The organism is Helicobacter acinonychis (genome assembly GCF_900461455.1).
Lineage (GTDB): Bacteria > Campylobacterota > Campylobacteria > Campylobacterales > Helicobacteraceae > Helicobacter > Helicobacter acinonychis.
In genome coordinates this window covers 57,672-115,342 of the sequence record NZ_UGIA01000001.1, presented here as the reverse complement: position 1 = coordinate 115,342, position 57,671 = coordinate 57,672, and the positions used below count along the sequence as shown (strand labels likewise).

The 57,671-nt window shown below is 38.5% G+C and carries 52 protein-coding genes and 4 pseudogenes (2 of these 56 cut by a window edge); 31 read left to right on the top strand and 25 right to left on the bottom strand.

The window, feature by feature from the left end; all coding sequences use genetic code 11:
* The 21 genes and pseudogenes from DYI00_RS00525 to DYI00_RS00425 all read left to right on the top strand — a co-directional run.
* Positions 1-2,812, top strand: the 3' portion of a protein-coding gene (locus DYI00_RS00525; protein ID WP_011578243.1) for a DUF3971 domain-containing protein. The gene continues 125 nt to the left of window position 1, outside the view; the window shows 2,812 of its 2,937 coding nt (coding positions 126-2,937); its start codon lies off the left edge, out of view; its stop codon occupies positions 2,810-2,812.
* Complete coding sequence (locus DYI00_RS00520) at positions 2,809-3,039, top strand: FeoA family protein (protein ID WP_011578244.1); 231 nt, start codon at positions 2,809-2,811, stop codon at positions 3,037-3,039. The genes DYI00_RS00525 and DYI00_RS00520 overlap by 4 nt, the downstream gene beginning before the upstream one ends.
* Before the next feature lies 1 nt (position 3,040).
* Positions 3,041-3,691: an endonuclease III gene (gene nth, locus DYI00_RS00515; protein ID WP_011578245.1), complete on the top strand. Its 651-nt coding sequence runs from the start codon at positions 3,041-3,043 to the stop codon at positions 3,689-3,691.
* Positions 3,692-3,768: 77 nt separating this feature from the next.
* On the top strand, positions 3,769-4,140 hold the full coding sequence (gene fliN / locus DYI00_RS00510; RefSeq protein WP_011578246.1) for a flagellar motor switch protein FliN: 372 nt from the start codon (positions 3,769-3,771) through the stop codon (positions 4,138-4,140).
* Positions 4,137-5,027, top strand: a complete 891-nt coding sequence (locus DYI00_RS00505; protein WP_011578247.1) for a hypothetical protein — start codon at positions 4,137-4,139, stop codon at positions 5,025-5,027. The genes fliN and DYI00_RS00505 overlap by 4 nt, the downstream gene beginning before the upstream one ends.
* Entirely contained in the window at positions 5,011-5,922 is a 912-nt protein-coding gene (locus tag DYI00_RS00500; RefSeq protein ID WP_041600226.1) for an energy transducer TonB, read from the top strand. The genes DYI00_RS00505 and DYI00_RS00500 overlap by 17 nt, the downstream gene beginning before the upstream one ends.
* A 9-nt stretch (positions 5,923-5,931) precedes the next feature.
* Positions 5,932-6,951: a dihydroorotase gene (gene pyrC, locus DYI00_RS00495; RefSeq protein WP_011578249.1), complete on the top strand. Its 1,020-nt coding sequence runs from the start codon at positions 5,932-5,934 to the stop codon at positions 6,949-6,951.
* The gene (locus DYI00_RS00490; RefSeq protein ID WP_041600227.1) at positions 6,927-8,045 is read left to right on the top strand and encodes a 3-deoxy-d-manno-octulosonic acid hydrolase subunit 2; all 1,119 of its coding nucleotides are present in this window, start codon (positions 6,927-6,929) and stop codon (positions 8,043-8,045) included. Before pyrC ends, DYI00_RS00490 begins: the two co-directional genes overlap by 25 nt.
* A gap of 5 nt (positions 8,046-8,050) precedes the next feature.
* Entirely contained in the window at positions 8,051-8,602 is a 552-nt protein-coding gene (locus tag DYI00_RS00485) for a 3-deoxy-d-manno-octulosonic acid hydrolase subunit 1 (protein WP_011578251.1), read from the top strand.
* 5 nt (positions 8,603-8,607) lie between these two features.
* Positions 8,608-10,638: an LTA synthase family protein gene (locus DYI00_RS00480; RefSeq protein ID WP_011578252.1), complete on the top strand. Its 2,031-nt coding sequence runs from the start codon at positions 8,608-8,610 to the stop codon at positions 10,636-10,638.
* A 259-nt stretch (positions 10,639-10,897) separates the two neighbouring features.
* Positions 10,898-11,770, top strand: a complete 873-nt coding sequence (gene folD / locus DYI00_RS00475) for a bifunctional methylenetetrahydrofolate dehydrogenase/methenyltetrahydrofolate cyclohydrolase FolD (RefSeq protein ID WP_172460797.1) — start codon at positions 10,898-10,900, stop codon at positions 11,768-11,770.
* Positions 11,771-12,643 carry a signal peptidase I gene (lepB, locus tag DYI00_RS00470; RefSeq protein WP_104709200.1) on the top strand — a complete coding sequence of 291 codons (873 nt, stop codon included), beginning with the start codon at positions 11,771-11,773 and terminating at the stop codon, positions 12,641-12,643. It abuts the gene before it with no gap.
* 8 nt (positions 12,644-12,651) lie between these two features.
* On the top strand, positions 12,652-13,350 hold the full coding sequence (locus DYI00_RS00465; protein ID WP_011578255.1) for a site-2 protease family protein: 699 nt from the start codon (positions 12,652-12,654) through the stop codon (positions 13,348-13,350).
* A gap of 20 nt (positions 13,351-13,370) precedes the next feature.
* The gene (gene rpiB, locus DYI00_RS00460) at positions 13,371-13,832 is read left to right on the top strand and encodes a ribose 5-phosphate isomerase B (protein WP_011578256.1); all 462 of its coding nucleotides are present in this window, start codon (positions 13,371-13,373) and stop codon (positions 13,830-13,832) included.
* A 45-nt stretch (positions 13,833-13,877) separates the two neighbouring features.
* The gene (locus tag DYI00_RS00455) at positions 13,878-14,210 is read left to right on the top strand and encodes a membrane protein (RefSeq protein ID WP_011578257.1); all 333 of its coding nucleotides are present in this window, start codon (positions 13,878-13,880) and stop codon (positions 14,208-14,210) included.
* Positions 14,211-14,244: 34 nt separating this feature from the next.
* Positions 14,245-14,784 carry an adenine phosphoribosyltransferase gene (apt, locus tag DYI00_RS00450; protein ID WP_011578258.1) on the top strand — a complete coding sequence of 180 codons (540 nt, stop codon included), beginning with the start codon at positions 14,245-14,247 and terminating at the stop codon, positions 14,782-14,784.
* An 11-nt stretch (positions 14,785-14,795) separates the two neighbouring features.
* The gene (locus DYI00_RS00445; protein WP_011578259.1) at positions 14,796-15,374 is read left to right on the top strand and encodes a DedA family protein; all 579 of its coding nucleotides are present in this window, start codon (positions 14,796-14,798) and stop codon (positions 15,372-15,374) included.
* Between the two features lie 49 nt (positions 15,375-15,423).
* Complete coding sequence (locus tag DYI00_RS00440) at positions 15,424-16,914, top strand: leucyl aminopeptidase (RefSeq protein ID WP_104687669.1); 1,491 nt, start codon at positions 15,424-15,426, stop codon at positions 16,912-16,914.
* Between the two features lies 1 nt (position 16,915).
* Positions 16,916-18,016 (top strand): redox-regulated ATPase YchF, encoded by a 1,101-nt coding sequence (ychF, locus tag DYI00_RS00435; protein ID WP_011578261.1) that lies wholly within the window; start codon positions 16,916-16,918, stop codon positions 18,014-18,016.
* 142 nt (positions 18,017-18,158) lie between these two features.
* Positions 18,159-18,924: pseudogene (locus DYI00_RS00430) on the top strand (radical SAM/SPASM domain-containing protein).
* A 139-nt stretch (positions 18,925-19,063) separates the two neighbouring features.
* Positions 19,064-21,436: a TonB-dependent receptor family protein gene (locus tag DYI00_RS00425; RefSeq protein ID WP_011578265.1), complete on the top strand. Its 2,373-nt coding sequence runs from the start codon at positions 19,064-19,066 to the stop codon at positions 21,434-21,436.
* Between the two features lie 702 nt (positions 21,437-22,138).
* Here DYI00_RS00425 and DYI00_RS00420 read toward each other — a convergent pair.
* The 8 genes from DYI00_RS00420 to DYI00_RS07855 all read right to left on the bottom strand — a co-directional run bounded on the left by DYI00_RS00420 (position 22,139) and on the right by DYI00_RS07855 (position 28,362).
* On the bottom strand, positions 22,139-23,059 hold the full coding sequence (locus DYI00_RS00420; RefSeq protein ID WP_104709201.1) for a hypothetical protein: 921 nt from the start codon (positions 23,057-23,059) through the stop codon (positions 22,139-22,141).
* Between the two features lie 235 nt (positions 23,060-23,294).
* Positions 23,295-23,729 (bottom strand): DUF1104 domain-containing protein, encoded by a 435-nt coding sequence (locus DYI00_RS00415; RefSeq protein ID WP_011578267.1) that lies wholly within the window; start codon positions 23,727-23,729, stop codon positions 23,295-23,297.
* A 341-nt stretch (positions 23,730-24,070) separates the two neighbouring features.
* Entirely contained in the window at positions 24,071-24,931 is an 861-nt protein-coding gene (locus DYI00_RS00410) for an outer membrane protein (RefSeq protein ID WP_011578268.1), read from the bottom strand.
* Between the two features lie 182 nt (positions 24,932-25,113).
* A complete protein-coding gene (gene rplT, locus DYI00_RS00405) occupies positions 25,114-25,464 on the bottom strand; it encodes a 50S ribosomal protein L20 (protein ID WP_011578269.1) in 351 nt (116 codons plus the stop codon).
* A 91-nt stretch (positions 25,465-25,555) separates the two neighbouring features.
* Positions 25,556-25,750: a 50S ribosomal protein L35 gene (rpmI, locus tag DYI00_RS00400; RefSeq protein WP_041600228.1), complete on the bottom strand. Its 195-nt coding sequence runs from the start codon at positions 25,748-25,750 to the stop codon at positions 25,556-25,558.
* Positions 25,731-26,342, bottom strand: coding sequence for a translation initiation factor IF-3 (gene infC / locus DYI00_RS00395; RefSeq protein ID WP_011578270.1), 612 nt, complete (start codon positions 26,340-26,342; stop codon positions 25,731-25,733). Before infC ends, rpmI begins: the two co-directional genes overlap by 20 nt.
* Positions 26,339-28,177: a threonine--tRNA ligase gene (gene thrS, locus DYI00_RS00390; RefSeq protein ID WP_011578271.1), complete on the bottom strand. Its 1,839-nt coding sequence runs from the start codon at positions 28,175-28,177 to the stop codon at positions 26,339-26,341. The genes infC and thrS overlap by 4 nt, the downstream gene beginning before the upstream one ends.
* Before the next feature lie 44 nt (positions 28,178-28,221).
* Positions 28,222-28,362: a hypothetical protein gene (locus DYI00_RS07855; protein ID WP_011578272.1), complete on the bottom strand. Its 141-nt coding sequence runs from the start codon at positions 28,360-28,362 to the stop codon at positions 28,222-28,224.
* A gap of 176 nt (positions 28,363-28,538) precedes the next feature.
* Here DYI00_RS07855 and ppsA point away from each other — a divergent pair, with 176 nt between their 5' ends.
* Together ppsA and DYI00_RS00380 are read left to right on the top strand one after the other, a co-directional pair.
* Positions 28,539-30,959 (top strand): pyruvate, water dikinase, encoded by a 2,421-nt coding sequence (gene ppsA / locus DYI00_RS00385; protein WP_011578273.1) that lies wholly within the window; start codon positions 28,539-28,541, stop codon positions 30,957-30,959.
* A 155-nt stretch (positions 30,960-31,114) separates the two neighbouring features.
* The gene (locus DYI00_RS00380; RefSeq protein ID WP_104687672.1) at positions 31,115-31,861 is read left to right on the top strand and encodes an outer membrane beta-barrel protein; all 747 of its coding nucleotides are present in this window, start codon (positions 31,115-31,117) and stop codon (positions 31,859-31,861) included.
* Here the strand turns inward: DYI00_RS00380 and DYI00_RS00375 are convergent.
* From DYI00_RS00375 to DYI00_RS00355, 5 genes are all read right to left on the bottom strand, one after another.
* Positions 31,833-32,603, bottom strand: a complete 771-nt coding sequence (locus DYI00_RS00375) for a glycosyltransferase family 2 protein (RefSeq protein ID WP_011578275.1) — start codon at positions 32,601-32,603, stop codon at positions 31,833-31,835. The two genes, DYI00_RS00380 and DYI00_RS00375, sit on opposite strands and share 29 nt — an antisense overlap.
* A 30-nt stretch (positions 32,604-32,633) precedes the next feature.
* A complete protein-coding gene (locus DYI00_RS00370; RefSeq protein WP_104709202.1) occupies positions 32,634-34,331 on the bottom strand; it encodes a methyl-accepting chemotaxis protein in 1,698 nt (565 codons plus the stop codon).
* Positions 34,332-34,613: 282 nt separating this feature from the next.
* Positions 34,614-35,087, bottom strand: a complete 474-nt coding sequence (locus tag DYI00_RS00365) for an S-ribosylhomocysteine lyase (RefSeq protein WP_011578277.1) — start codon at positions 35,085-35,087, stop codon at positions 34,614-34,616.
* Between the two features lie 35 nt (positions 35,088-35,122).
* Positions 35,123-36,265: a cystathionine gamma-synthase gene (locus DYI00_RS00360; protein ID WP_104709203.1), complete on the bottom strand. Its 1,143-nt coding sequence runs from the start codon at positions 36,263-36,265 to the stop codon at positions 35,123-35,125.
* Between the two features lie 25 nt (positions 36,266-36,290).
* Complete coding sequence (locus DYI00_RS00355; protein WP_011578279.1) at positions 36,291-37,205, bottom strand: PLP-dependent cysteine synthase family protein; 915 nt, start codon at positions 37,203-37,205, stop codon at positions 36,291-36,293.
* A 77-nt stretch (positions 37,206-37,282) separates the two neighbouring features.
* Here DYI00_RS00355 and DYI00_RS07850 point away from each other — a divergent pair, with 77 nt between their 5' ends.
* Positions 37,283-37,447: a hypothetical protein gene (locus tag DYI00_RS07850; RefSeq protein WP_172460796.1), complete on the top strand. Its 165-nt coding sequence runs from the start codon at positions 37,283-37,285 to the stop codon at positions 37,445-37,447.
* 24 nt (positions 37,448-37,471) lie between these two features.
* Here DYI00_RS07850 and DYI00_RS00350 read toward each other — a convergent pair whose 3' ends face one another.
* The 4 genes and pseudogenes from DYI00_RS00350 to DYI00_RS00335 form a co-directional block, all read right to left on the bottom strand.
* Positions 37,472-37,756, bottom strand: a complete 285-nt coding sequence (locus tag DYI00_RS00350; RefSeq protein ID WP_011578281.1) for a hypothetical protein — start codon at positions 37,754-37,756, stop codon at positions 37,472-37,474.
* A 245-nt stretch (positions 37,757-38,001) separates the two neighbouring features.
* A complete protein-coding gene (dnaK, locus tag DYI00_RS00345; RefSeq protein WP_011578282.1) occupies positions 38,002-39,864 on the bottom strand; it encodes a molecular chaperone DnaK in 1,863 nt (620 codons plus the stop codon).
* Positions 39,865-39,891: 27 nt separating this feature from the next.
* Entirely contained in the window at positions 39,892-40,452 is a 561-nt protein-coding gene (gene grpE, locus DYI00_RS00340; RefSeq protein WP_011578283.1) for a nucleotide exchange factor GrpE, read from the bottom strand.
* Positions 40,449-41,280 (bottom strand): annotated as a pseudogene (locus DYI00_RS00335) (HrcA family transcriptional regulator). Before DYI00_RS00335 ends, grpE begins: the two are co-directional and overlap by 4 nt.
* A gap of 211 nt (positions 41,281-41,491) precedes the next feature.
* Here DYI00_RS00335 and DYI00_RS00330 point away from each other — a divergent pair.
* Both DYI00_RS00330 and DYI00_RS00325 read left to right on the top strand, forming a co-directional pair.
* Complete coding sequence (locus DYI00_RS00330; protein WP_011578285.1) at positions 41,492-42,130, top strand: class II aldolase and adducin N-terminal domain-containing protein; 639 nt, start codon at positions 41,492-41,494, stop codon at positions 42,128-42,130.
* 20 nt (positions 42,131-42,150) lie between these two features.
* A complete protein-coding gene (locus DYI00_RS00325) occupies positions 42,151-42,453 on the top strand; it encodes a hypothetical protein (RefSeq protein ID WP_011578286.1) in 303 nt (100 codons plus the stop codon).
* A gap of 9 nt (positions 42,454-42,462) precedes the next feature.
* Here the strand turns inward: DYI00_RS00325 and DYI00_RS00320 are convergent, their stop codons facing one another.
* Together DYI00_RS00320 and DYI00_RS00315 are read right to left on the bottom strand one after the other, a co-directional pair.
* Complete coding sequence (locus tag DYI00_RS00320) at positions 42,463-44,346, bottom strand: motility associated factor glycosyltransferase family protein (RefSeq protein ID WP_011578287.1); 1,884 nt, start codon at positions 44,344-44,346, stop codon at positions 42,463-42,465.
* A gap of 47 nt (positions 44,347-44,393) precedes the next feature.
* Complete coding sequence (locus DYI00_RS00315; RefSeq protein WP_011578288.1) at positions 44,394-45,938, bottom strand: flagellin B; 1,545 nt, start codon at positions 45,936-45,938, stop codon at positions 44,394-44,396.
* Positions 45,939-46,118: 180 nt separating this feature from the next.
* Here DYI00_RS00315 and topA point away from each other — a divergent pair, with 180 nt between their 5' ends.
* Both topA and DYI00_RS00305 read left to right on the top strand, forming a co-directional pair.
* Positions 46,119-48,329 carry a type I DNA topoisomerase gene (topA, locus tag DYI00_RS00310; RefSeq protein ID WP_104709205.1) on the top strand — a complete coding sequence of 737 codons (2,211 nt, stop codon included), beginning with the start codon at positions 46,119-46,121 and terminating at the stop codon, positions 48,327-48,329.
* Positions 48,322-49,248 carry a radical SAM protein gene (locus tag DYI00_RS00305; protein ID WP_041600231.1) on the top strand — a complete coding sequence of 309 codons (927 nt, stop codon included), beginning with the start codon at positions 48,322-48,324 and terminating at the stop codon, positions 49,246-49,248. Before topA ends, DYI00_RS00305 begins: the two co-directional genes overlap by 8 nt.
* A gap of 322 nt (positions 49,249-49,570) precedes the next feature.
* Here DYI00_RS00305 and DYI00_RS00300 read toward each other — a convergent pair whose 3' ends face one another.
* A complete protein-coding gene (locus DYI00_RS00300) occupies positions 49,571-50,677 on the bottom strand; it encodes an epoxyqueuosine reductase QueH (RefSeq protein WP_011578291.1) in 1,107 nt (368 codons plus the stop codon).
* Entirely contained in the window at positions 50,677-52,704 is a 2,028-nt protein-coding gene (locus DYI00_RS00295; RefSeq protein WP_104709207.1) for a methyl-accepting chemotaxis protein, read from the bottom strand. Before DYI00_RS00295 ends, DYI00_RS00300 begins: the two co-directional genes overlap by 1 nt.
* Before the next feature lie 195 nt (positions 52,705-52,899).
* On the opposite strand from DYI00_RS00295, the gene thrC reads away from it, so the two are divergent.
* Complete coding sequence (thrC, locus tag DYI00_RS00290; RefSeq protein WP_041600291.1) at positions 52,900-54,354, top strand: threonine synthase; 1,455 nt, start codon at positions 52,900-52,902, stop codon at positions 54,352-54,354.
* Positions 54,355-54,459: 105 nt separating this feature from the next.
* Positions 54,460-55,170, top strand: coding sequence for a hypothetical protein (locus DYI00_RS00285; protein WP_011578294.1), 711 nt, complete (start codon positions 54,460-54,462; stop codon positions 55,168-55,170).
* A 251-nt stretch (positions 55,171-55,421) separates the two neighbouring features.
* Here DYI00_RS00285 and DYI00_RS00280 read toward each other — a convergent pair whose 3' ends face one another.
* Positions 55,422-56,366, bottom strand: a complete 945-nt coding sequence (locus DYI00_RS00280) for a D-2-hydroxyacid dehydrogenase (RefSeq protein ID WP_011578295.1) — start codon at positions 56,364-56,366, stop codon at positions 55,422-55,424.
* A 71-nt stretch (positions 56,367-56,437) separates the two neighbouring features.
* Here DYI00_RS00280 and DYI00_RS00275 point away from each other — a divergent pair, with 71 nt between their 5' ends.
* Positions 56,438-56,950 (top strand): hypothetical protein, encoded by a 513-nt coding sequence (locus tag DYI00_RS00275; protein WP_011578296.1) that lies wholly within the window; start codon positions 56,438-56,440, stop codon positions 56,948-56,950.
* 174 nt (positions 56,951-57,124) lie between these two features.
* Here the strand turns inward: DYI00_RS00275 and DYI00_RS08200 are convergent.
* The 3 genes and pseudogenes from DYI00_RS08200 to tnpA form a co-directional block, all read right to left on the bottom strand.
* Positions 57,125-57,244 (bottom strand): annotated as a pseudogene (locus DYI00_RS08200) (hypothetical protein); the annotation flags it as partial.
* A 40-nt stretch (positions 57,245-57,284) separates the two neighbouring features.
* A pseudogene (locus DYI00_RS08655) lies at positions 57,285-57,591 on the bottom strand (RNA-guided endonuclease TnpB family protein); the annotation flags it as partial.
* On the bottom strand, positions 57,557-57,671 hold the 3' portion of the coding sequence (gene tnpA, locus DYI00_RS00260) for an IS200/IS605 family transposase (RefSeq protein WP_225236265.1). The gene runs 293 nt beyond the window's last position; only the last 115 of its 408 coding nucleotides appear in the window; the start codon falls outside the window, past its right edge; it ends in the stop codon at positions 57,557-57,559. The gene tnpA and the pseudogene DYI00_RS08655, both read right to left, overlap by 35 nt.

The following is a 57,671-nucleotide window of genomic DNA, read 5'->3' as shown; positions in this document are numbered from 1 at the left end:
AATCGGAAAGTTTAGTGTTTCTGGATTATACTTAAAACTTAATAACAAACTTTCTTTAGAAATTGAACGAGTCGATCTCTCTTCTTTATTCCATAAAGATCCCAATAAAAAGCATTTGGAAGTTTCTGATTTGGTTAAAGATATCCGTTATGGCATTTGGGCGGTATCTTATTTTGAAAAATTTAAAGTTAAAGAAATCATTTTAGACGATAACAACAAAGCCAATATCTTGTTTGATGGGAGTAAATACGAGTTAGAATTTCCAGAAATCAAGGGGGATTTTTCCCTAGAAAATGACAAAAACATCAAGCTTAAAATCATCAATTTGCTCTTTAAAAAGATTAAAGTCCAAGTGGATGGCAGTGCACACTATTCGCCCAAAGCGAGAAAAATGGCGTTTGATCTCATTGTCAAGCCCTTGAATGAACCTAGCGCTACGATATATTTAAAAGGGCTAACCGATTTAAAAACCATAGAATTGAGAGCGAACACTTCTCAAATAAAAAGCCTAGCGTTTTTAAAGCCCCTTTTCCAACAACAATCGCAACAAAATTTAAAAACATGGATTTTTGACAAGATCCAATTTTCTAGCTTTAAGATTGATAACGCCTCAATCAAAGCCAATTTCACTCCTAATAAATTCCTCCCATCGCTTTTAGAAAATTCTGTCATCCAGGCCACTTTGATCCACCCTTCTGTGGTTTTTAACGATAATTTATCGCCCATTAAAATGGATAAAACCAAACTAGTCCTTAAAGACAACCAGCTTCTCATACAACCCCAAAAAACCGCTTATGAAAACTTGGATCTAACCGGCACCTACGCCGCTTTTTCCTACCTCTTGCAAGCCCCTAAATTAGAGCTTTTTATCAAAACAATCCCTAGTTATTATGGCGATAGCATCAAAAATTTATTGAGCGCTTATAAAATCACTCTGCCTTTAGATAAAGTCAGTGCACCGGCTAGCACGGATTTGAAACTCACTTTGCAATTTTTAAAAAACACCTCCCCATTATTTAGCGTTCAAGGTAATGTCAATTTGCAAGAAGGCACCCTCTCGCTCTATAATATCCCCCTTTATACGCAAAGCGCTCAAATCAACCTGAACATCGCCCAAGAATACCAATACATTTACATAGACACAACCCACACGCGCTATGAAAACATGCTGGATCTAGACGCTAAAATCGCTTTGGATTTGGGTCAAAAAAACCTTTCTTTGGATTCTCAAGTCCATAAAATCCAAGTCAATACCAATAACAATATCAACATGCGATCTTATGATCCCAACGGCACTAAAGAGGATCCGCAAACGAACTTTGCATTGGATTTGAAAAGCTTGAGCGCGATCATTCAAGCGGGGGAAAATTCAGAGGTTTTTAGGAAAAAAATCACCGATACCATTAAAGCTCAAAGCGAAGACAAATTCAGCAAGGATGTTTTTTACGCTACCGGAGATACTCTTAAAAGCCTGTCGTTGAGTTTTGATTTTTCCAACCCAGATCACATGCAATGGAGCGTGCCGCAACTCTTATTAGAGGGCGAATTTAAAGATAACGCCTATGTTTTTAAAATCAAAGATTTGAAAAAAATCAAACCCTATTCCCCCATTATGGACTATATCGCTTTAAAAGACGGCTCTTTGGAAGTTTCTACAAGCGATTTTTCAAACATTGATTTTTTCGCTAAAGATTTGAAAATCAATCTCCCTATTTATCGTAGCGATGGATCGCATTTTAATTCTTTTTCTTTATTTGGCTCTATCAATAAAGATGAAATCCTAATCTACACCCCAAATAAAAGCGTCTCAATTAAGATTAAGGGGGATCAAAAAGATATTACCCTTAACAATTTAGATTTGAGCGTGGATGAATTCTTGGATAGCAAAATACCCGCCATTGCAGAATTGTTTTCCAAAAAACAAAAAGAAAAGCCCACCCCTAAAGAAATCCATGATGAAGATATTTTCATTAGCGCCAAACAACGCTATGAAAAAGCCCATAAAATCATCCCCATAGCGACCAATATCCATGCTAAAGACATGGTGCTCATTTATAAAAGAAAGCCTATTCCTTTAGAAAATCTTGACATCGTCGCTCAAGATAATAGAGTGAAAATTGATGGCAATTATAAAAACGGCATGATTTTGGCGGATTTAGTGCATGGGGCTTTGTATTTTAAGGCCTATAATTTTAGTGGGGATTATATCAACACCATCCTTCAAAAAGATTTTGTGGAAGGGGGCTTATACACGCTTATTGGGTCGTTTGAAAACCAGGTTTTCAATGGCGAATTGAAATTCCAAAACACAAGCTTGAAAAATCTCGCTCTCATGCAAAACATAGTCAATCTCATCAACACCATTCCCTCTCTCATTGTCTTTAGAAACCCTTATCTAGGGGCTAATGGCTATCAAATCAAAACCGGATCTGTCGTTTTTGGGATCACTAAAAAGTATTTAGGGTTAGAAAAAATTGATCTTATCGGTAAAACGCTTGATGTTGTGGGCAATGGGATCATTGAATTGGATACAGACAAATTGGATTTGAATTTGGAAATTTCTACCATCAAAGCTTTGAGTAGCGTTTTGAGTAAAATCCCTATCGTGGGCTATCTCATTTTAGGGAAAGAAGGCAAGGTGACCACTAATGTGAATGTCAAAGGCACGCTTGATAACCCTAAAACCAAAGTGACTTTAGCGGCAGATATTATCCAAGCACCTTTTAAAATCTTGCGCCGCATTTTCACGCCCATTGATATTATCGTGGATGAAGTCAAAAAAAATATTGAATCAAAAAGGAACTTAAAATGACGCTCAATGAAGCCATTAAAGACAAAGTTTATGAAATTGTAGAAATCACCAACTGCGATGAAGCCCTTAAAAAACGCTTCCTCTCTTTTGGTATCCACGAAGGGGTGCAATGCACTCTTTTGCATTCTTCTATGAAAAAAGCCACGCTTTCGGTTAAAATCAACCGCATTCAAGTGGCTTTAAGAACCCATGAAGCACAATACCTTATCATCAAGGAAAGCGTTTAAAATGAGTGTGAAACGCACTAAAATGCACCAAAAAGCCCAGCAAATTAAAGAATTGCTCTTAAAACATTCCCCCAACCAAACCACAGAATTGCACCATAAAAACCCTTATGAATTATTAGTGGCTACTATTTTAAGCGCTCAATGCACGGACGCTAGAGTGAATATAGTGACGCCTAAATTATTTGAAAAATACCCAAGCGTGAATGATTTAGCGCTCGCTTCTTTAGAAGAGGTTAAAGAAATCATCAAATCCGTTTCTTATTTCAACAACAAAAGCAAGCATTTAATCAACATGGCGCAAAAAGTAGTGAGGGATTTTAACGGCGTTATCCCTTCTACACAAAAAGAGTTGATGGGTTTGGATGGCGTGGGACAAAAAACCGCTAATGTGGTGCTTTCAGTGTGCTTTGATGCGAATTGTCTAGCCGTAGATACCCATGTGTTTCGTGCAACGCACCGATTAGGCTTAAGCGACGCTAAAACACCCATCAAAACCGAAGAGGAATTGAGCGAGCTTTTTAAAGACGATTTATCCAAACTCCACCACGCCTTAATTTTATTTGGTCGTTATACTTGCAAAGCCAAAAACCCCTTATGCGATGCGTGTTTTTTAACAGCATTTTGCATCTCTAAAGCTCGCTTTAAGGCGTAATGGCTTTATTTTATAAAAATTATAGTAAAATCATACTTTAAAGCCAAAGTCAAACCATTCTAAAAGAGTAAAATTTAATGCTAGAAACAGAAGCTAACCAGTTAAAAATAGCCGAAAAAGAGAAAGAAAAAGCCAACAAAGAAAGGGAATTGGAGCTTTCCACTTATTTAGAAGAACTTATCTGCGATTATAAAAATCTTTTAGACATGGAGATTATTTTTAGTGCGGAGCTTGGCTCTACGCAGATCCCTTTATTGCAAATTTTGCGTTTTGAAAAAGGCTCTGTGATTGATTTGCAAAAACCGGCCGGAGAGAGCGTGGATACTTTTGTGAACGGACGGGTTATTGGTAAGGGTGAGGTGATGGTTTTTGAAAGGAATTTAGCCATTCGTTTGAATGAAATCCTTGATTCTAACGCCATTGTGTATTATCTCGCTAAAAACTCATGAGAGCGTTGTTTTTATTGTTGAGCGTTGTTTTGTTGCTGGCTGAAGAAACCATTTCTTTGGAGATTAAAACGCCCACCGATGACGCCCCCATCAAGCTTACGCATTGGCAAAATATTTTAAAAGAAGTCCAACCTGATGAAAATACCAAAACGCCCCCCATCAAAGCCGTCCAAACCACGCTCACTTTTGAAACGCCTTTCAAAAAAACGCCAAAAATCATGGAAGTTGAAGGCCAAAAAGTGATCGTTTTAAAAAACACCCGATTAGACTCTAAAAAAACAATGGATTTTAAAGAAGCCTCTTTAAATGCATTGGAAATGTTTTCCTACCAAAACGATGTTTATCTCCTGTCTAAAAAAGCCAAAATGGATTTAGAAATCCAAGCTTCAAACAGCAAGGATAAAAAACAGATCCGCTTTCTTTTTTTACCCAAAGGTTTTCATTTAGCCCCACCGCCTAGCCCTAAAGAAAAACCTCAACAAACTAGCCTTGCACCAAAAAATATTGACGATCAATCCCAAAGCCCTTTGAGCGCTTTAGGGTTAAAATCCCCACTAGATTTAAGCCATGCTTACAAAGTGTTGGCGGTTATTGTTATTTTGCTTCTTATTTTGTATATAATCAAAAAAAAATTTGTTTCTACACAAGGGTCTTTTTTAAAAAAGGATTTTAAGCTAAATGTTAGTGTTTTGAGCCGTATTGATGCACGCCATAAAATCGTTTCCATAGAAACTCATAAGGAACATTACTTGGTTTTATTGAGCGATAAATACGGCTTGCTTCTAGATAAAATAAGCCTGCAAGCGTCTAAAGAAGACCTGATTAAAGAAGCTGAAGACAATGTAAAGAATTCAAAATTAGGAAATTTATATGCCAGAAACTTCTAAAACACAAACCCAATTGGGGCGTAATTTTGAACCCATTGATCATTCGGATAGGAATTTTTTCTTTTCTCTCATCCTATCCATATTGTTGCACTTGTTGGTTTATTTCTTATATGAGCATAGAGAGTCTTTATTCCCCTCAAAACCCAAGCTCGTTAAAGTGGATCCTAAAAATTTATTGATTTTAAAAAGAGGCCATTCGCAAGATCCTAGTAAAAACAACCCAGGCGCTCCCAAACCCACGCTGGCTGGCCCTAAACAACCCCCAACGCCTCCCACACCCCCTACCCCACCAAAACCTATAGAAAAGCCTAAACCCAAGCCCAAACCCAAACCCAAGCCAAAACCTAAAAAACCGGACCACAAACACAAAGCGCTCAAAAAAGTGGAAGAGAAAAAAATAGTAGAAAAGAAAGTGGAAGAGAAAAAGGTTGAAGAAAAGAAACCGGTGCAAAAAGAATTTGACCCCAATCAGCTTTCTTTCTTGCCTAAAGAAGTCACGCCTCCAACCCCTCCAAGGACAGAGAATAATAAGGGCTTGGACAATCAAACTAAAAGGGATATTGATGAATTGTATGGCGAAGAATTTGGGGATCTAGGCACAGCTGAAAAAGATTTCATTAGGAATAATTTAAGGGATATTGGGCGCATCACGCAAAAATATTTAGAATACCCTCAAGTAGCCGCTTATTTAGGGCAAGACGGAACCAATGCGGTGGAATTTTACTTGCACCCCAATGGCGATATTACCGATCTTAAAATCATTATTGGCTCTGAATACAAGATGCTTGATGACAACACCTTAAAGACCATTCAAATCGCCTATAAAGATTATCCACGCCCCAAAACTAAGACTTTAATCCGCATTAGAGTGCGTTATTATTTAGGGAGCAATTAAGAAAACGCCATGGAAATCACGCTTTTTGACCCCATAGACGCCCATTTGCATGTGCGAGAGGGCGTGCTTTTAAAAGCGGTATTGAAATATTCTAGCGAGCCTTTTAGCGCTGCAGTGATCATGCCTAATCTCAGTAAGCCCTTGATTGATACTCAAATCACCCTTGAATATGAAGGAGAAATTTTAAAAAATTCTTCAAACTTCAAACCTTTAATGAGTTTGTATTTTAATGATGGTTTGACTTTAGAAGAATTGCAACACGCTAAACACCAAGGCATTAAGTTTTTAAAGCTCTACCCTAAAGGCATGACCACAAACGCGCAAAACGGCACTTCGGATTTATTGGGCGAAAAGACTTTAGAAATTTTAGAAGACGCCCAAAAATTAGGCTTTATTTTATGCATCCACGCAGAACAAGCTGGGTTTTGTTTGGATAAAGAATTTTTATGCCACAGCGTTTTAGAAACTTTTGCCCATTCATTCCCCAAACTCAAAATCATTATAGAGCATTTGAGCGATTGGCGCAGTATCGCTTTAATTGAAAAACATGACAACCTCTATGCAACTTTAACCTTACACCACATAAGCATGACCTTAGATGATTTACTAGGGGGGAGTTTGAATCCGCATTGTTTTTGCAAGCCTTTAATCAAAACCCAAAAAGACCAAGAAAGGCTTTTATCCCTTGCTTTAAAAGCCCACCCTAAAATCTCTTTTGGCTCTGATAGCGCCCCACATGTTATCTCTAAAAAACACAGCGCTAACATTCCAGCAGGCATCTTTTCTGCACCTATTTTGTTGCCTGCATTGTGCGAACTTTTTGAAAAACACAACGCTTTAGAGAATTTGCAAGCCTTCATCAGCGATAACGCTAAAAAAATCTACACGCTAGACAATTTGCCGAGTAAAAAAGTGCGTTTGTCTAAAAAACCCTTTATAGTCCCTACACACACGCTTTGTTTGAATGAAAAAATTGCTATCTTAAGAGAGGGCGAAACGCTATCTTGGAACATTCAAGAAATCGCCTAAAAAATACCGCCTTTTTTGTGGGGCTTTTTGTCGTTTTATTTTTAATTGTAATGACGCGCCAAACCCCCCCCTACGCTTTCACGCACAATCAAGCCCTTTTAACTGAAAACCCCCCCTATTTTACTCAACTTATTATCCCTAAACCCCATGACGCTTTAAGCGTGCATGCAAGCACTCTCATTAGCCTATCTAATAACAATCTCTTGAGCGCTTATTTTAGCGGCACTAAAGAAGGGGCAAGGGATGTGAAAATCAGCGCCAATCTTTTTGATGGCAAGACCAATCGTTGGAGCGAAGCTTTCACTCTTTTAACCAAAGAAGAACTTTCCAAAAACGCGCATGAATATATCAAAAAATTGGGTAACCCCTTGCTTTTCTTGCATAACGATAAAATTTTGTTGTTTGTCGTAGGGGTGAGCATGGGTGGGTGGGCGACTTCTAAAATCTATCAATTTGAAAGCGCTTTAGAGCCGATTGATTTCAAATTTGTGCAAAAACTCTCTTTAAGCCCTTTTTTAAATTTGAGCCATTTAGTAAGGACTAAACCCTTAAACACCACTGATGGTGGTTTTGTGTTGCCACTCTATCACGAATTAGCCACGCAATACCCTTTGTTATTGAAATTTGACAAACACCATAACCCTAGAGAGCTTTTAAGGCCAAACGCTTTAAACCACCAGCTCCAACCAAGCCTAACCCCCTTTAAAGACTGCGCTATCATGACGTTTAGAAACCATTTTTTTAAAGATTATCTCATGCTAGAAACTTGCAAACACCCCACCACTTGGCAAAAACCCATGCCCACGAATTTGAAAAATTTGAACGACGCTTTGAATTTACTCAATTTGAATGGATCGTTATATTTAATCCATAACCCTAGCGATTTATTCTTACGGCGTAAAGAACTCCTACTTTCTAAATTAGAAAATGCAAACTCGTTTCAAACCTTAAAAATTTTGGATAAAGCCAATGAGGTGAGTTACCCAAGCTCTAGCCTTAATTCTCATTTCATAGATATTGTCTATACTTATAACCGCTCTAATATCAAACACATCCGTTTCAATATGGCTTATTTAAATTCCCTTCCCAAGTAATTGTTATGGTTCTATCTTCTTACACGCTGAGTTTTGTATGGCTTTTTTTAATTTTCTTTTTTTTCAAAAATAAGGCGTTAAGTTTAAGGCTTTCACTCTCTTTTATAAGCGTAATTTTAAGCAATATCGCTTTTAAAAATTCTCTGTCGTTCAATGCGTTTTTAAGCAGTTTTACAGCCCCCTTAAGCCCCTTTAGTTGCCTTTTAATCCTTGCGTATGCGGGCTTTTCTTGCAATTTACTCAAAAAGCCCCCTTTAGAAACCTTGCAATCTTATAGCGTCATGCTATTTTTTAATTTGTTACTCCTTATAGACATTTTAGGGTTCTTGCCTTTTTCCATTTACCACCATTTCATGGCTTCTCTTATTTTTAGTGCACTTTTTTGCAGCAGTTTGTTTTTGAGTAGCCCTTCACTAGGCGTCATCGCTTTAATGGCTTTAACCAGTTCGCTTTTTGTCCGCTCTAATTTTCAAATCTTGGATTCTTTATTGGATTTCCCTTTGCTTCTTTTTGTCTTTTTTAAGACTTTATATCTTGTTCAAAAAAGGTTACATTAACGCTTATGAAACCCTTATCTAGCGCCCTTTTTTCGCTCTTTTTAAAAGGTTTTTATTTCACCTTTTTTATGAGTTTGTTGTTTGTATTCAATCGTATCGGCTTTATTCTCTATACAGGCTATTATAAGCATGCTTTAAAAAACCCTGTTTTTGATGAAATCATTAAAACCCTACTCAATGGGGCAAGATACGACAATCGTGTGGTTTCAAGCCTAGCGATTCTTTTTATCATCATCGGATTATTGGGGTTACTGATCCCTAAACACCAAACTAAAATGCTCAATGCGGTAGCTTATTTTTCTATCGCAATAATTCTATTTTTAAATATTGCTAACATCGTTTATTATGGCATTTATGGGAATGTGTTTGATGAGAATTTATTGGAATTTTTGCATGAAGACACGCTCACGATTTTAAAAATGAGTGGGGAATACCCTATCCTTTCTAGTTTTTCACTCTTTGTGATTTTTAGCGTTTTAACTTCTTTTATTTATCTCAAACTCCAAGACACCCTTTTTAAGCAAAAAAATATCTATCCAACCACCAAACCCCTTAAAACTTTCATTTTATTCATTCTTTTTTCGCTCACGCAAATGTTTTACATTAACGCGCAATTGAGCTTTGTGGGTGCGTCTTTAGATCTCAGTATAGAGCCAGCCAAAGATCCTTTTTTGATGAAAATCACCCCCGGAGCGTTTCGCAGTCTTTATCTTTTGGTGCGTAATTACAGACAAAGCCATAACCTTAAATTCAGCGATTTTTCTAAAGAAACGCCTTTAGAAGTAGCGAAAAATTATTTCCATCTTAAAGAGAACCCCTCAAACAACCTCTATAATTTGCTTTCTCAAACAAGCTACAACGATTCTAATCAAACCATTAAACATGTTTTTTATATCGTTTCAGAGTCCTTAAGCTCATGGCATTTTGATCAAAAATTTGATTCTATAGGGCTAACGAGCGCTTTACAAAACTTGGTTAAAAAAGAACATGCCTACATGCTCTCTTCTTTTATTGAAAGCGCTCCACGAACCGTAAAAAGCCTAGATGTCCAAATCACAGGCTTACCTTACATTAACGATAATAACTTGATCAATTCTGGAGTGATCCTCCCTAGCTTCCCTATGGCTATCGGCAATATCATGAAAACTCTGGGTTATAGAAACAATTTTTATTATGGTGGTAGCGGTATTTGGAATAAACTGGATAGTTTCACCAAAAAACAAGGTTTTCATGCCCTCTATTTCAATAACCACCTTTTAGAATTTGCCAAAAACAAGCCCTACCCTAAACCCATAGAGAGCAACTGGGGAGTGCATGATAATATTTTATTTGACTATATTTTAGAAAACACCAACCCTAATGAAAAAACTTTCAGCATGGTGATGACTTTAAGCAATCATGCAATCAAAAATGTGAATCTCAAAGCCTTTGGCGTGCCTTTAGAAAAAATCCAGAATTTTGTAGAAAAGACCCCAAAATCACAAAATTTACCGGACGCTAATTCTTTAGGGCATATTTACTGGTATGACAAAGTGGTAGTCAATTTCATCAAAAAAGCTAGCCAAAAATTCCCTAGCTCGCTTTTTATCATCACAGGGGATCACTTTGACAGGAGCTATGAATACGCTAAAAACGATTTGTATATTACTAAATCCGTGCCGCTCATTGTGTTCGCCCCCACTCTAAAACCTAAAATAATCAGTCAAGTCGGCTCGCATTTAGACATCGCCCCTAGCATCATTGAATTGGTCGCCCCTAAAGGTTTTCCCTTTGTGAGTTTTGGAAAGCCTTTATTTTCTAATAACGCAACAAACCCCCCAAGCCACCCTAATTATGCACTAGGTTATGAAGCGATCGCTACTAAAGATTATTTTTATAACCCAAGCGTGGGGTTAAGGTATTTGAATGAAAATCATAAAGATCAAAATGACAAACAAAATGACAAAATAGAGGCTTCTAAGTTTTACCAGCAATTAGAATCCTTAAAAGCGCTCAGTTATTACTTGCTCTATCATGGGGCTAATCTCAGTCAATAAATCTTTTAACTCGTTGTTAGACTTTGTTTTATGGTTTCAGATTTCATTTTGTTGTAAAACTTATTTTTTAAGTCAAACTCATCCCCTTAAGGGGATAGGGGATATTTTGAAATAATTCCCCCTACAACCCCCTTAAGAAATCCCCTAACCCAAGAAGACCGCTTTTTTAATTGATCGTTTTAAACAAGAGCTTTTTACCTTAAACGCATAATTTTTGCTACAATAAGATGATTTTAATGATACAAAGGAACAAATGGGCATGCCAAATAAGGGCGTTGTTTTATTAGATGGGCAAGCGCTAGCTTATAACATAGAAGAAGATTTGAAGTATAAAATCCAAGCAATAAATACACAAACGCACAAACGCCCCAAACTAGCCGTGATTTTAGTGGGGAAAGACCCTGCGAGTATCACTTATGTCAACATGAAGATCAAAGCATGCAAAAGAGTGGGCATGGACTTTGACTTAAAAACCCTTCAAGAAAATATTACTGAAGCTCAATTATTGTCCTTGATTAAAGATTATAATAACAATCAAAATATTTCAGGCGTTTTAGTCCAGCTCCCCCTACCCAGGCACATTGATTCTAAAATGATTTCAGAAGCCATTGACCCCAATAAAGATGTAGATGGTTTCCACCCCCTTAATATCGGTAAACTCTGCACTCAAAAAGAATCGTTTCTGCCAGCCACCCCTATGGGCGTGATGCGTCTTTTAGAGCATTATCATATTGGAATCAAGGGTAAGGATGTGGCGATTATTGGGGCGAGCAATATCATTGGTAAACCCTTGAGCATGCTCATGTTAAACGCTGGGGCTAGCGTTAGCGTCTGCCATATTTTAACTAAAGACATTAATTTTTACACTCAAAACGCTGATATTGTTTGCGTGGGCGTAGGTAAGCCTGATTTGATTAAAGCAAGCATGTTGAAAAAAGGGGCGGTAGTCGTGGATATTGGGATTAATCATTTGAATGATGGGCGTATTGTAGGCGATGTGGATTTCACAAACGCCCAAAAAGTCGCTAGCTTTATCACCCCTGTGCCTAAAGGGGTGGGTCCTATGACGATTGTCTCGCTTTTAGAAAACACTCTAATCGCTTTTGAAAAACAACAAAGGAAGGGATTTTAAATGAAATTTTTACGCTCTTTTTATGCATTTTGTTCCAGCTGGGTAGGGACGATCATTATTGTGCTGTTGGTTATCTTTTTTATCGCGCAAGCCTTTATCATTCCCTCTCGATCTATGGTAGGCACGCTCTATGAGGGCGATATGCTTTTTGTTAAAAAGTTTTCTTATGGCATACCCATTCCTAAAATCCCATGGATTGAGCTTCCCATTATGCCTGATTTTAAAAATAATGGGCATTTGATAGAAGGATCTCGCCCTAAACGAGGTGAAGTGGTGGTGTTTATCCCCCCCCATGAAAAAAAGTCTTACTATGTCAAGAGAAATTTTGCCGTTGGAGGCGATGAGGTGCTATTCACTAATGAGGGGTTTTACTTGCACCCTTTTGAGAGCGATACGGATAAAAATTACATTTCTAAACATTACCCTAACGCCATGACGAAAGAATTTATGGGTAAGATTTTTGTCTTAAACCCTTATAAAAATAAGCATCCAGGTATCCATTACCAAAAAGATAATGAAACTTTCCATTTAATGGAGCAGTTAGCCACTCAAGGTGCAGAGGCTAGTATCAGCATGCAACTCATTCAAATAGAGGGCGAAAAGGTGTTTTATAAAAAAATCAATAACGATGAATTTTTTATGATAGGCGATAATAGGGATAATTCTAGCGACTCGCGCTTTTGGGGGAGTGTGGCTTATAAAAATATCGTGGGTTCGCCTTGGTTTGTTTATTTTAGCCTGAATTTAAAAAATAGCCTGGAAGTGGATGCAGAAAATAACCCCAAAAAACGCTATCTGGTGCGTTGGGAGCGCATGTTTAAAAGCGTTGAAGACTTAGAAAAAATCATTAAAAAAGAAAACGCAACGCGTTAAGGTTTTTTGTGCAATTTTTTGATTTCTCTTTAGAAAGTGTTATCACAACCTCAATGAAGATCCTAGCCCTTTTAATCGCTATCATAGGGCATGAGATCATGCATGGCTTGAGCGCGTTTTTATTTGGGGATAGGAGTGCAAAAGATGCTCATCGTTTGAGTTTAAACCCTATCAGGCATTTGGACATGATGGGTTCGGTGCTTTTACCCGCTTTATTACTCATTTTTCAAGCCCCCTTTTTGTTTGGGTGGGCCAAGCCCGTGCCTGTGGATATGCGCTATATTGTCTCTCAAAAAGGCTCTTTAGCATGCGTAATGGTGAGTTTAGCCGGAGTAATCTATAATTTCACTCTAGCCGTTCTACTCGCTTTCATCACGCATTTGAGCTTTCAAAAACTAGGGATCAGTGCGTTAAGTATTAATGAATTGAATCTTTATCAACTAGCCTTAGTGACCTTTCTTGTTCAAGGCATTCTCTATAACCTTGTCTTAGGCGTGTTTAATAGCCTCCCTATTCCGCCCTTAGACGGCTCAAAAGCACTCGGCTTTTTGGCGTTGCATTTTAAAAGCGTGTTTTTATTGGAATGGTTTTCTAAAATGGAACGCTATGGTATGTTGGTTGTGTTTGTCTTTTTGTTTATCCCCCCTTTATCGGAGTTTTTTATCCATGCACCCACAAGATTTTTATTTTCCTTACTCCTTTCTTAATCTTTTATCAAGGAGAGCTTATGAATAAGCCTTTGAATATTGCTCAAGTTTTCATAGGAAGCGATCATGCAGGGTTGCATCTTGCAGAGTTTGTCCAACATTTTTTAGAAGATAAGCAATTTAAGATTCAAGCTTTTTTACCCACTGCTAGAGTGGATTACCCTGATTATGCGAAACTAGTGTGCCAAAAAGTCCTAGAAAATGCACAAAGCTATGGTATTTTAGTGTGCGCCACAGGGATAGGCATGAGCATGGGTGCTAATCGTTTTAAGGGGATTAGAGCCGCTTTATGCCTTGATGCCTACATGGCTAAAATGACTCGCTTGCACAATAACGCTAATGTCTTGTGCTTGGGCGAAAAGATTAGCGGCATCGGCGTAGTGGAAAGCATTTTGGAAGCGTTTTTCTCTACTGAATTTGAACAAGACCGCCATGTGTTGCGTATCCAAAAGCTAGACGAATCGCTGAAATCATCAACCTAAATGTAGTATAATTATATCGTTTCGTTAAAAAGGATATGTAAAAACATGTTTATGGAATGGTTTATTATCACTATCGCTGTTGTTTTTATCCTTTATATGGGTGTGCGCACTTTCTTTTTTAAAACCGTCGCCAAACGGCAAGAGCGCACCAACGCATCCATGAAGCTCACCTTACAAGAAGCTGAAATTTTAATCCAAAAACACCAGTTGCAACTCCAAAGAGCTTTAGGCAATATTGATATCCTCACCCAAGAAATGAGCTCGTTAAAAACAGAATTGAAAGCCCTTAAACAAAGGAACTCCGAATACAAAGGCGAATCAGATAAATACAAAACCCGCATTAAAGAATTGGAGCAAAAAATAGAAGCTCTTCTCTAAAACGCTTTAATCAATCACATTAAAGGATATAACAATGAATGAAACGCTCAAACAAGAACTTTTACAAAACATCAGAGAAGTGAAAGATTACCCCAAAAAAGGGATTTTGTTTAAAGATATTACTACGCTACTCAACTACCCCAAACTTTTTAACAAACTCATTGACGCACTCAAAAAACGCTATACCCCTCTCAATGTGGATTTTATCGTGGGTATTGAAGCTAGAGGGTTTATTTTAGGATCCGCTTTGGCTTATGCACTTGGAGTGGGTTTTGTGCCTGTAAGAAAAAAGGGCAAACTCCCCGCACACACCCTGTCTCAAAGCTACAGCCTAGAATATGGGAACGACAGTATAGAAATCCACTCTGACGCTTTTAGGGGGGTTAAGGGGGTAAAAGTGGTGTTAATTGATGATTTATTAGCCACTGGAGGCACGGCTTTAGCGAGCCTTGAACTTATCAAAGCCTTACAGGCCGAATGCATAGAAGCATGCTTTTTGATAGGTTTAAAAGAATTACTGGGCATCCAACTTTTAGAAGAACAAGTGAAAACTTTTTGTTTGTTAGAGTGCTAAAAGGGTGAGTTTTGGAAGAATACATCATTGAGTTATGGAATCAGCATGCGGCGACTTGGGGGTATCTCATCTTATTTGGGTGGAGCATTTTAGAAGGCGAGATTGGGCTCATTTTGGCAGGGATTGCCAGCTATACCGGTCATATGCATTTAGGATTAGCTATTTTAGTCGCAGGGATTGGGGGTTTTATAGGGGATCAAATCTATTTTTACATCGGTCGCACCAATAAAGTTTACATCCAAAAAAAGCTAGAAAAACAACGCCGAAAACTAGCCCTAGCCCATTTACTATTACAAAAACACGGTTGGTTTATCATTTTCATCCAACGCTACATGTATGGCATGCGCACTATCATCCCTATCAGTATAGGTTTAACGCGTTATAGCGCTTTAAAATTCGCCATTATCAACCTTATCAGTGCAATGGTTTGGGCAAGCATTACTATTATTTTGGCGTGGTGCTTGGGAGAAGAATTATTGCATGCGTTGGGTTGGCTTAAAAGACACCCTTATGTGCTAATATTACTATTAGTATCTTTCTTGGGGTTAGTGCTGTGGTATTTCCAATACTATAGTAAGAAAAGCCACTAGATTTCAATACAATTCTTGGAATATTATGGAATTGAAAAAAGGAGACTTTATGTTAAAAATCAAATTAGAAAAAAGCGCTTTTGAAAACGCAAAAGCAGAATGCAGTCTGGTCTTTATTGTCAATAAGGATTTCAATCATGCTTGGGTCAAAAATAAAAAGTTGCTAGAAACCTTTAGATACGAAGGCGAAGACTCATTTTTAGACCAAGAAAATAAAATCCTGTATGTGGGCGTTAAAGAAGATAATGTGCATTTGTTAAGAGAGAGTGCATGTTCAGCCATTCGCACCCTTAAAAAACTCGCTTTTAAAAGCGTTAAAGTGGGGGTTTATACTTGTCATACGCACTCCAAAGATAACGCGCTTTTAGAAAACTTGAAAGCGCTGTTTTTGGGCTTGAAATTAGGCATGTATGAATACGACACCTTTAAATCCAACAAAAAAGAAAGCGTTTTAAAAGAAGCGATTATCGCTTTAGAGTTGCACAAACCCTGCGAAGAAACTTGTGCGAATTCTTTAGAAAAGAGTGCTAAAGAAGCCCTAAAATACGCTGATGTCATGACAGAAAGCTTGAATATCACTAAAGACCTAGTCAATACCCCCCCTATGATTGGCACCCCAATTTATATGGCTGAAGTAGCACAAAAAGTGGCTAAAGAAGGCAATCTAGAAATCCATGTCTATGATGAAAAATTTTTAGAAGAAAAGAAAATGAACGCCTTTTTAGCCGTCAATAAAGCCTCTCTCGGTGTCAATCCCCCCCGTTTGATCCACCTAATCTATAAACCTAAAAAAGCGAAGAAAAAAATCGCTTTAGTGGGTAAGGGCTTGACTTATGATTGCGGAGGTTTGAGTTTGAAGCCGGCCGATTACATGGTTACCATGAAAGCGGATAAAGGCGGTGGCTCTGCGGTGATTGGGCTTTTAAACGCACTTTCTAATCTAGGCGTAGAAGCTGAAGTGCATGGTATTATTGGTGCTACAGAAAACATGATAGGTCCAGCCGCTTACAAGCCTGATGATATTTTAATCTCTAAAGAAGGCAAAAGCATAGAAGTTCGTAATACTGATGCTGAAGGGCGTTTGGTCTTGGCGGATTGTTTGAGTTACGCTCAAGATTTAAACCCTGATGTGATCGTGGATTTTGCTACACTCACTGGGGCATGCGTTGTGGGATTAGGCGAATTCACTTCAGCGATCATGGGGCATAATGAAGAGTTAAAAAACCTCTTTGAAACTTCAGGGCTAGAGTCCGGTGAATTATTGGCCAAACTCCCCTTTAACCGCCATTTAAAGAAATTGATTGAATCTAAAATCGCTGATGTGTGCAATGTTTCTGCTTCACGCTATGGCGGTGCGATCACAGCGGGCTTGTTTTTGAATGAATTTATTAGAGATGAATTTAAAGACAAATGGTTGCACATTGACATTGCAGGTCCTGCTTATGTGGAAAAAGAATGGGATGTGAATAGTTTTGGAGCGAGTGGGGCCGGTGTGAGAGCATGCACAGCTTTTGTGGAAGAGCTTTTGAAAAAGGCTTGAAATGGGTTTGTCTGTAGGCATTGTGGGTTTGCCTAATGTGGGTAAATCTAGCACCTTTAACGCGCTCACTAAAACCCAAAACGCAGAAAGTGCAAACTACCCTTTTTGCACCATTGAGCCTAATAAAGCCATTGTGAATGTGCCTGATAAGCGGCTTGGTGCATTGGCTCAAATCGTAAAGCCTGAACGCATCTTGCATTCTGTGGTGGAGTTTGTGGATATTGCTGGGTTGATTAAAGGGGCGAGCAAGGGGGAGGGTTTGGGCAATCAATTTTTAGCCAATATCAAGGAATGCGAAGTGATCTTGCAAGTGGTGCGTTGTTTTGAAGATGACAATATCACGCATGTGAATGATAAAATTGACCCCCTAAATGATATAGAGACCATTGAATTGGAGTTGATTTTAGCGGATATTACCACTTTGGACAAAAGAATCGAACGCTTGCAAAAAGCCTTAAAAAGCTCAAAAGACGCTAAAAATCTTTTAGAATGCGCTTTGAGTTTAAAAACGCATTTAGAAGAATTAAAACCGGCGAAAACTTTTCCCTTAAATACAAGCGAGGCTTTTTTAGAATTGGATAAAGAATTGCGTTTTTTATCCCATAAAAAAATGATCTATATCGCTAATGTGGGCGAAGAAAATTTAAGCGATCTTAATGAGCATGCTAAAAAAGTCAAAGACCATGCGAAAGGGCAAAATAGCGAGTTTGTTGCCTTGTGTGCTAAATTAGAAGAAGAAATGGTTTCTATGAATGAAAATGAAGTCAAGGAATTTTTGCAAAGTTTAGGCGTAGAAGAAAGCGGGTTAGAAAAGACCATTCGTTTGAGTTTTAAAGAATTAGGCTTGATCAATTATTTTACCGCTGGGGTCAAAGAAGTGCGCTCATGGACGATCAAAAAAGGCTCTAGCGCACCTGTGGCTGCTGGGGTGATTCATAAGGATTTTGAAAAAGGCTTTATTAGAGCTGAAACCATCAGTTATGATGATTTTATCGCTTATAGGGGCGAAGCTGGAGCGAAAGAAAAGGGAGCATTACGCATTGAAGGTAAGGATTATATCGTTCAAGATGGCGATGTGTTGCATTTTCGCTTTAATGTTTAATTTAAAATACGATTAAGCGTTATTCCTCACAAAATAATTGATACAAGAAAAGAAGCCTTTTAAAAAAATCCATGTGGAATTGAGCGGTATTTGCGGATTACAATGCAGTTTTTGCCCTAACCCCAAAAATATAAGGGGTGTGATGCCTTTAGAATTATTTGAAAAGGTTTGCAAAGAAGCCGCCCCCTAACCCCTATTATCACCCTGCATGTCCTAGGTGATCCTTGCAAGCTCAAAAATTTAAACCTCTATCTCAATACCGCCAAACGCTTTTCTTTAAAAGTGGATTTAGTAACCAATGGGGTGTATTTGCATGACTTTGAAACGCTTTTACAAGATATAATTTATCAAATCTCTATTTCTTTAGACGCAGGGCCAGATGATCACACAAGCTCAACCAACACCGCTATATCCAAAAAATTTTAGAATTTTGCCGCTACAAATTTGAAAAAAATAGCGAAGTGTTTTTGAATTTACGCATTCAAGACAGCACCCTTGAAAAACACCACCATTCAATCAAGCCTTTTTTGGAAACGTTTGAGGTTATTTCTTTGGAAGCGTTAAAATCACAAGACTGCACTCGTTTGTTTAAAAAAGGTTTTTTGAATATTCAAAAAACCTTTAAATGGTCGAGTTTGAACGCCCTAAATCCTTTAAACCAACTAGCAAAATCCCCCTATTGCTACGGACTGATTGAACAAATCGCTATTTTATCTAATGGTGTTGTCATGCCGTGTTGCATGGACATGCAAGCCAGTATTAGCTTTAGCAATTTAAACCATACGCCTTTAAAAGATATTTTAAAAAGCCAAAAATCTACCGCTATCAAAACCCATTTTTTAAAGGGCGAAGTGCTAGAGTTGTTATGCAAAAATTGCTCTTACCCATTAATTCGCTATAAAAAATAAACCCAACTTAACTTTTCATAACAAATTGTAAATGATATTATCTTAACGGCTTAGTCGCAAAAAGATAATTTTAAGATAATTTTAATAATAGTTTTTATAATATACTTTGGTTTGATTTTAATTAACGAAAGGTTATTATATGAACGATTATTTTAGGATAAAATCCCCTTCCTTTTTAGCATTGGGTACTTTGACTTTTTTCTCTTTCTACTCTTTTGTCAATGCAAAAGAACATCATCATACTTTACAAAAAGTTACAACCACCGAGCAAAAATTCAGCTCAAGTGCGCCACTTTCTTGGCAAAGTGAAGAAGTGCGTGACTCCACAAGTTCTCGCACGGTGATTTCAAACAAACAACTCAAAAAAACGGGTAATTTAAACATTGAAAACGCCTTGCAAAATGTGCCCGGTCTTCAAATCAGAGACGCTACGGGCACAGGCGTGCTACCTAAAATTTCGGTGCGCGGTTTTGGTGGAGGCGGTAATGGGCATAGCAACACTAACATGATTTTAGTCAATGGCATCCCTATTTATGGAGCGCCGTATTCTAATATTGAATTGGCTATTTTCCCCGTAACCTTTCAATCAGTAGATAGGATTGATGTGATTAAGGGAGGCACGAGCGTCCAATACGGGCCCAACACTTTTGGGGGCGTGGTGAATATCATCACAAAAGAAATCCCTAAAGAGTGGGAAGATCAAGCGGCTGAAAGGATTACTTTTTGGGGGCGATCATCCAATGGGAGTTTTGTCGATCCTGAAGAAAAAGGCAAGCCACTAGCCCAAACTTTAGGCAACCAGATGCTTTTTAACACTTATGTGAGAACGGCCGGGATGCTAGGAAAACATGTAGGCATTAGCGCACAAGCGAACTGGATCAATGGGCAGGGTTTCAGGCAAAATAGCCCCACAGGGGTGCAAAACTACTTGTTTGATGCGATTTATAAAATCAATCCAAGCAACACTTTTAAAGCCTATTATCAATATTATAAATACAATTCCTACCATCCGGGTACTTTGAGCGCACAAGATTACGCCTATAACCGCTTCATGAACGAGCGCCCTAACAATCAAGATGGAGGGCGAGCCAAACGCTTTGGGATCGTGTATCAAAACTACTTTGGCAATCCAGATAGCGGCGTGGGAGGGGATTTTAAATTCACTTATTTCACGCATGACATGAGCAGGGATTTTGGGTATTCTAACCAATACCAAAGCGTGTATATGAGCAGTCAAAACAAGATTTTACCTTTTAATGGAAAGGGGAAAATTAGTGCAAAAAACCCTAATTGCGGATTGTATTCTTACAGCGATACGAGCAGTCCTTGTTGGCTATTTTTTGACAATATCCGCCGCTTCGTATTGAATGCTTTTGAGCCCAAACTCAATCTCGTGGTCAATACCGGCAAAGTCAAACAAACATTCAACATGGGGATGCGGTTTTTAACTGAAGATTTATACCGCCGATTCACCACCAGGAAAAACCCTAGCGTGCCTAACAATGGGTTTGATCCAGGGACTTCTCTCAATAATTTTAACAATTACACTTCTGTGTATGCTAGCGATGAAATCAATTTCAATGACGGCATGCTGACAATCACACCAGGATTGAGATACACTTTTTTAAATTACGAAAAAAAAGATGTCCCTCCTTTTAAAGAAGGGCAAACCCCAAAAACCATTAAAGATCGTTATAACCAGTGGAATCCGGCGGTGAGTGTGGGCTATAAACCCATTAAGGATTGGTTGTTTTATTTCAACTACCAAAGAAGTTATATTCCGCCACAATTCAGCAATATCGGTAGTTTTGTGGGCACAAGCACGGATTATTTTCAAATCTTTAATGTCATGGAAGGCGGCTCACGCTATTATTTCAACAATCAAGTGAGTTTTAATGCGAATTATTTTGTGATTTTTGCGAACCACTATTTTACTGGGCGCTATGGGGATAACAGAGAGCCGGTCAATGCGAGATCGCAAGGCGTGGAGTTGGAGTTGTATTACACGCCTATTAGAGGGCTCAATTTCCATGCGGCTTACACTTTTATAGACGCCACTATCACAAGCCACACGATGGTCACCAACCCTGCTGCACCTAAAGGGCCTAAAAAAGATATTTTTGGCAAAAAACTCCCTTTTGTGAGCCCACACCAGTTTATTTTAGATGCGAGTTACACTTACGCTAAAACCACGATTGGGTTAAGCTCTTTCTTTTATAGCCGCACTTACACGGATGTGCTCAACACCGTGCCTTTTACAGAATACGCGCCCACGATTAAAAATGGGGCTATCACTACCAAAACGGCGGGCATGACGCCGTGGTATTGGGTGTGGAATTTGCAAATTTCCAGCACTTTGTGGGAACGAAAAAATCAAAGCGTGAGCGCGAGCTTGCAAGTCAATAACATTTTTAATATGAAGTATTGGTTTAGCGGGATAGGCACTAGCCCTAATGGTAAAGAAGCCGCTCCTCCTAGAAGCATCACAGCGTATGTGAGCTATAATTTTTAAACCCCTCTAATAAGCCCCCAAAGGGGTTTTGAGCGTTATTCTCTCAAGATATTGAAGTTTTAAAATCTCTAAAATCGTAAAAATCCCACTAACAAATTGCTTAATCTTTCAACCTCATTTTAGTCTAAAGCAGATGGATTTTCATTAATTACAGAAAAAACAAGGAGCAAAAAAGCTAGGCGCATTAAAAAATAGGAAAATTGATACTCAAAAGGCTTTATTCTCATCAAATGGATAAACCCCAATATTGATTTTATTTATTTTTAAAAAATGGGATTTTTAAATCTTACTTTATCATTTTGTGTAAAAACCCCCTTTTTTAAGGAGATAGAGATTTGAAAGAGTTCTCGCACAACCCTTAAAATCTCGCTAACCCCTACCAAGTTACAAGGGACTATCGCTTATGCAAACTCTTTATTATTCAATCTTTAAAAAATACCTTTGAGCGTTTTTAAGTTTTACCACCCAATGAAAACAAAGCCAAAAAATTTTACATATTTTTATGAAATGCGTTAGAATGTTTTAGTGCAAGGTTATTTTAACTCCATCAATCATTGGATTTTAAAGATTTTTGCGTAATAAAAATTAATCGTTAGCACAAAAAAAAGCTCAAAGCCTAAAGATTTTAAAAAACGGCGGTTTTAGGGGGCAGTGGCTTTAAAAAAAGTTATAAGAGCTCTCTTTTTCAAAAGGGCAAGACGGCTATTTTTTCTCGCTATGTTCTTCGGTTTTATGAGACTCGTTAGAGTTGCCGTGCTTTTCAAGCTCTTGTTGCAAGGCTTGTCGCTTCTCTTTTTTAGAGAGACGGCGCTTTTTCTTGGCTTTCTTTTTCTTTTTTGACGGAGACGCCTCTTGTGATGGAGACACTTCCTCTTTTGAAGCTGTTTCTTTGGATGCGTTGGTATTAGTGTTAGCATTAGCGTTATTGCCAACATTACCGATCAAAGGGACTGGAGTTGGAGTGGCGTCGTTCTTGACTTTTTGGGAATTCCCTATGAAATCAGGGCTGTCGCTATGAGATTGGATCTCCCCATCGCTTCTTTTTTGGAATGCCTCTTCAGTGTTTTTCTTAGCTAATTCTTCCATTTCTTTAAGAGCGGTTGCATCCACTTTTTTAGCCTTTTCTTTTTGGCTCACCCTAACCATGCTGATCAGATATTTGATATACCCATCATACATATCCCCAAACTGCTCATGCAAAGCCCCAAAATCTGAGCCCTTATAAAGCCAGTTGAACAAAGGGAGTGAAAGCTCTGTCCCTAAATCTTTAAGCACATGTTTATAAAACTTTTCTCTGTCATTCACCACAAAAGAAACTTTGCCATCTTTATGCTCATAATAACAAACCTTTTGCTCCACACAGCTTTCCAAACTCGCTTTAAAGAAAGCTCCAAAAGCGGCTAAATCGCCCTTACTCATCTTGGTTTCGGAATACTCGTTAAAACCCTTCACACGCTCTTTTTCCAAATTAACCATGTTTTTTAAGACTCTTTTGCGATCCTTTTTCACATTCCCTGTAGATTTGTCATAAAACATAACATTCGGATCAACCGTAGTGCTGATAGTCGTATCTGCATTAAGCAAAAAAACTGTCGCCGTTAAAAGAAATAAAATCCGTTTCAAACCAAACTCCTATATACATCATCGCAACAAAAATAGATACTGCTTCTCATTAAGTCCTCTTTTGTTTATAAAACCCATCTAGAATGCAAGTTATTTCAGTCGTTTTAAAATACAGACTTTCAAAGGGTCTTTATTATTGGGCATGATACTATAAATATCCAAAAAATACAAACACCTTCTCTATATTTTAAACCCTAACTAACGCTAAAAATCAAAAACGCCCCACCAAAACACCTTAAGCATGCTGATGACGGCTCATTTTCTTCTCTTTTTTTCCCTTTCTCTCATGATGATGGAAAGGGCCTTCACATGTGCAATCATGCAGATCCAACCCTTCTTGGCGGTATTCTTTCATCGTCATCGTTTTCTTTTTATTGGCGATCGCTTCAAGGATTTCTTTTTTACGCTTACTGCGATCTTCTTGGCTCAAAGAAGCTAAATTCTTATCCATCGCTTTTTTGAAATCCGCTTTATAATTTTGACGCTCTTCTTCTTTCATCGCTTTTAATCGCTTACTCACTTCTGCACGAAACTCAGGGACTTCGCTAGGAGCGACTTTCCCTGCTTGCTCCAACAGTTGCTTGTTATCCATGCTCTTAAAATCGCTCGCATTCAAAAAAAGCCCTAAAAAAGATTCCGCCAATAACAAAGAAAACGCTAATTTTTTCATCAAATACTCCCATTTCAAAATAATGAAACGGCTAGGATTTTACCATCTAATCCATTAAAAATAACTTATAGTTTTTATTTTTATGCAATATCAATAAGTTTTATTTATTAATACTCTTTAACTTTTTAAAAAAATGAGGTAGAAACTATCGCTTGATGAAAATCAAGCTTTTTTAATTGCAAAATATCTTTGCTATTTTTTAATGATGACAACCGCTTATAAATACGCGTTTCAAGTTTTTTACTTGAGCGGTTTTGCGGATTTTAAGAAAAAGATTTTGATGCGAGAAAGTTATAAAAGACTATAAAAAACCTTTTTTAACTCCCCCACTAAAAAGCGTTTTAAAAGCTTACAATGTAGCGCCAATAGAAAGCGTAGGGGCGGTGGAAAGTGAATTTATAAGTCGTCCCTTCAGGCACATTGTCCGCACTAGCGGTGTAGTAATTGTTACGAATGGTTTGGATTTTCAAGCCAATTTCAAAACCTTGGTGTTTAGTGCCTAAACGGATCCCTCCATTCACTAAGACTTGGAAATTTGAAGGGTGGAAACTCCCTCTATATTGGTTCGCCAAATCCTTAAAATAGTAGTTAGTGGGTCCCCAAGAAGTGCCCCCAATCGCAACGCCAAAGAAAAACCCAAAATGCAATTTCTCACGATTGAAAATAGCTGGGTTAAACAACACATCTGTGCCCGCACCATAGCCAAACATGAAGTTTTGAGCACCCTTGCGAGCGTCTTGCATGCCATAATTATTAAAAGTATTATATCTATAATAAGAGCTTGCAAAATCAAAGAACCCATAATAACGGAATCCAAATTGCGGAGACTTTTTCAAAAAATGCTTATACCCTACAATAAAACCAAAACCATTGATGGGGTATTGTTGGTTACTCAAGCCCTTATACCCACGAGTCCCCAAAGCACCATGGGTAAGCCCTCCTGTTGGATTGCTTGCTGTAGGCATGTTAGGCGTGTTAGAGCCATAACCCCCACTTTGACTGCCATTGCAATTGCCATTGGAACAGTTTTGAGCGGTCGTGCTAAGCATACCTAACTGATAGTCAATCCCTATAAAAGCGGCATTCCTTTCGCCCTTTTTGATGGGGCTTGTCTTGATAGTGCTTTCTTGCTTGGGAGCCTCTGCTGACAATAAACTTGTCATTACTAGAGAGACAGCACTCGCTATAACAGATTTTTTCATGTATTCCTTCCTTCTACTTTTCTCATCTGAGTTTTAAATGCTACATTCTACTATAAAATTACTTGCTTTTTGATTAAAATAGCGATTGAATAAAAACAATTTGGAGTAAAAATCCATTTTAGGAATTTTTTTTAACAAAAATCCCTAAATCCCCTCTCGCTTTTTTGATAAAACTAAATAGATTAGAGATGCTCTTTCACGCCCTCTAACACACTTTTAAAGGCTTGCATGTCATTCATGGCCATGTCTGCTAGAATCTTGCGATCTAACTCAATGTTAGCCACTTTTAAGGCATGCATGAAGCGTGAATAACTTGTATCATGCATTCTGCAAGCCGCATTGATCCTTACCACCCACAAACTCCTAAACTCTCTTTTCTTTTGTTTGCGGTCTCTAAAGGCGTAATACATGCTCCTTTCAAGCTGTTCTTTAGCCTTTCTAAAATGCTTTCTTCTGCCACTATAAAACCCTCTAGCGAGTTTTAAGACTTTTTTATGGCGTCTTCTGCGCACAACACCTGTTTTAACTCTCATTTCTTTACCTTTCTTTTTAAAATATTTTTAGGTGCGTTTTTTAAACGACTTTCCCTTAAATAAGGGGCTTAAATCCACTAACTAACAATTCTTAAGCCTTGCAAAGCAACGACATGACAGAATGTGTATTAGCTTGATGGACATGTTTTGGCGCATTCAAACTAGCTTTACGCTTAGGGCTTTTTTTAGTCAAAATATGGCTTTTAAAAGCGCTACCGCGTTTGATCAAATTTTTTTTGACTTTGAAACGCTTGGACGCACCGCGATTAGTCTTCATTTTTGGCATGATTTTCTCCTTTCATAAGGTTAATATTATTAAAAGGCGGATTATTTTCTTTAGTTTTCTTTTCGTTTTTAGAGGCTTCTTTAGCTTTAGGCACAAACATCCAAGAAACAAAACGACCTTCCGTTTTTGGCTCTTTTTCAGGGTTAGCCAAATCTTCCATCATGGCTTGGACTCTAAAAAGCACATCCAACCCAGCTCTTGAGTTTTGGCTCTCCCTACCCCTTAAAACCACTTTGAATTTGACATGTTTATTCGCTTCAATAAATTCTCTCGCATGCTTGACTTTATAGTTAATATCATTTTGCGCGATTTGAGTGGAAAGCTTGATCTCTTTGATTTCAATTTGCTTTTGCTTTTTCTTAGCTTCCTTGATTTTCTTTTCATTTTGGTAGCGGAATTTATTGTAATCCATCACCTTACACACAGGGGGTTTTGCACTCGCTGAAATCAAAACTAAATCCAAGCCCAAATTTTGAGCGATATTTAGGGCTTCTCTAGAAGAAATGATCCCATACACTTCGCCATTATCACCCACGCAACGCACTTCTTTAAAATTAATGTCTCCATTTAACAACACTTCGTTTCTACTCAAAAACTAACCTCTTGCATTTTAGATTCAACCATGTTTAAAAACTCCTTTAAGGGCATTTTATATTGAGCTTGTTTTTCTCTGTCTCTAATGGATAAGATTTCTGTCTCCATTTCCTCATTCCCTAAAACTAGAATCATAGGGATTTTTTGTTTTTCGGCTAAACGCACTTTTTTATTCAAGCTGTCATTTTTATCCAGCACTTCTACAAAAATATCGCGCTTTTTTAGTTCTTCTTTTAATTTCAAAGCAAAAACATGATGCTCTTCATTAATAGGAATGAGAACGATTTGAGTGGGTGCGACAAAGAAAGGGAAATTCCCCCAAAAATGTTCGCTTAAAATCGCAATAAACCTTTCAAACGAGCCTAAAATCGCTCTGTGGATCATCACAGGCTGTTCAGCGTTATTATGCTCATTCGTAAAAGCGAGTTTGAAGCGTTCAGGCAAATTCATATCCACTTGGATCGTGCCGCACTGCCATTTGCGCTTCAAAGCGTCGGTGATTTTAATATCAATCTTAGGCCCATAAAAAGCCCCTCCCCCTTCATCAATCTTATAATTAATGTGATGCTCTTTCAAGGCTTCTTTTAAAGCGTTGGTGGCCTTTTCCCAGACTTTATCATCGCCTATGGATTTAGCTGGCCTTGTGGAAAGCTCCATTTCATAGCTAAAATCAAACGCTTTCATGATCTTATGCGTAAAATCTAAAATCGCGCTCACTTCGCTTTGAATCTGTTCAAAAGAGCAAAAAATATGTGCATCATCTTGGGTAAATTCCCTAACCCTTAAAAGCCCATGCAACACGCCGCTTTTTTCATGCCGATGCACCACGCCGTATTCATAAAACCTTAAAGGCAAGTCTCTATAACTGTGTAAAGCACTTTGATAGACTTTAATATGCCCCACGCAATTCATAGGCTTTATGCCGTATTCTTGCTCATCAATCGTGGTGAAATACATGTTTTCTTTGTAATTGTCATAATGCCCGCTGATTTTCCACACATCGCTTTTTAAGATCTCAGGGCCTTTGACCGGCTCATAGCCTCTTAAAAGTAACGCCTTACTCAATAAATCCTCTATGCGTTTCCTAAGCCTTGCCCCTTTAGGCAACCACAAAGGCAAGCCCGCCCCTATTTCATCATCAAAGCTAAAAAGCCCTAGCTCCACGCCTAGCTTTCTGTGATCTCGTTTTTTTGCTTCTTCTATTTGAAAAAGATAGTCTTTTAAGCCCTCTTTAGTGGCAAAAGCGATGCCATAAATCCTAATAAGCATTTCATTTTTTTCATCGCCACCCAAATAAGCCCCAGCTAATTTAGTGAGCTTGAAATGGTTTAAAAAGCGAGTGTTTGGGAGGTGCGGTCCCTTACACAAATCTTCAAACCCGCCTTGTTGATACACGCCAAATGCATCGCCACTGATTTTACTCATGACCGCATGCTTTAATTCATCGCCCTTAAAACGCTCCAAGGCTTGCTCTTTGGTTAAAACTTCTTTAGTGATAGCGAGCTTTGATTTTGCAAACTCTTTCATTTTCGCTTCAATTTTAGGCAAATCTTCTTCGCTGATTTTTGAAGCGGTTTTGAAATCATAATAAAAGCCTTCTTCCACCACAGGGCCTACAAAAAATTTCGCGTCCGGATAAAGGGCTTTCAAGCTTTGTGCAAGCAAGTGTGCACATGAATGCCTGATCACTTCTAAAGCCAAAGGCGAATCATCAAAATATATCGGCTCGCTCCCTTTTAACGCCTTAACCCCATCGCTTAGTCCTAAAACTTTCGCGCTCTCCAAATCTATTATTTGCTCGTCTTTATAAACGGCAATCAATTCCGCACTCATTCTTTAAAACTTATGTTTCCTTTCTTAATACTTTTTTGATGCTTTTAGCAATCTTTTGAGCCAAACCCGCATTGCACTTGTGCATCCACTTTCTCAGCTTTAGGGTCGCTCATAGGCTGCAAGCATGCTTGCAAAAACACTACACAAAGTGCATTGAATAACCACTGTAACCACTGCCTATACAAAATCGCCCCTTTCTATTCAAAAATACCGCTCATTATACAATAAAATCATAAACCAATAAAACGCTCACCCCGTTTAAAAAGCTTAACACACAAACTAGCTAAAACTAAAGCTCTATCATGCTATCATTATCAGGTTTTTATTTTAAGAGACTTAATGGTAATTTTAAGGGAGTTTTGTGCGATATATCAAGTTTTTCAAAGAGTTGAACAATAAAGATGTGAATCTAGTTGGGGGCAAGAACGCTAGCATTGGCGAGATGTTTCAAGAATTAGTGCCTATTGGCATTAAAGTGCCTGATGGTTTTGCGATCACGAGCGAAGCGTATTGGTATCTTTTAGAGCAAGGTGGGGCTAAGCAAAAAATCATAGAGCTTTTAGAAAATGTTGATGCCACTGAAATTGATGTGCTAAAAATCCGATCCAAACAAATCAGAGAGCTTATTTTTGGCACGCCTTTTCCAAGCGATTTAAGGGATGAGATTTTTCAAGCTTATGAAATTTTAAGCCAACAATACAACATGAAAGAAGCCGATGTAGCTGTAAGAAGTTCCGCTACCGCCGAAGATTTACCGGACGCTTCTTTTGCTGGGCAGCAAGACACTTATTTAAACATTAAGGGTAAAACAGAGTTGATCCATTATATCAAGTCTTGTTTGGCGTCGCTTTTTACGGATAGAGCGATTAGTTATAGGGCGAGTCGTGGGTTTAATCATTTAAAAGTCGCGCTGAGTGTGGGGGTGCAAAAAATGGTGCGAGCGGATAAAGGCAGCGCGGGAGTGATGTTTTCTATTGACACTGAAACCGGCTTTAAAGATGCGGTGTTTATCACTTCAGCTTGGGGGTTAGGCGAAAATGTGGTGGGTGGCACGATAAACCCTGATGAATTTTATGTGTTTAAGCCCACTTTAGAGCAAAACAAACGCCCTATTATCAAACGACAGCTCGGCAATAAAACGCAAAAAATGGTCTATGCCCCAAGAGGTAGCGAACACCCCACTAGAAACATTAAAACCACCAAAAAAGAATGGCAATCCTTTTCATTGAGCGATGAAGATGTGCTGATTTTAGCCAAATACGCCATTGAAATTGAAAAACATTACTCTAAAGAAGCCAAACAATACCGCCCCATGGATATAGAATGGGCTAAAGATGGCGATAGTGGGGAAATCTTTATCGTTCAAGCACGCCCAGAAACCGTTCAAAGCCAAAAAAGTAAAGAAGAAAGTCAAGTCTTTGAAAAATTCAAATTCAAAAACCCTAACGAAAAAAAAGAGATTATCTTACAAGGCAGAGCGATTGGCAGTAAAATTGGCTCAGGAAAAGTGCGCATCATCAATGACTTGGAACACATGAATTCTTTTAAAGAGGGCGAAATTTTAGTTACGGATAATACCGACCCAGATTGGGAGCCTTGCATGAAAAAAGCAAGCGCGGTTATCACCAATCGTGGGGGGCGCACTTGCCATGCCGCTATTGTGGCTAGAGAAATTGGCGTGCCAGCGATTGTTGGCGTGAGCGGAGCGACTGATAGCCTTTATACCGGCATGGAAATCACGGTTTCTTGCGCTGAGGGTGAAGAAGGTTATGTGTATGCGGGCATTTATGAGCATGAGATTGAAAGGGTGGAGCTTTCCAACATGCAAGAAACCCAAACAAAGATTTATATTAATATTGGAAACCCTGAAAAGGCCTTTGGATTTTCTCAACTCCCTAATCACGGCGTGGGGTTGGCTAGAATGGAAATGATTATTCTAAATCAAATCAAAGCCCACCCTTTAGCTTTAGTGGATCTGCACCACAAAAAAAGCGTGAAAGAAAAAAATGAAATTGAAAACCTTATGGCAGGCTATACTAACCCTAAAGATTTTTTTGTGAAAAAAATCGCTGAAGGCATTGGCATGATAAGTGCAGCGTTTTATCCTAAACCTGTCATTGTAAGGACTAGCGATTTCAAATCCAATGAATACATGCGAATGCTTGGCGGCTCTAGCTATGAACCCAATGAAGAAAACCCCATGCTTGGCTATAGGGGGGCTAGTCGGTATTATTCAGAAAGCTATAACGAAGCGTTTTCGTGGGAGTGTGAAGCTTTAGCGTTAGTGAGAGAAGAAATGGGCTTAACCAACATGAAAGTGATGATCCCTTTTTTGCGCACCATTGAAGAGGGTAAAAAAGTCTTAGAAATCTTAAGAAAAAACAATTTAGAATCCGGTAAAAATGGGCTTGAAATTTATATCATGTGTGAATTACCGGTCAATGTTATTTTGGCTGATGATTTCTTAAGCTTGTTTGATGGCTTTTCTATTGGCTCAAACGATTTAACCCAACTCACCCTAGGCGTGGATAGAGACAGCGAATTAGTCAGCCATGTCTTTGATGAAAGGAATGAAGCGATGCTAATAATGTTTAAAAAAGCGATTGAAGCTTGTAAAAGGCACAACAAATATTGCGGGATTTGCGGGCAAGCCCCAAGCGATTACCTTGAAGTGGCAGAGTTTTTAGTCAAAGAGGGCATCACTTCCATTTCTTTAAACCCTGATAGCGTGATCCCCACTTGGAACGCCATAGCCAAGTTAGAAAAAGAGTTAAAAAGATAATTCCAAACGCCCACCAACTTAAAATGATTTTATGGGGTAAAATACCCCATATCCCCTAAAAAGTTTTACCCTAAAATAAAGCGGTCAAAACTCTTGCAATTTAAAGTCAATTTAAGATCATTAGGCACAATAGCCGTAAAAATTTAAGGCTGTGTTTGAAAATTCTGTTTATCGTTTGCCTCTTTTTATCGTTGAACCCACTCTTTTTAGAAGCTAACGAAATCACTTGGTCTCAATTCTTGGAAAACTTTAAAAATAAAGACGAACCTAAAAAACCCAAAAAACCAACCACTAACGAGCCAGTTTTAGACAAAAACCAGCAAATCTTAAAAAGCGCTTTGGAAAAAAGCCTTAAATTCTTTTTCATTTTTGGATACAACTATTCGCAAGCCACTTTTTCAACCTCTAATCAAAGCTTGACTCTTGTAGCTAATAGCATAGGGTTTAACACCGCTACCGGCTTAGAGCATTTTTTAAGAAACCACCCTAAGATCGGTTTTAGAGTCTTTAGTGCCTATAACTATTTTCATTCTGTTTCCCTCTCTCAACCTCAAATTTTAATGGTGCAAAATTATGGGGGTGGGTTAGATTTTTCTTTTATTTTTGCAGATAAAAAACCTTATCGTTTTAGGAGTTATTTGGGTATCGCTTTAGAGCAAGGGGTGTTATTAGTGGATACGATTAGACCAGGTGCTATCACAACAATCATTCCAAGAACCAAAAAAACCTTTTTTCAAGCCCCCTTTCGCTTTGGTTTTATCGTGGATTTTATCGGCTATTTGTCCTTGCAATTAGGGATTGAAATGCCTTTAGTAAGAAGCGTCTCTTACATTTATAACAACCATCAAGAAAAATTCAAACCACGATTTAACGCTAACCTCTCTTTAGTCGTTTCCTTTTAAACAAGCCCATAACTTTTCTAGGGTATTTTAAAAGCATGGAAAAAACATTCGCTTGAATGCCGTTTTCTTTGCACGCTCTTATGTTTTCTTTATTCCTTAATAAAAGGCTTTTAAACCCTTTCGTGCTAGCCCCACCGGTGCGCATGATTACTAACACTTCTTTCAAGTAAGAAAAGCTTATTTTTTGCACCACAAACAAGCGGATAATCATCTCAAAATCCGCTGAAATCTTATAATCGGTTTTGTATAGCCCATAGCGTTCATAGATCTCTTTTTTGACAAAGAGCGTGGGGTGTGCTGGCACGACGCCATAAAGTAAAGTTTTAGGGTGAAACTCCCCACTTTCATAATAGCGCACCACTTTTTCTAAACAATTAGGCTTGACAAAAACCAGATCTGCATACACGCTATTGCAGCATTTGTTTTCAAACTCGTGCACCACTTTTTCTAAAACAAACTCATCTTTGTAAAAATCATCGCTATTCAATAAAGCGATAATATCCCCACTTGCACGCCTTATGCCCTTATTCATGGCGTCATAAATGCCTTTATCTTTTTCACTCACTACGCAAGCGATTTCGTCTTTATATTTTTGAATGATTTCTAAAGTGCTATCCGTGCTAGATCCGTCTATAATGATGTATTCAATATTTTTATAGGTTTGATTAAGTACGGAAAGAATGGTGTCTTCAATGGTTTTTTCACTATTAAAACACGCCGTGATCACTGAAACTTTTAGCAATTAAACCCTTTTATAATAAACTCCCCCCAACTAAGTTTTAAACAGATTCACTTGTTTGTCTAAATTCTTGGTTGTTTCACTCACATGCGTAGCGATCTTTAAAATATCTGAATAGTCAGCTAAAGTTTTAGAAGCCACTTTTTCAACCTTTATAAAATCACTTACCATCGCTTCAATTTGGCGTCCGGATTTGGCGTAATCGTCCATGCTTTGATTGCTGTCTAAAACGACTGAACTTAAATTAGCACTCATTTTTTCATAAGTTTCTTGCACGCTTTTACTCATATCGCTCAAACGCTCCATTTTTTGCGAATTGAGATTCATTTGCGAGCTCACATCATTAATTTCTTGGACAATCACCATGATAGTAGAGTTGATTTCCGCTAAAGACTTTTGAGTGCGTCCGGCTAAATTCCTAACTTCATCAGCCACCACCGCAAAGCCTCTGCCATGCTCACCGGCTCTTGCGGCTTCAATAGCAGCGTTTAGGGCTAATAAATTCGTTTGATCAGCAATATCATTGATAATATCCAAAATGGATTTGACATCATCAGCGTTGCGGCTCAATTGTTCCACTTTATTAGACAGCTCTTCTTCAGTGTGTGCGGCCTCTATGATTTGATAAAACAAATCTCCGATCGCATCCTTGCTCTCTTTCACAAGCCCTTGCGTTTCAATCAAACGCTTCCTTAACCCTTGAGACTGCTCTATAGAAGCGCTCATCACGCTAGCCACATCAGTGGCTTTATCTTTCACAGAATTTAAGGTGGTTGAGGAATTTTTCATGCTCTCTTGGGTTTCTTTTGTGATTTGGACTAATTTGTCCATTGAAGTCTTATTGAGAGTGGAAATCCCCTTAGTCTCTTCTATAATCAAACGGGCTTTTTCTACAAACAAATTGACTCCATGCCCCACTTGCGAGATTTCATCGTTGCGATCATCCACATCAATTTTGGCTCTCAAATCCTTATCCCCATGGCTAAAAGCGTTGATCTTAAGGACTAGATCATCAATGCGTTTCACGATCTTTAATTTCGCATATATCAGCGTTAAAACCGCTAACGCTATTGTTGCTATCAATATCCAAAGGAATAATTTTGCGGTGCTTTCATTGAAAGCCTTCTCTATGTCTTCTTTAATCGCCCTATTCTCGGCGTCAATATCAGTGTAGTAAGAAGTCGCTGCGATCACCATTTGAGACACTTCATCATAATGTGAGTAAGCGAATTTTTTCTCCGGCACGCCCCCACCGTACTTGGGCATTTTATAATAAGTGTAGCCTCCCCCTTTTTTAGCCGCCTCCAAATAGCCCTTAACATAATACACCCCATCAACGCTTTGCAAGCTAATCCCTGATTGGCCTATGGTTTTGGGATTGACAGGATCAAACAATACCACCCCATTTTTATCCACCACCACTATATAAATCATGCCTTTATCATCATTAATGCGTTTAAAATAATCCAGTGCCATTTTTCTTGCGGTAGCATTATCAAAATTTTTGTAATACTCATGAATGCCTTGTTCAAGAATTTTGGTCATGTAAGCGAGCGTTTTTTCACGCTTTCTGTATTGCTCGGTTTCTAAATGCCCCATGATCTGCTCTAGCACATCTTTTTGCATAACCTTTACCAAACTAATGGACAACCCTCCTAAACCCAAAAGTGCAACTAACACGACCAGCACAATACGCACCCCCAATGAAGAAAATATTGAAGCAAACATCATTTATCTCCTATAATATCATTTTTAAGTCAAACCCCAGTTTTAGGGTTTAGCTTCTAAATGCCCCCCCCCCGAAAAATGAGAGGTGCAAAATTAAATTAAAACCCAATGGTTTGAAACCACTGAAAATAGAAAACCAACGAGTTAGGATTATAAAACACTCTTTTTTAAGTTAGGCTTAAAAAATAAATAACAAAAATTTTATTTAAATCTAAATTTATTTTAATAGTGAAGCTTATGATCGGACAGGAGGTATTTTGCCATAACTCTCCCCCTAATCACCCCTTAAATCCCTATTTCAGACCACTCATCTCGTTTGGATAAAAAGGCGTGTGCTAAATTCTTGGCGCCCTCTAAAGTGTGGTTAGCCGCCCAACCGCATTGCTTTTCATTGCTGGCAGGCACTTCTGTAGCCTTAAGTACATCTTGCATCGTCTTTTCTAAAACCTCTAAAATCTCTGTGTAATTGTCATGGTTTAACACCGTGAGATAAAATCCCGTTTGACAACCCATAGGCGACCAATCCACAACATAATTGGCATGGTTACGGATAATCTCAGCAACTAAATGCTCTAAAGAATGCAAGCTTGGCATGTCCATATGCTCTTGATTGGGTTGCTTGAAGCGCACATCGTATTTGACAATCAAATCCCCATTGATGCCTTTCTTGCGATCGGCTATGCGCACATAGGGGGCTTTGACTTTGGTGTGATCCAAATTAAAACTTTCTACATTCATTTTTGTGTTTGGCGTTTTCATTTTTGATTCCTTTACCCATAAATTGTGATGAAACTTTAGCCTAGTTTAGCGAACGCTTGCTCTAAATCTTCTAACAAATCCTTTTCATGCTCAATCCCCACAGACAAGCGCACCAAACCATCTCTAATCCCTGCAGCTTCTCGTTGCACTTTAGGGATACACGCATGGGTCATGAGCACTGGAATGCCTACCAAACTTTCCACCCCACCCAAACTCTCGCCTAAAATAAATAATTTAAGATTCTCTACAAAAGGAGTTGCTTCGTTGTCGTTTTTGAGGGTGAAAGAAAGCATTCCGCTAAAACCACGCATCTGAGCTTTGGCTAGATCGTGATTAAGGTGAGTGGGCAGGCCTGGATAATAAACCCTCTCTACTTTAGGGTGTTTTTCTAAAAACTCAGCCACACAAAGGGCGTTTTTTTGATGGGCTTCCATGCGCAATCCTAGCGTTTTAATCCCTCTTTGCAACAGCCAACTATCTTGAGGACCTAGCACCCCCCCAATAGCGTTTTGGAAAAAGGCGATCTCTTGGGCTAGTGCTTCATTATTAGTGGTTACAAGCCCAGCGACTACATCGCTATGCCCGCCTAAATATTTTGTGCCGCTATGCACTACAATGTCCGCTCCCAAAAGAAGAGGGTTTTGGTAATAAGGCGTGGCAAAGGTGTTATCCACGATAGTGAGCAGACCATGAGCTTTAGCAAGACTTGCACATTGCTTCAAATCCGTGATTTTAAGCAAGGGGTTACTAGGGGATTCTAAATAGAGGGCTTTGGTGTTGGGTTTAATAGCCTTTTTTATTTGAGGTATATCGCTAGTGTCTATAATGGTGCAAGAAAGCCCATTTTTAGAAAGCACCTTGTCAAATAAGCGAAAAGTCCCCCCATAGACATCATCGCCCAATAACACATGATCGCCTGATTGAAAGAGAGAAAAGACAGCGTGGATTCCGGCTAAACCAGAGGCAAAAGCAAACCCCTTAACCCCCCCTTCTAAATCGGCGATAAGTTCTTCTAATGCAAAGCGCGTAGGGTTGCCTGAGCGAGAGTATTCATAGCCCTTTGGACGGCCTATGGCGTCTTGGCGGTAGGTGGAAGTTTGATAAATAGGCACGCTTACCGCCCCCGTTGTTGCGTCCTCACTAATGCCCCCATGGATCAATTTGGTTTGCATGTGCATGATTTTTCCTTTTTTATTGAATTTTTTATGAATAAATACCTTTTGAGAGATAACGATCGGCAACATCCGGAAAAATGGTTAAAACTTGGCTACCATTGGGGAGGCGTTGCACTTCTCGTAACGCTGCCGCAAAAACTGCCCCACTAGAGCTCCCCACCAACAAGCCGTTTTTTTTGGCTAATTCCCTAGTGTAATGAAAACCCTCTTCATCTGAGATCGTTTCAAAGCCATCAATATCCAAGTTTGCAAAAAACGGAGGGATAAACTCCACGCCAATGCCCTCAATTTCATGAGGTCCAGGCTCTCCCCCATTCAAAATAGAACCCTCCGGCTCTACGCCAATCAAGCGAATAGTAGGAATGCGTTCTTTTAAATAGGCGGCTGTGCCCGCAAAAGTGCCACCGCTACCTATCCCAGCTACAAAGCTCGTAAGCCCTGTGCCTAATTTTTGGAAAATCTCAGGGGCTAAAGTGTGGTAGTAGGCATTAGGATTGTCAAAGTTTTCAAATTGTAAGGGCAAATAGCTATCAGGGATACTTTTGGCTAACTCTTTACTTTTTTTAATGGCTCCAGAAATCCCCTCACTAGTAGGCGTGTTGATTACTGTAGCTCCCAAAGCTTTCATGATTTGTTGTTTTTCTACACTAAATTTTTCTGGGACAACAAAGATCGTTTTAAGATGGTGTTTGAGCGCAACTAACGCTAGAGCGATGCCGGTATTGCCCGCAGTAGGCTCAATAATGGTTGTTGTGGGAGTGATTTTGTGCGTTCTAAACGCTTCTTTTATGAGATATTGGCCTAAGCGGTCTTTAACGCTCCCTCCTGGGTTTAGATGCTCTAGTTTGGCGTAAATGACAGAATTTTTTGGGATAGGGTAATTTCTAGTGAATTTAAAAATGGGAGTGTGGCCAATGGCGTCTTGCATTGCGGTGATAATCATCATTCCTCCTAATAATAATAAAGGGTAGCAATAATTTTTATTATTATGCCTAAACTCATTAAATGGAGTAAGGGGTTTTGATTAGAACCCCTAAACATTTAACCAAGCAAGAGAGCGTGAATTTAAGGGCTTACTACACGGCCCCTTATTTAATGGGTTGTGATTGCAAGCTTTTAAAAAGGCATGTTAATATTGAAAAACACACACTTTTATACACCGCTTATGGCAATAAAGAGTTTTGAACTGATTATATGGCAAAATTTTCCTCAAGGAATAATGCCTTTTGCTCGTAACACTCCACTAGAATATTCATCCATAGGCTCATAACCATCTTCCAAAAGTTTGGTTGTGTATTTTTTATTGTATATAAAAGCAAATACTATGTTGGCTAGACCAAGAGTGAAAATTCCAACAATCAACATGAGTATTGCCCATCCCATATCTCCCCTAATAGCAGGCACGAAAAAACCAAAAAATAAAGTTGTCCAAGAAAACCCCACCAATCCTTTTTTAACAATCTTGTTCTTTCCTAAATTAACGCTTGTAGCCATTATTCTCCTTTTAAAAAATTTCTTTTATTATACGAGAGAGAGAGAAGTCAAGGGGTTTGATCAAAAAAAGGCTTTATTTTGATTGAATAAAATTATCGCTTGTTCACACAAGTTCTTTTATATTTTGATTAAAAAAATGCCTTTGAATATTTTTTAAATTTTACAATCAGTATTCAATTGATGGAAATTAGAAAGACAAGCGGATTTTTATCAAATCCGCTCGCTTAAAAGAAGTTTTAGGCGTTTTATTCCACTTCCGCATCAATCACATCATCGTCTTTTTTCTTGGGTTGCTCGGCGTTGTTTTTATTCGCCATAGCTTCGCCTAGTTTTTGGGCCGCTTGCACTAACGCTTTCGTTTTGTCTTCAAGCTCAGCTTTAGTGGCGTTGTCATTTTTGATGCAATCTTTAAGGGCGTTAATGGCGTTTTGGATCTCATTAGCGTCGTTTTCATTCAAATTCGCCTTGTGCTCATCAAGGCTCTTTTGGGTTTGGTGCGCTAAACTATCGGCATGGTTTCTCGCTTCAATCACTTCTTTTTTCCTAGCGTCCTCTTCTTTGTGCAACTCAGCGTCTTTAACCATTTTTTCAATTTCGCTATCAGATAACCCACTAGAGCCAGAAATCTTAATCTCTTGGCTTTTACCGGTATTTTTATCTTGCGCTGACACGGTTAAAATCCCATTAGCGTCAATATCAAAGGTTACTTCAATTTGAGGCACACCCCTTGGAGCTGGAGCGATGCCTTGCAAATCAAATTTACCCAAAGATTTATTATCCCTTGCTAAATCCCTTTCGCCTTGTAAAACCATAATAGACACAGCGGGCTGGTTGTCTTCAGCGGTTGAGAACACTTGAGATTTTTTCGCAGGAATAGTCGTGCCTCTATCAATGACTTTAGTCATCACGCCCCCTAAAGTTTCAATCCCAAGGCTTAAAGGCGTAACATCTAATAAAAGCACATCTTTCACATCGCCTTTTAACACGCCCCCTTGAATGCTCGCACCCACCGCTACGACCTCATCGGGATTCACACTCTTATTCAACTCTTTGTTGATAAACCCTTTCACCCTTTCTTGAACTTTAGGAATACGAGTGGATCCGCCCACCATCACCACTTCTGAAATCTCATTTTTGGTTAGCCCTGCATCTTTGATCACGCCTTCAATCTTAGAAATCGTTTCTTCAATCAAATCCTCTGTCAAGCTTTCAAATTTAGCCCTAGTGAGTTTTTTAACCAAGTGTTTAGGTCCAGTAGCGTCCGCTGTGATAAAGGGCAAGTTGATTTCAGTTTCCATCGCAGAACTCAATTCTTTTTTAGCGTTTTCAGCCGCTTCTTTTAGGCGTTGCAACGCCATCACATCATTTTTGATTTCAATGCCTGTTTCGTTTTTAAATTCAGTGGCTAAGAAATCAATCACACGATTGTCAAAATCATCGCCCCCTAAGAACGCATCGCCTCCTGTGGCTAAAACTTCTACGACATTATCGCCTGTTTCTAGCACGGTAACATCAAAAGTCCCCCCACCCAAATCATAAACCATGATTTTTTCGCTCTCTTTTTTATCCAAACCATAAGCTAACGCCGCGCTTGTAGGCTCATTGATAATCCTTAAAACATTAAGCCCTGCAATTGTGCCTGCTTCTTTAGTCGCTTTCCTTTGGCTATCATTAAAATAAGCTGGAACTGTGATCACTGCTTCGGTAACGCTCTCGCCTAAATAACTTTCAGCATCTTCTTTAAGTTTCATTAAAATTTTGGCTGAAATTTCTTGAGGGGTATAAACCTTGCCTGAAATCTCAATCGCGCAAGCCCCATTCCTATCCACAATCTTATAAGGCAAGCGTTTTTCAGCTTCTTTAGCTTTTTCTTCATTAAACATCAAGCCCATGATTCTTTTAATAGAATAAATGGTTTTTTCTGGGTTAGTAACCGCTTGTCTTTTGGCGCTCTCGCCCACTAAAATTTCGCCCTTATCCGTAAAAGCTACAATAGAGGGAGTGGTGTTTTTACCCTCTTTATTAGCAATAATTTTTGCCTCATTACCCTCATACACTGCCATTGCAGAGTTGGTGGTCCCTAAATCAATTCCAATAACTTTTCCCATGTGTTATCCTTTCTTTTTAAAATAAATTTAATCGTTTTTAGCAATGCTCACCATTGCAGGCCTTAAAACCCTACCTTTATACTTGTAACCCTGTTGCAAAACTTGCACGATTTTCCCATTTTCTTTTTCTTCGCTTTTGACTTGCATGATCGCATTGTGGAAATTGGGATCAAATTCTTCTAAGCATTCAATCCCCTCAATGCCATGCCTTGCCAAAACTTCATGCAACTTTTCCATCGTAAGCTCCAAGCCTTTCGTTAAAGCGCTCTCTTTATCATCTCCTGAAGCGCTCTTATGAGCCCCAAGAAGTGCATCAATCACCGGCAATAAATCTAGCGCGATTTTTTCATACGCATACTCTAACGCCATGCTCTTGTCTCTTTCTAAGCGCTTTTTCACATTTTCAAAATCCGCATGCACCCTCAAATATTTTTCGTGCATTTCTTGGTATTTAAGCTCAAAATCTTCTTTAATCTCGCATTCTTTTTCGCTCGCTTCTTGTTTTTTTCCTTCACAAGTGCAAGAATTTTCGCAAGACTCTAGCTCTTTTTGGCTTAAATCGTGTTCTTGGTTGTGTTCATCTTTCATCGTTCCTCCTTAATGGTTTGAAAAAACCCTTCATAATCGCATTCCAATTTCCCTACACAAAGCAGTTGCACTTGCATGTTTTTAAATTTTATAGGACGCGCCACTAACATGTGATTAGGCTCTATAAAATGCAACCCTTTTTTCAAACGCTCTAAAATCTTACCCCCTAAAATGTCAAAAAACAAAGGGCTGTTTAAAAGCGTTTTTAACCCCATTAGATTAAAGCGTGCAATTTGCGTGTTGGAATACTCCAAATGCTCTAATTGTCTAGCCAAACTCAACGCATTGACAGAAGCAGCGATCAAGCGCACTTCTTTAACGCTTTTACCCACAAGCTCCAACAAAAACTTCTCCATTTTAACGCTGTAATCAATCGTGCAAGAAAACGCTAAAAAATCCAAAATCAAAAAGCGTTTTTCGCACTCAATAACTCTTTCTAAACGCTCCAAACTGGGTTTTTTTAACAAAACAAAAAGCCCAAAATTCTCACTAGCGCTTTTTAGGTGTTTTTCATTCACGCTTAAAACTTCAAAGCTTAATGACTTGTGCCAATAGTTTTCAAACGCCTTAAAAGTGGGCAATCTAGCACCACTAGAATGGGCTTGATTGAGCATGCCCTCTTTAGAAAGGACTTGAAAATAATTCCTAATCGTCGCGCAAGACACTTTCAAGTTCGCCAACTCTTTTAAGCGTTTAGAACTAATGGGTTCTAAGGTCTGCAGATAGGCTTTAACAAACGCATCTAACAAACTCTCTTTTTTATTCAAATTAGAACCTACTTCAATTCTTCTTAACATCATTTTTTAAAAATATCTCGTCAATCGCCATTTTTAATGGAATGACTCTCGCATTATAGCATGAAAAGTTAATAATCTGTCACTTTTTTAAAACAAGTGATAAAAATTACAGGATTTTTCTTTAAAGTTTAGTATATATCACTAAATTTACTTACTATGACTAAATTAGGATTTTTTATAGAGTTAGTTTAATTTGGATCTGTTGGGTCAATCATATCCTTTTGTTAAAAAAACTTGTTATCATGCCAAACATGAACACACACACAAGAGGTATTGACAGCGAGCTTATTCATTCGCTCAAAAGCATTTCATTATCCATGTTTAGAAAGGGTTTTTTTGGGCTTTATCAAGGCTCAATTTCTGCACGCATTGGCACTAACCAATTTGTGATCAATAAAAGAAACGCTATTTTTGATCAATTGGATGAAAACACCCTATTAGTCTTGCATGACAAGATAGATTATCGTTGGAAAGAAGCGAGCCTAGATTCGCCTATCCATGCGAGCGTGTATAAGGAGTTTTTGGACGCTAAATTCATCGCTTATGCACGCCCTCCTTACAGTTTGGCGTATTCTTTGCGCCATAACCGGTTGCTCCCTAGAGATTATTTAGGGTATCGTTCTTTGGGCGAAGAAGTAACGATTTTTAACCCCAAAGATTATGACAATTGGCAAGAAAGAGCGGATACAGAAATTTTACGCCAGTTGCAAGAGAGCAAAAAATATTTTGTTTTCATTAAAGGGTGTGGGATTTTTGCCTACCATAGAGAGCTTTCTAAACTCATGGAAGTTTTTGATTTGATTGAAAACTCATGCAAGGTTTTACGATTGGGCGATTTAATGGATTTTTGTTATAATAATGATCCACGATTGAGCGTGTAAAAAGTTTAAAAGGATAAAACATGACCATCAACACCCATTACACTCCTAACTTCACGCAGCTCCAAACCTTGAATAATATCAATAATGACGCAACAATAAAAGATAGGGATCAAGTGGAGCAAGATTTACGACAAAGCAGCGTTCAAGATGGTTTTAATGAAAACAATACGCAAAACGCCCCTAATTTTGACAGACTACAACTTTTAAACGCTATCAATAACGACGGCGAAATCAAAGACAAATCCCAAGTTGAAACAAGTCTTGTTGATCCTAGTAGCCAAACCCCTTCTCAAATTTATTCTAAACTAGACACATACGCTTAAAAAGGGGTTTTACCATTCTTTCAAAGCCATTTTAATCGCTTCTATCACGCAATCAATCCCACCCGCTAAACTAAAAAGCCAGTATTTATGTGCATAAATGTATTCTAATTGCTTGGCCCTTAACTCGTCTTTATTATCCGTTTTCTTGCACACGATTTCAGCGATATGCAATTCTTGATGGAAAATATAAGATTGTATCGCATCCATAAAATACGCATTAAATTGCTTGTCATCAAAAAGCTCTTTAATGTTATCAATTTCAGCGCTTAAATTTTCTAATTCTTTAAAATCCAACTCTTCTAATTTTTCCTCTTCATGAAGTTTTTCCACTGCTTCTAAAAATGGCGCCACTTTTAAAAACACTTTCTCAATTTGAGTTTTTTTCTCTTTGGCGTATGCGATCATTTCTTCGCATTTTTGCTCAGCGATTTTTAGATTTTTAGCCTGTTCTAATTTAGTGGGATAGTTTAGATTGATAGGGGGCTTTGGCTTAGATTTATCTATTTTTTCGCACACTTCTTTAAAAGGCATTTCTTTAGTCCCTTTAATCCTAGCCCCCCCTTCAGTAGCGTTAATGACTTCTAATTTATAGGGCGTGTTAAAAATATCTTTTTCAAAAAATTCTAAGAAAAGTTTCCACACTAAAGTGGTCTCTACTTCTCCGTTACCCCCATATTTTTCTATAAAAATCTTGTCTTTATTTTCTTTAGGTTTGATTTCCCTATCGCCATAAATCGCCCCACTGGCATGGCTGTTACCGCTTTGTGAAAAGCTCAAATCCTGCCCTATGAACACGCATCTTTTAAAACGAGAATGCACCACCAATTCATACGCCATGTTCGCTGCACTCATGCCTATGCCCACATAACCATATTGGTGTAAATTAAAAAGGTTGGTGTATCCAAAGGGGCGGAAACTAAATTGCTTAACCCCCTTTTTAATCGCTTTAATCAAACGCTTATGCACAATGGAAGTCAAAGCAAAAACAACGCCTTCTTGAAAATCTAGGGGCGTTTCTTCATAGAATTTCGCCGTTAAATCCACCCTTTCTAAAGACAGCACAATATCAGGCTTGATACCGGCTTTAGCTAAAATAGGGAAAGAAGCGTCTATACAAAAGAGCGTCGCATAAGGAGCGATTTCTTTTAAAAGGGGGAGTTGCTTGTTCAAACTAGGCCCAGTTGAAACAATAATGGCGGTGTCTCTGTTTTTTAAAGCATTCACAAAATCCACTAAACTAGGGCTTTGAATGGCTTCAGGCAAATTAGCGATATGTTGTTTAATGCCTATAAGCGCGTCTTTAGCGTCATTACCCACGCTAATAGCGCCATGCTCTAAAGCGCGCGTGAAATGCTGGTTGATTTCTACCATTTGATGAGAATAGCGTTCATAATAAACATTAAAGATTTTTAAATCATACATTCTTGCGTATAAACGAGACTTTTTATCCATATCAAACAAGGAAGCTATCATGTTGTAATTGCAAAAATCCGCATGCAATAAAATCAAGCGGTTTTCTAAAATCTCAGTGGAAAAATCCAAAAGATTCAACACAATGAAAATAATCTCTATTTCAGGCTCAATCACTACCAAACGCTTTAAATTCCCATTGCCTAAAAGCAAGCGATAAAACACGCCATTACCCAAGCCAAAATAATACAAATAAGGATAGAGCATGTAAATTTCGCTATTTTTATATTGCTCTAAGCTTGAGTCTAGCGGGCTTTTTTCAAATAGGAGAGTGTTTGTCTCTTTATCTAGCAAGTTGAAATTCGCACTATCATTCCCTAAAAACACTTCGTATTTTTTGTTTCCTTTAATGGCTTTGAGCTTTGCGTATAAAAGAGGGTCTCTTTTAAAAAGGGCTTGTAAGTTTTTTTGATAAATACCCATTATTCTAACTTATAAAAAGGGCTAACGCCCCTTAGCTCAAAGGGCTGTTATTGTAAAAGCCTTAAAACATTTTGTTGCACCGCATTGGCTTGCGCCATAGCAAAACTCCCGCTTTGCGCCAAAATATTGTATTTAGAAAAGTTCGCGCTCTCTTCAGCAAAATCCACATCCCTAATTTGAGATTCAGCCGCTTTAACATTCACTTGGGTGACAGAAATGTTATTGATGGTTGTAACCAATTCCATTTGCACCGACCCCATATCCGAGCGGATCTTGTCTAATTGCGTGCGTGCAGAATCTGCCATATCCATCACAATCATCGCCCCTTTAAGGCTTGTAACCCCAGCCCCTATGCCTTGAGAGTTGGTCTCTGCTTGTGCACCATTGGCGTTTGCACCGGCTGCTGAAGCCACATTCGCATCAAAAATGCCCCTAACCGCCCTTAAATTCACGGTGTATTCTGCCACCCCTTGAGCGGAATGCAAGCCCACATGGCTAAAATTCACACCGCTAACGATAATGTCCCTAGCGTCCGTTCTAGTCAAAGTCAAGCGTCCAATCACCGCATGCTCATTCCCAGAAATCCCTGCAAAATTCCCTCCCCCAAAAACTTGACCGCTCGCGCTCGCTGCATGCACAGAAATCGCACGCCCATCAATGGAGCGCAAATTAATGCGCCCTTGAATATCCAAGCTCGCTTCCACACCAGTGCGATCTTTGACGGAGTTAATTGCATTAGTTAATCTCCCATCAGCATCGTTTTTACGCACATCATTCACGGTTCCAATCACTACGCCATTAATGGTAAGCTCCCTCACGGTTCCTGATTGCACGGGAGTGCCACCGGTAGCCATGACATTATAAGACGCTCTAACGCCTAGAGTGTTAGAAAAGCGGTTGATAATCTCACTCAACGCTCCAATTCCTGTGCCAGCACTTGTAGAAATGCGCACGGTTTCAATCTTATAATCATTCACGCCATTGACCTGCTTGAAATTCAAACCCACTTCAGTCAAGTTTTGCGCTGCTGCACTAGCCAACATGCCTTCGCCATCAAAAGAAGAAGTTTCTATGCGCACATGCCCAATTTTATCCGAACTCGTTGAGCCAATAGACGCCTTAACCGTGGTGTTAGAATACGCACCAATTTGAAATTCTTTATTAGAAAAACTTCCTGAAAGCATTTGCTGACCGTTAAAGCTTGTGGTGTTAGCGATATTGTCCAATTCTTCTAACAGCCTTTGAATATCGCTTTGGAGTGCTTTCCTGCTCTCTAAAGTTTGCCCGTCTTGAGCGGCTTGAACGGCTTTGGTTTTAATGGTATCTAAAATTTTGATTTGCTCATCCATCGCTTTATCTGCGGTTTGAACCATACCAATAGCGTCATTAGCATTGCGGATCGCTTGACCCAAATTCGCGCTTTGACTCCTTAAGCTATCTGCAATCGCCATCCCACTAGAATCATCAGCGGCTTTATTGATCCTAAGCCCTGAACTTAACTTTTCGAGCGAGCTTGAAAGATCTCTGTTGTTTTGAACCCCCACCGCATGAGAAGTTAAAGCGGCGATATTGGTATTTATCCTAAAACTCATGTTTGCATCCTTTGCATAGATATTTGTTTTTACTCAAGCAAAGGGTGTTCCAACTCTTTGATTTTTTGCACCGTTATAGAGTTTTATGGTTTAATAGAGCGTTTAGTCAAAATTCTATGCTACAATCATTCCCTATTTATGCCCTATCTATTAGGTATAAAATTCCATTAAAGGCGTTCAATGAAGCACCTTATTATCGTAGAATCCCCAGCAAAAGCCAAAACCATTAAAAATTTTTTGGATAAAAATTATGAAGTCATTGCCTCTAAAGGGCATGTTAGGGATTTATCCAAATTCGCTTTAGGCATTAAGATTGATGAAACAGGCTTCACGCCTAATTATGTCGTGGATAAAGACCATAAGGATCTTGTCAAGCAAATCATAGAGCTTTCCAAAAAGGCATCTACCACTTATATCGCTACCGATGAAGACAGAGAGGGCGAAGCGATAGGCTATCATGTGGCATGTTTGATTGGGGGGAAGTTAGAGAGCTATCCTAGGATTATCTTTCATGAGATCACGCAAAATGCGATTTTAAACGCCCTAAAAACCCCACGACAAATTGACATGTCCAAAGTCAATGCCCAACAAGCCAGACGCTTTTTAGATAGGATCGTAGGCTTTAAACTAAGCTCGTTGATTTCATCAAAAGTTACCAAAGGTTTGAGTGCTGGGCGGGTGCAAAGTGCAGCATTAAAACTTGTGATTGATAAAGAAAGGGAAATCAAAGCCTTTAAGCCTTTAACCTACTTCACGCTAGACGCTTTGTTTGAGCCAAATTTAGAAGCGCAACTTGTTAGCTATAAGGGTAACAAAATCAAAGCCCAAGAACTTATTGATGGAAAAAAAGCTCAAGAGATTAAAAACGAATTAGAAAAGGAAAGTTATATTATTTCCAGTATCGTTAAAAAGTCTAAAAAATCCCCCACTCCGCCCCCTTTTATGACTTCCACCTTACAACAAAGCGCTTCTAACCTTTTAGGCTTTTCGCCTACAAAAACCATGAGTATCGCTCAAAAATTATATGAAGGCGTAGCCACTCCGCAAGGTGTTATGGGGGTGATCACCTACATGAGAACGGATAGCCTAAATATCGCTAAAGAGGCTTTAGAAGAAGCGAGGGATAAGATTTTAAAAGATTATGGCAAAGACTACCTGCCCCCTAAGGCCAAAGTCTATTCTAGCAAGAACAAAAACGCCCAAGAAGCCCACGAAGCGATTAGACCCACTTCTGTTATTTTAGAGCCAAACGCCTTAAAAGACTACCTTAAACCTGAAGAATTGAAGCTTTATACTTTAATTTACAAACGCTTTTTAGCTTCTCAAATGCAAGACGCTCTTTTTGAAAGCCAAAACGTGGTTGTCGCTTGCGAAAAAGGTGAGTTCAAGGCTAGTGGCAGGAAACTCCTTTTTGATGGCTATTATAAAATTTTAGGCAATGACGATAAGGACAAATTGCTCCCTAACTTGAAAGAAAATGACCCTATTAAACTAGAAGAACTAGAGAGCAACACCCATGTTACAGAACCCCCAGCACGCTATTCAGAAGCGAGTTTGATTAAAGTTTTAGAAAGTTTAGGCATAGGAAGGCCTAGCACCTACGCCCCAACGATTTCACTCTTACAAAATAGAGACTACATCAAGGTAGAAAAAAAGCAAATCCGCGCTTCAGAGAGCGCGTTTAAAGTGATAGAGATTTTAGAAAAGCATTTTGAAGAAATCGTGGATTCCAAATTCAGTGCTTCTTTAGAAGAAGAGCTTGATAATATCGCTCAAAATAAGGCCGATTATCAGCAGGTTTTAAAGGACTTTTACTACCCCTTTATGGATAAGATTGAAGCTGGGAAAAAGAATATCATCTCTCAAAAAGTGCATGAAAAAACCGGTGAATCATGCCCTAAATGTGGGGGGGAATTGGTCAAAAAAAATAGCCGTTATGGGGAGTTTATCGCTTGTAACAATTACCCTAAATGCAAATATGTCAAGCAAGTTGAAAACGCTCATAATGAAGCTAAACAAGAATTATGCGAAAAATGCGGAGGGGAAATGGTGCAAAAATTTAGCAGAAATGGGGCGTTTTTAGCTTGCAACAACTACCCTGAATGCAAAAACACCAAATCCTTAAAAAACACCCCTAACGCAAAAGAAATGATAGAGAGCGTGAAATGCCCAGAATGCGGAGGGGATATTGCTTTAAAAAGAAGTAGGAAAGGCTCGTTTTATGGTTGCAACAATTACCCTAAATGCAACTTTTTATCCAACCATAAACCCATTGATAAGCGCTGTGAGAAATGCCACTATTTGATGAGCGAAAGAATCTATCGCAAAAAAAAGGTCCATGAATGCATCAAGTGCAAAGAGCGCGTGTTTTTAGAAGAAGATAATGGCTAAAGAAAATTTGCCTATCATCTTTGGGCCTGTCTTATCCAGGCGTTTTGGGAAGTCTTTGGGCGTGGATTTATCGCCCTCTAAAAAACAATGTAATTATGATTGCATTTATTGTGAATTGGGCAAAGCCAAACCCATTAGCCGCATGGAAGAAGTCATAGAAGTTGAAACCCTAATTAACGCCATTCAAAACGCTCTTAATAACCTCACCACCCCCATTGATGTTTTAACCATTACCGCTAATGGCGAACCCACTCTATACCCCCATTTATTAGAGCTTATCCAAAGGATCAAACCTTTTTTAAAGGGCGTTAAAACTTTGATTTTAAGCAATGGCTCGTTATTTTATGAGCCAAAAGTCCAGCAAGCCTTAAAGGAATTTGACATCGTTAAATTTTCTTTAGACGCCATTGATTTAAAAGCCTTTAAAAAAGTGGATAAGCCTTATTCCAAAGACATTAACAAGATTTTAGAGGGCATTTCAAGTTTTTCTCAAATCTATCAAGGCCAACTGGTAGCTGAAGTGTTGTTGATTAAGGGCGTGAATGATAACGAGAATCATTTAAAACTCATCGCTGCATTTTTAAAAAAAATAAATATCGCTAGAGTGGATTTAAGCACCATAGACAGACCTTCAAGCTTTAAAGCCCCTAAATTAAGCGAAGATGAATTGTTAAAATGCTCTTTATTTTTTGAAGGGCTTCGCGTGAGTTTGCCTAAACGCACCGCCCCTAAAATTGAGAAATTGATTTCTTGCGATAGAGACGGATTGCTCGCTTTAATCTCTAGGCGCCCTTTAAGCGTAGAAGAAGCCCCCCTAATCTTAGAGCCTAATTCGTTTAAACACTTAGAAACTTTATTAAACTATAAGCAAATCACGATTAAAAAAGTCGGATCTTTGGAGTTTTATTGCACGTTTTAAACCAATCTTTAATGCTTAAAAAATAAGGTTTTAAGGAGGATAAGTGAGGGATAAAAACGCTAGCAACCATGGATTTTAACTCTAGCTTGCACTAGAGCCAAAATTTTAGTATAATGGCGTTGCGGAAACCATTAAAACTATGATTACTAATGATAACTTCATAGTTAGTTATCTCCTTTTTGGGATAACCACCCACTATTATCCCAAACCCTAACATGCTCCAAATGATTGCGACAAAGGAAAAACCTAAAAATTACTGTTTGCGTTAGGTTAATTACAGTTTAAAAACAGATTAAAAAGCGATAAAGCAAAAACCCCAAGCTTACAGCAAATAAAACACCTTTTCTTCTTGAAAAACGCTTTTAATTTCTACAAAAAGGGTTTTTTCTGTGCATTCTTCTAGCACGATGATAGGGTTAAGGCTCTCACTCCCGCTCACTAACGCCCTTAGGGATAACTCTTCTTCATAACTTAAGGGGTTAAGATTTAACTCTTTTAAATTATTGTAGCGTTTTGCCATGAGCGTGTTAAGGCTTTCTAAAGTTAAAAACAAGGTTTCATCTCTTTGACTATAGCCCACCACCACTTTTAAACGCTGGGAAAAAACCCACCTTAAATCATTAATTCGCACTTTAGCCTTACTTTTAGAGCGTGCTAGAATATAGCAATTTAAGGGGTTTGAATTTTTAGAAAGCCACACGCCTCCATTAAGCAGGCGGTAAGTTGCAATCGTTTTTTGGGCTAAAAAAGACTTGTCATTATTTTTTTTAGCTGTTTCTAGCTCCCTAAAAACTCGCGTTCTTTCTTCAATACTTGCGGGTAAAATCTGGCGTTTTAGGGGCGAGTAAAGCTCAAAGGGGCTTCTGTTTTGGGATTCTTTTTGGATTTTTAAAGCGAATTGACAACCGCAATAATTTTGCCTATAAAGCTCGTTTTCTCTCGCCAAAGCTTGCAAGTTTAAATCCAACTCGCTTTTAAAATGTTCAAAATTATCGTTTTTAAACACAACAAATTCCAAATTATGCCTTTGCGCAATGCTCTGCCCTTTAGCGATGAGCTGGTTAGGGTCTTTTTTGGGGCTTGTGAGTAAGGTGGTGGTGAATTTTTCTTCCCCTAATTCAAAGGCTTTTAAGGCGGTAGATTCTAATCGCAAATCAAAGCATTCAAAACAGCGCTCGCTTTTTTCCCCTAACAATTCCTTACCCTTAGCTTTATCTAAAAATTTTTCCAATTCATAATCGCCTTCAATCAGTTCAATTTCTAGCATTTCGCAAGTGCGCTTCACGTCTTCTAAACGCAACAAGTATTCGCTATAAGGGTGGATATTAGGGTTATAAAAAAACCCTATAATTTTTTCACCCACAAAAGCCTCTTTGGCTTTTTTTAAAAAATAAAGGTTATCCACCGAGCAGCAAATATGAATGAGCATTAAAACTGCTTTTTATTCACATCTTCTAAAATATCGCTAGAGACCTTGTCAATTTCTTGACTGATTTCTAAAGAATCGCTAGCGATTTTTAGATTGCCCTCAGTAACCGATCTTAAGGCTTCAATAGAAGCGTTGATCTCTTCTACTTCTTTAACCTGGTTTTTAATGCTCTCGCTCGTGTCTGAAATACTTTGAACAAGAATATTAATATTCGCTTCAATTTCACTGAGCGATTTTTGCGTCCTTTCAGCGAGCTTTCGCACTTCATCAGCCACCACCGCAAAGCCTCTCCCATGCTCGCCGGCTCTTGCGGCTTCAATAGCAGCGTTTAGGGCTAATAAATTCGTTTGATCAGCAATGTCTCTAATGATTTCTACAATGCTTTTAATGTCATGCCCTTGCTCGATCATGGCTTCACTTTGAGAGCTCACGCCTTGAATGGAAGTGGTGATATTTTCTATCGTTTTGGAAGTTTCCATCAAGCTTTTGTGTTGGGAGTTTGAAGCCTTTTCTAAATTTTGCACGCATTCTTTCAAATTCACGCTGTCGTTCGCCAAATCTTTTGCAAAATTAGACGAGGTTTCTAGCATTTTTTGGATTTCTTGCCCTAAAGCGTTAGTGACCAATTCCACCCTACCCGAAGCGTTTTGGATCCGCCCTCTAAAATCCAAACCAGAATAGCTTTCAAAGATTTTAAAAATGCTTGGCATGTGAGTCCCTACGCTTTCTTGCAAATAATCCATGATCCCATTTAAAGCGTCTCTCAATTCTTTTAAATCAGGGCTTGCTGGCTCAGCATTGATGCGCACCGCAAAATTCCCTGCTTTCACATCTGAAACCACTTTAATGGTGTCTTGGACGGCTTGCCTGTCTTCTTGCATGATTTTTTGGGTTTGCAAGATATTTTTATTGATCGCTGTTTGCATGCGCCCTAATTCATCGTTGGACTTGGCTTCAATCAATTTAATATCGTTGGAATTGGCTTGATTGTTCAATAATTTAAAGAAATGAGACAAGGTGCTAGAAACGATTTCTAAACGATTGCTCACAATCGCTCGCATTAAGAAAGTGATCGCCACGATTAAAGCTAAAACCATGATCACGCTCGCTATAACCACCACAAAACGCACCGATCCCACTTGATCATAGACCTTATCTTTTTCAATAACTAAAGCCACCATCCAATTCACATTATCCCCAGTTGTCTTATTCCCTAGCATTTTAAAGGTTTCAACGGCTAAATAATTGTCTTTATGAGTGAAAGGATCTAAGTATTCTAAAGTCGCTTTAGAGCCATTTTCTAAAATAGCCATCACTTCGTCAGTGGCTTTAGGCACGCTTTTATAAATTTCGGTGATGGATTTGTCTTGCAAACTCTTATTGGCACTCAAAAGCACTTTACCCTTGATGCCAATTAAAAACAAATCGCTCCTATTTTTAGTGATTTCATTATTGAAGCTGTCAATGGAAAGGAAAATCATCAAAGCCCCCACCACTTCTTGCGTGTTTTCGATCAATAAAGGCAAAAGTACATGAAGCCCATAAACTTCCTTGCCATCAGGCATTTTCCTATAAAAAGGCAAGCTTTTAGCGATTTCTTTAGTTTTCATTACTTTTTGCACTAAAGGGTTATTCCCTAATGTTTGATTTTCCACTAGCTTAATCGCATCACTGTCTCGTAAAAGCGTCAATCTCAAATCTTCTCTGTCTTTAAAAAACATGCTCACCCCAGCGACATGCGAATTAGCCCAAATGAAGTTTTTTAACAATTTGATTTTGACTTCTCTCTTGGTGTCTTGAGGGAGCATGTTTTTAACGACGCCTAGGGCCGTATAAATATTTTCAAGAACCGATTGCACTTCCTTAACCTTGAAATGCAAGCTATCTTGCATGGAATGCAAGGCGTTTTCTTTTAAAATCTCTTTCACCTTGTTGTTTAAGGACACCCCTAAAATGCTCACGCACACGATCACGATCAACGCCACCCACACTATAATTTTATTACCGATACTCAAACCTTTAGACAAAACACAACCTCACTATAATAAAATTTTTTGCCCGTTCATTGGGCAAAATTCTAATCTCCATTATTATAGTCTTATAATCGTAAAACAAAGATTAAAATAAAAAAGAGGCCTTAACCATTCTCATTTAAAAATCATTTTAAGGTTGCATTCGTTCTTTTAGGGTATGCTATGGCTAAAATGATGCAAGGAAGAAAAATGCCTTTTGTCCCCACGCGCTCTTTGAAAGAAAAAAAGATTGATTTTATTGAAGCGATACTTAACCCTAACGCCCCCAAAGGCGGGCTTTACACTTTAGAACATTTTGAAAAATTAGAATGGCAAGATTGTTTGAACCTAAGCTATAGTGAGCTGGTAGAATGCGTGTTTGAGCGATTAGGATTAGAAGTTTCTAAAGATTTATTAACCAACGCTTTAAAACGCTATGAAAATTTTGATAACCCTAAAAATCCAGCCCCCATTTTTGCACTCAATGAAAGGCTTTTTGTCCAAGAGCTCTACCATGGGCCTAGCTTAGCGTTTAAAGACATGGCGTTACAGCCTTTAGCGAGCTTGTTTTCTGATCTAGCGGTAGGAAAAAATGAAAAGTATTTAATGCTTGTTTCTACAAGTGGGGATACCGGTCCTGCGACTTTAGAAAGTGTGGCGAACATGCCTAATGTTTTTGTGGTGTGTTTATACCCCAAAGACGGCACAAGTTTAGTCCAAAAACTCCAAATGGTTACCCAAAACGCTAGCAATTTAAAAGTGTTTGGGATCAGTGGGGATTTTGATGATGCGCAAAACACGCTCAAAAACCTTTTAAAAGACGATGATTTTAACGAAGCCCTAAAAACGCGCCAATTAAAATTAAGCGTGGCTAATTCCGTGAATTTTGGGCGCATCGCTTTTCAAGTTGTCTATCATATTTGGGGCTTTTTAGAATTGTATAAAAAAGGTGCAATCAATTCTAAAGAAAAAATCACCCTAGCCATACCTAGCGGTAATTTTGGGAACGCATTAGGGGCGTTTTATGCTAAAAAAATGGGCTTAAATATCGCTAAAATCAAGGTTGTAACCAATAGCAATGATGTTTTAAGGGAGTTTATAGAAACAGGCCGTTACGATTTAACCAAGCGCTCATTGAAACAAACTTTCTCCCCAGCTATGGATATTTTAAAAAGCTCCAATGTGGAAAGATTACTTTTTGATCTTTTCGGGTTTGAACGCACATTGGAATTGATGCAAGCTTTAGAAGAGGAGAAATTTTATGAATTAAAGCCTAAAGAATTAGCCCTTTTACAAGAGCATTTTTCTTGCGCGAGCTGTTTAGATGAAGATTGCTTGAAAACCATTCAAGAAGTTTATGCAGAGCACCAATACTTGATTGACCCCCACACCGCCACCGCTTTAAACGCAAGCTTAAAAACCAATGAAAAAACCCTTGTTTCTTCCACCGCTTCTTATGAAAAATTCCCTAGCACCACCCTTTTAGCCCTAAACGAGCAAAAAAAAGACGATAAAACCGCCCTAGAAGCGTTAAAAAACAACTACAATACCCCAGATAGCAAACGCCTTGATGATTTGTTTGAAAGAGAGATCAAGCACCAAGAAGTTTTAAAACTCAATGAGATCAAATCTTCTATCCTTTTGTGGCTAGAAAACACGCATTAAGACTTTTTTGAGTCTTTAAACTCAATAAAAGCCACATTTTAATTTAAAACACGCTATAATTGAATAAACTCTAAACGAAAATTAAACTAAATGGAAGGAGTTTGAATGAGAAAAATCATTTTGGTGGCAGTGGCTTTGCTGATGAGTGCTTGCGCGAGCTATAAGATTACGCCTGAAAATGTGAGCTTTTATAAAAACGGCATCCAAGTGATGACCTCCACGCAAGCCAAATCCAAAGTCCAGCTAGAAATCGCTCAAAGCAAGTTAAAAGGCTTGAGCGAGTCCCCTTTGGTGCTGTATGTGGCGGCACAAGTTTTAGAGGGAAATTCTGTGGTGTTTGACCGCAAGGCAATTTCAGTGTCCATCAATCAAACGAATCTAGAAGTCTTAAGCTTGAAGCAAGTGATGCAATCTAGTTTTGATTTTGAAGGTATTTTGCAAAGCTTTAATATTAGGGTACCCACCGGTCCTGTGGATAATGTGAATATTTTCATGCCGTCTATGTTTTATTATGGGCAAGGGAGCTTTTTGGCGTATGGTGGCTTGGGGTATGGGATGTTACCATACGGAGCGGGCTATGGCATGATGATGATGGACGATGTAGAAGAGCAAGAAATTATGCAAGAGAGTCGCCAAGCCTTAAAAATCCTAGCGGTGAATTACCTTAAGAAAAACACCTTGAATGTTGAAGGCAAGGCTAGGGGAGGGTTTGTGGTGGTCAGTACTAAAAACCTTAAAACTCTGGGCGTGGTCGTGGTTAAAGTCTTTTTGGACGATGAAATCCACACCTTTAAAATTGATATTTCTAAAATGTAATCTCTTATAAGCGTTTGGGTGGTTTGCCCAAAGGCTTTTCTAACACTAGCTCAATTTAATCATTTTTCTAAAACTCGCTTGATTAACGCATAGCCATTAAAGACGATTCGGCTTTGTTTTATCGCTTGATTGAATCAAGCCCCTTACTTGAACCTTAAAAATTTAAAAGCATTTTAATTTTTGCTGCACACAAAAAACATTAAGCGTTAGTAAAGAAACCCAAACGCTTAAACCCCCTCCTTTTTTTGCGTTTATTTTTGAGAAGTTAAAAAATCTTGGATATTTTCTTTGGTTTTTTCTATCAAGGTTTTCAAGCTATCGCTATACGCCCATGCGATATGAGGGGTTAAAAGCAATTTGTTTTGGATCTTTGGGTTTAAAAAAACATGATCTTTTTCAAAAGGCTCTTTAACAAACACATCGCTTGCGTAATACAAATCCTTGGTTTCTAACACCAAAGCCAAATCCTTTTCATTCACAATGCCCCCACGCCCCACATTGATTAAAATCGCCCCTTCTTTTAGGCTTTGCAATTCTTTTAGAGCGATCAAATTGCGTGTGCTTTCATTCAAAGGAGCATGAATGCTAACAATATCGCTTGTTTGGAGTAAATTTTCCAAACTCAAGCACTCATACTCTTCTTTTTTGTCTTTAGGGGAATAATACACCACCTTTGCCCCAAAAGCTTGAGCGAGTTTGGCGACTCTTTTACCGATAGCGCCTAAACCAATAACCCCCCATTGACCCCCCTTAATAAGCCCCATTTTAATATCACTAATATGCGTAAAAATATCGCTTTGACTATATTCCCCGCTTTTGCAATAATGATCGTAATAATTGATCCTCCCCAACAAAGACAACGCGCACGCTAAAGTGTGCTGGGCTACGGACTCAGTAGAATAAGCGCTCACATTTTTGACTTCTATACCTAAATCTTTCGCGCTTTTCACATCCACATTATCCATGCCTGTGGCAGTGATGCAAATGAGCTTAAGCTTGGGCAATTGCGTTAAAATTTCTTTAGTGATCACCACTTTATTCAATACCATAATTTCAGCATCAATGGATCGTTCAATGATTTGACTGGGCAAAGTGGTTTCATAAAAATGAAAATCCGCCACCTCTTTTAAAACCTCTAGCGCTTTTAACCCCACGCTTTTAGCGTCTAGCACCACGCCTTTTTTAAATGTTTTCATCTCTTTACTCCTAGATTTAATTTTAAAGTTATATAATTAAACCACAAAATCCCTTTTTAAAGAAACTAAACATGCCAAAAAGCAAGAAAAACACCCTCCCTTGTAGCCTTTCTGTCAAAATATCCTATTTCATGCGGCTTCTCATTAAATGGCGCACGCGTTCTTTAAGCCATAAAATGATGACGCTAGTCCAAATTTTAAGCATTTTAGCTTTAGCGAGCAAGGCTAGTGAAGATTTAGAAGAACAGCTCAAAAAAATCAAAGATTACATTTATAGAACCCTAAACGCCAATATCGCATCGGATGTGTATAACCGGGTGCTTATTTTGGTGAATGAATATTGCACCAATGAAGAATTGTTTGACAAAGACAGCGTTAAAATTTCAGATTTGTTCATTCAAGACATCCAACTTTACGCTTTGGTAGATGAAATGCTTAAAGAAGATAAATACCAAGTCCAGCACACCATTTTAAAAGGTGTCATCAAGCGCAAATACGATGAAGCCTATTCGCTCAATAGCGAAGATAAAATCCTTTTAGAATGTCAAGAGCGCTTGCTAGAACCTGCACGTGCCCTATTTTAAGTAAAAACCATGCAAAATCTTTTTTTGAAGCCCCAAAAAGCCAAATCCCTTAAAATCATTTTTAGAACTCAGCAACTTTATAGTAAAACCACAACAAAATTTGACATACTCCCCATAGCTAAAGCCAGGGGATTCTAGCTAAAGCAAAGGATGCTTGGAATCAACAAACCCTGCCTACCAAGTAGGTCTTATAGATTCTCCACCAATAAGAGTTGGTGCCCCAACCCTATGAATATTGATAACTGCATTTAAATCCCTATCCAATTCCAAGCCGCAATGTTTGCAATAGTCTTTTCTTTCCTCATCTGTTCTGCCTGTTTTTTTAAATCTTTTTGGCTACTTTTTTAAATCGTGGCAATTTGGCTTGTTTCTTAAAGAATTTTTTATACGCCTTATCTGCCCTTTCAGTTAAGTCTTGCAAGGTTTGTGAGCCTAGCGTTTTTCAAAAAGCATAACGATGGGTCTTTTTTAATTTGGTGGTGTGTTTTTGCAAATCGTAGAGCTTTAAATGCTTTTTAAAAAGTCTATAATAGCGTTTGTGCAATGCAATGATTATACAGCACGCCATAACGCCTTAATAGTGTGTCTATACGCCTATTCTTATTGTTAGTGTAGAGCTTTTGTTTGTAGGCTATCAACATGGTTTTTCCATTTTTCTTTTTGCTTAGGGCGGTTGCTATTTTGTTGGTTTTCAATGTATTGTTTAACACCATTCAAAGGC

Bases quoted from the DNA above. Each gene is read 5' to 3' on its own strand.
- DYI00_RS00520 (WP_011578244.1), top strand. From the start codon at position 2,809: ATGACGCTCAATGAAGCCATTAAAGACAAAGTTTATGAAATTGTAGAA.
- nth (WP_011578245.1), top strand. From the start codon at position 3,041: ATGAGTGTGAAACGCACTAAAATGCACCAAAAAGCCCAGCAAATTAAA.
- fliN (WP_011578246.1), top strand. From the start codon at position 3,769: ATGCTAGAAACAGAAGCTAACCAGTTAAAAATAGCCGAAAAAGAGAAA.
- DYI00_RS00505 (WP_011578247.1), top strand. From the start codon at position 4,137: ATGAGAGCGTTGTTTTTATTGTTGAGCGTTGTTTTGTTGCTGGCTGAA.
- DYI00_RS00500 (WP_041600226.1), top strand. From the start codon at position 5,011: ATGCCAGAAACTTCTAAAACACAAACCCAATTGGGGCGTAATTTTGAA.
- pyrC (WP_011578249.1), top strand. From the start codon at position 5,932: ATGGAAATCACGCTTTTTGACCCCATAGACGCCCATTTGCATGTGCGA.
- DYI00_RS00485 (WP_011578251.1), top strand. From the start codon at position 8,051: ATGGTTCTATCTTCTTACACGCTGAGTTTTGTATGGCTTTTTTTAATT.
- DYI00_RS00480 (WP_011578252.1), top strand. From the start codon at position 8,608: ATGAAACCCTTATCTAGCGCCCTTTTTTCGCTCTTTTTAAAAGGTTTT.
- folD (WP_172460797.1), top strand. From the start codon at position 10,898: ATGCCAAATAAGGGCGTTGTTTTATTAGATGGGCAAGCGCTAGCTTAT.
- lepB (WP_104709200.1), top strand. From the start codon at position 11,771: ATGAAATTTTTACGCTCTTTTTATGCATTTTGTTCCAGCTGGGTAGGG.
- rpiB (WP_011578256.1), top strand. From the start codon at position 13,371: ATGAATAAGCCTTTGAATATTGCTCAAGTTTTCATAGGAAGCGATCAT.
- DYI00_RS00455 (WP_011578257.1), top strand. From the start codon at position 13,878: ATGTTTATGGAATGGTTTATTATCACTATCGCTGTTGTTTTTATCCTT.
- apt (WP_011578258.1), top strand. From the start codon at position 14,245: ATGAATGAAACGCTCAAACAAGAACTTTTACAAAACATCAGAGAAGTG.
- DYI00_RS00440 (WP_104687669.1), top strand. From the start codon at position 15,424: ATGTTAAAAATCAAATTAGAAAAAAGCGCTTTTGAAAACGCAAAAGCA.
- ychF (WP_011578261.1), top strand. From the start codon at position 16,916: ATGGGTTTGTCTGTAGGCATTGTGGGTTTGCCTAATGTGGGTAAATCT.
- DYI00_RS00425 (WP_011578265.1), top strand. From the start codon at position 19,064: ATGAACGATTATTTTAGGATAAAATCCCCTTCCTTTTTAGCATTGGGT.
- DYI00_RS00415 (WP_011578267.1), bottom strand. From the start codon at position 23,729: ATGAAAAAATTAGCGTTTTCTTTGTTATTGGCGGAATCTTTTTTAGGG.
- DYI00_RS00410 (WP_011578268.1), bottom strand. From the start codon at position 24,931: ATGAAAAAATCTGTTATAGCGAGTGCTGTCTCTCTAGTAATGACAAGT.
- rplT (WP_011578269.1), bottom strand. From the start codon at position 25,464: ATGAGAGTTAAAACAGGTGTTGTGCGCAGAAGACGCCATAAAAAAGTC.
- rpmI (WP_041600228.1), bottom strand. From the start codon at position 25,750: ATGCCAAAAATGAAGACTAATCGCGGTGCGTCCAAGCGTTTCAAAGTC.
- thrS (WP_011578271.1), bottom strand. From the start codon at position 28,177: ATGAGTGCGGAATTGATTGCCGTTTATAAAGACGAGCAAATAATAGAT.
- DYI00_RS00370 (WP_104709202.1), bottom strand. From the start codon at position 34,331: ATGATGTTTGCTTCAATATTTTCTTCATTGGGGGTGCGTATTGTGCTG.
- DYI00_RS00365 (WP_011578277.1), bottom strand. From the start codon at position 35,087: ATGAAAACGCCAAACACAAAAATGAATGTAGAAAGTTTTAATTTGGAT.
- DYI00_RS00360 (WP_104709203.1), bottom strand. From the start codon at position 36,265: ATGCACATGCAAACCAAATTGATCCATGGGGGCATTAGTGAGGACGCA.
- DYI00_RS00355 (WP_011578279.1), bottom strand. From the start codon at position 37,205: ATGATTATCACCGCAATGCAAGACGCCATTGGCCACACTCCCATTTTT.
- DYI00_RS00350 (WP_011578281.1), bottom strand. From the start codon at position 37,756: ATGGCTACAAGCGTTAATTTAGGAAAGAACAAGATTGTTAAAAAAGGA.
- dnaK (WP_011578282.1), bottom strand. From the start codon at position 39,864: ATGGGAAAAGTTATTGGAATTGATTTAGGGACCACCAACTCTGCAATG.
- grpE (WP_011578283.1), bottom strand. From the start codon at position 40,452: ATGAAAGATGAACACAACCAAGAACACGATTTAAGCCAAAAAGAGCTA.
- DYI00_RS00330 (WP_011578285.1), top strand. From the start codon at position 41,492: ATGCCAAACATGAACACACACACAAGAGGTATTGACAGCGAGCTTATT.
- DYI00_RS00325 (WP_011578286.1), top strand. From the start codon at position 42,151: ATGACCATCAACACCCATTACACTCCTAACTTCACGCAGCTCCAAACC.
- DYI00_RS00320 (WP_011578287.1), bottom strand. From the start codon at position 44,346: ATGGGTATTTATCAAAAAAACTTACAAGCCCTTTTTAAAAGAGACCCT.
- DYI00_RS00315 (WP_011578288.1), bottom strand. From the start codon at position 45,938: ATGAGTTTTAGGATAAATACCAATATCGCCGCTTTAACTTCTCATGCG.
- topA (WP_104709205.1), top strand. From the start codon at position 46,119: ATGAAGCACCTTATTATCGTAGAATCCCCAGCAAAAGCCAAAACCATT.
- DYI00_RS00305 (WP_041600231.1), top strand. From the start codon at position 48,322: ATGGCTAAAGAAAATTTGCCTATCATCTTTGGGCCTGTCTTATCCAGG.
- DYI00_RS00300 (WP_011578291.1), bottom strand. From the start codon at position 50,677: ATGCTCATTCATATTTGCTGCTCGGTGGATAACCTTTATTTTTTAAAA.
- thrC (WP_041600291.1), top strand. From the start codon at position 52,900: ATGCCTTTTGTCCCCACGCGCTCTTTGAAAGAAAAAAAGATTGATTTT.
- DYI00_RS00285 (WP_011578294.1), top strand. From the start codon at position 54,460: ATGAGAAAAATCATTTTGGTGGCAGTGGCTTTGCTGATGAGTGCTTGC.
- DYI00_RS00280 (WP_011578295.1), bottom strand. From the start codon at position 56,366: ATGAAAACATTTAAAAAAGGCGTGGTGCTAGACGCTAAAAGCGTGGGG.
- DYI00_RS00275 (WP_011578296.1), top strand. From the start codon at position 56,438: ATGCCAAAAAGCAAGAAAAACACCCTCCCTTGTAGCCTTTCTGTCAAA.